This is a genomic window from Streptomyces sp. NPDC021100, from assembly GCF_044333095.1.
Classification (GTDB): domain Bacteria; phylum Actinomycetota; class Actinomycetes; order Streptomycetales; family Streptomycetaceae; genus Streptomyces.
The window spans coordinates 156,621-214,291 of the sequence record NZ_JBIRQH010000012.1 but is presented as its reverse complement, the minus strand read 5'-3'; the positions used below and the strand labels follow the sequence as shown (position 1 = coordinate 214,291).

The 57,671-nt window shown below is 72.3% G+C and carries 40 protein-coding genes, 2 pseudogenes and 1 riboswitch (2 of these 43 cut by a window edge); of the genes and pseudogenes, 21 read left to right on the top strand and 21 right to left on the bottom strand.

All coding sequences use genetic code 11. The features are described 5' to 3' along the window. A pseudogene (locus ACH4PU_RS22340) lies at window positions 1-272 on the bottom strand (hypothetical protein) (its annotated part extends 65 nt beyond the left edge of the window); the annotation flags it as partial. An 891-nt stretch (window positions 273-1,163) separates the two neighbouring features. Between ACH4PU_RS22340 and ACH4PU_RS22335 the strand changes: the two are divergent. From ACH4PU_RS22335 to ACH4PU_RS22315, 5 genes are all read left to right on the top strand, one after another. Next, on the top strand, window positions 1,164-1,994 hold the full coding sequence (locus ACH4PU_RS22335; RefSeq protein WP_398274669.1) for a hypothetical protein: 831 nt from the start codon (window positions 1,164-1,166) through the stop codon (window positions 1,992-1,994). 738 nt (window positions 1,995-2,732) lie between these two features. Further along, window positions 2,733-3,875, top strand: a complete 1,143-nt coding sequence (locus ACH4PU_RS22330; RefSeq protein ID WP_398274666.1) for a hypothetical protein — start codon at window positions 2,733-2,735, stop codon at window positions 3,873-3,875. Further along, window positions 3,872-5,371, top strand: a complete 1,500-nt coding sequence (locus tag ACH4PU_RS22325; RefSeq protein WP_398274663.1) for a hypothetical protein — start codon at window positions 3,872-3,874, stop codon at window positions 5,369-5,371. The genes ACH4PU_RS22330 and ACH4PU_RS22325 overlap by 4 nt, the downstream gene beginning before the upstream one ends. A gap of 255 nt (window positions 5,372-5,626) precedes the next feature. Further along, window positions 5,627-6,613, top strand: coding sequence for a phosphotransferase family protein (locus tag ACH4PU_RS22320; protein WP_398274660.1), 987 nt, complete (start codon window positions 5,627-5,629; stop codon window positions 6,611-6,613). Between the two features lie 104 nt (window positions 6,614-6,717). After that, a complete protein-coding gene (locus ACH4PU_RS22315; protein ID WP_398274657.1) occupies window positions 6,718-7,047 on the top strand; it encodes an immunity 53 family protein in 330 nt (109 codons plus the stop codon). On the opposite strand, the pseudogene ACH4PU_RS22310 reads toward ACH4PU_RS22315, so the two are convergent. The 8 genes and pseudogenes from ACH4PU_RS22310 to ACH4PU_RS22275 form a co-directional block, all read right to left on the bottom strand. Continuing rightward, a pseudogene (locus tag ACH4PU_RS22310) lies at window positions 7,037-7,180 on the bottom strand (IS630 family transposase); the annotation flags it as partial. The gene ACH4PU_RS22315 and the pseudogene ACH4PU_RS22310 sit on opposite strands and share 11 nt — an antisense overlap. A gap of 840 nt (window positions 7,181-8,020) precedes the next feature. Then, window positions 8,021-8,779, bottom strand: coding sequence for a thioesterase II family protein (locus ACH4PU_RS22305; RefSeq protein ID WP_398274654.1), 759 nt, complete (start codon window positions 8,777-8,779; stop codon window positions 8,021-8,023). Window positions 8,780-8,861: 82 nt separating this feature from the next. Continuing rightward, window positions 8,862-16,364: an SDR family NAD(P)-dependent oxidoreductase gene (locus ACH4PU_RS22300; protein WP_398274651.1), complete on the bottom strand. Its 7,503-nt coding sequence runs from the start codon at window positions 16,362-16,364 to the stop codon at window positions 8,862-8,864. Window positions 16,365-16,418: 54 nt separating this feature from the next. Further along, window positions 16,419-17,492, bottom strand: coding sequence for an SDR family oxidoreductase (locus ACH4PU_RS22295; protein WP_398274648.1), 1,074 nt, complete (start codon window positions 17,490-17,492; stop codon window positions 16,419-16,421). Beyond that, window positions 17,486-18,148: a DUF6114 domain-containing protein gene (locus tag ACH4PU_RS22290; protein WP_398274645.1), complete on the bottom strand. Its 663-nt coding sequence runs from the start codon at window positions 18,146-18,148 to the stop codon at window positions 17,486-17,488. The genes ACH4PU_RS22295 and ACH4PU_RS22290 overlap by 7 nt, the downstream gene beginning before the upstream one ends. 8 nt (window positions 18,149-18,156) lie before the next feature. Then, on the bottom strand, window positions 18,157-18,483 hold the full coding sequence (locus tag ACH4PU_RS22285) for a hypothetical protein (RefSeq protein ID WP_398274642.1): 327 nt from the start codon (window positions 18,481-18,483) through the stop codon (window positions 18,157-18,159). Between the two features lie 639 nt (window positions 18,484-19,122). Further along, window positions 19,123-20,373, bottom strand: a complete 1,251-nt coding sequence (locus ACH4PU_RS22280) for an IS701 family transposase (protein ID WP_398274639.1) — start codon at window positions 20,371-20,373, stop codon at window positions 19,123-19,125. A 1,428-nt stretch (window positions 20,374-21,801) separates the two neighbouring features. Next, window positions 21,802-22,164, bottom strand: a complete 363-nt coding sequence (locus ACH4PU_RS22275) for a hypothetical protein (RefSeq protein WP_398274636.1) — start codon at window positions 22,162-22,164, stop codon at window positions 21,802-21,804. Between the two features lie 835 nt (window positions 22,165-22,999). On the opposite strand from ACH4PU_RS22275, the gene ACH4PU_RS22270 reads away from it, so the two are divergent. From ACH4PU_RS22270 to ACH4PU_RS22250, 5 genes are all read left to right on the top strand, one after another. Next, window positions 23,000-23,191, top strand: coding sequence for an HTH domain-containing protein (locus tag ACH4PU_RS22270; RefSeq protein WP_398274633.1), 192 nt, complete (start codon window positions 23,000-23,002; stop codon window positions 23,189-23,191). 615 nt (window positions 23,192-23,806) lie between these two features. Next, complete coding sequence (locus ACH4PU_RS22265; RefSeq protein ID WP_398274630.1) at window positions 23,807-24,412, top strand: DUF6230 family protein; 606 nt, start codon at window positions 23,807-23,809, stop codon at window positions 24,410-24,412. Beyond that, window positions 24,403-25,332, top strand: a complete 930-nt coding sequence (locus ACH4PU_RS22260; protein ID WP_398274627.1) for a DUF6114 domain-containing protein — start codon at window positions 24,403-24,405, stop codon at window positions 25,330-25,332. The genes ACH4PU_RS22265 and ACH4PU_RS22260 overlap by 10 nt, the downstream gene beginning before the upstream one ends. A 433-nt stretch (window positions 25,333-25,765) precedes the next feature. Continuing rightward, on the top strand, window positions 25,766-26,110 hold the full coding sequence (locus tag ACH4PU_RS22255) for a hypothetical protein (RefSeq protein WP_398274624.1): 345 nt from the start codon (window positions 25,766-25,768) through the stop codon (window positions 26,108-26,110). 945 nt (window positions 26,111-27,055) lie between these two features. Beyond that, a complete protein-coding gene (locus ACH4PU_RS22250) occupies window positions 27,056-34,585 on the top strand; it encodes an SDR family NAD(P)-dependent oxidoreductase (RefSeq protein ID WP_398274621.1) in 7,530 nt (2,509 codons plus the stop codon). A gap of 263 nt (window positions 34,586-34,848) precedes the next feature. On the opposite strand, the gene ACH4PU_RS22245 is transcribed toward ACH4PU_RS22250, so the two are convergent. Beyond that, window positions 34,849-35,046: a hypothetical protein gene (locus ACH4PU_RS22245; protein ID WP_398274618.1), complete on the bottom strand. Its 198-nt coding sequence runs from the start codon at window positions 35,044-35,046 to the stop codon at window positions 34,849-34,851. Window positions 35,047-35,564: 518 nt separating this feature from the next. Between ACH4PU_RS22245 and panD the strand changes: the two genes are divergently transcribed. After that, window positions 35,565-35,984 carry an aspartate 1-decarboxylase gene (panD, locus tag ACH4PU_RS22240; RefSeq protein WP_398274615.1) on the top strand — a complete coding sequence of 140 codons (420 nt, stop codon included), beginning with the start codon at window positions 35,565-35,567 and terminating at the stop codon, window positions 35,982-35,984. Between the two features lie 13 nt (window positions 35,985-35,997). On the opposite strand, the gene ACH4PU_RS22235 is transcribed toward panD, so the two are convergent. Continuing rightward, window positions 35,998-36,747: a carboxylesterase family protein gene (locus ACH4PU_RS22235; RefSeq protein WP_398274612.1), complete on the bottom strand. Its 750-nt coding sequence runs from the start codon at window positions 36,745-36,747 to the stop codon at window positions 35,998-36,000. A 252-nt stretch (window positions 36,748-36,999) separates the two neighbouring features. Here ACH4PU_RS22235 and ACH4PU_RS22230 point away from each other — a divergent pair, with 252 nt between their 5' ends. Further along, complete coding sequence (locus ACH4PU_RS22230; RefSeq protein WP_004938352.1) at window positions 37,000-37,782, top strand: sigma-70 family RNA polymerase sigma factor; 783 nt, start codon at window positions 37,000-37,002, stop codon at window positions 37,780-37,782. A 105-nt stretch (window positions 37,783-37,887) separates the two neighbouring features. Further along, window positions 37,888-38,145, top strand: a complete 258-nt coding sequence (locus ACH4PU_RS22225; RefSeq protein WP_398274609.1) for a hypothetical protein — start codon at window positions 37,888-37,890, stop codon at window positions 38,143-38,145. A 54-nt stretch (window positions 38,146-38,199) separates the two neighbouring features. Here the strand turns inward: ACH4PU_RS22225 and ACH4PU_RS22220 are convergent, their stop codons facing one another. After that, entirely contained in the window at window positions 38,200-38,439 is a 240-nt protein-coding gene (locus ACH4PU_RS22220) for a chaplin (protein WP_185942736.1), read from the bottom strand. 323 nt (window positions 38,440-38,762) lie between these two features. Here ACH4PU_RS22220 and ACH4PU_RS22215 point away from each other — a divergent pair, with 323 nt between their 5' ends. Then, window positions 38,763-40,244 (top strand): SDR family NAD(P)-dependent oxidoreductase, encoded by a 1,482-nt coding sequence (locus tag ACH4PU_RS22215; RefSeq protein WP_398274605.1) that lies wholly within the window; start codon window positions 38,763-38,765, stop codon window positions 40,242-40,244. Window positions 40,245-40,342: 98 nt separating this feature from the next. Here ACH4PU_RS22215 and ACH4PU_RS22210 read toward each other — a convergent pair whose 3' ends face one another. Further along, a complete protein-coding gene (locus tag ACH4PU_RS22210; RefSeq protein ID WP_398274602.1) occupies window positions 40,343-40,750 on the bottom strand; it encodes a hypothetical protein in 408 nt (135 codons plus the stop codon). Between the two features lie 49 nt (window positions 40,751-40,799). Further along, window positions 40,800-41,855, bottom strand: coding sequence for a tRNA (adenosine(37)-N6)-threonylcarbamoyltransferase complex transferase subunit TsaD (gene tsaD / locus ACH4PU_RS22205; protein WP_398274735.1), 1,056 nt, complete (start codon window positions 41,853-41,855; stop codon window positions 40,800-40,802). Between the two features lie 108 nt (window positions 41,856-41,963). Here tsaD and ACH4PU_RS22200 point away from each other — a divergent pair, with 108 nt between their 5' ends. Continuing rightward, window positions 41,964-42,551: a hypothetical protein gene (locus ACH4PU_RS22200; RefSeq protein ID WP_398274599.1), complete on the top strand. Its 588-nt coding sequence runs from the start codon at window positions 41,964-41,966 to the stop codon at window positions 42,549-42,551. Window positions 42,552-42,619: 68 nt separating this feature from the next. Here the strand turns inward: ACH4PU_RS22200 and ACH4PU_RS22195 are convergent, their stop codons facing one another. Then, window positions 42,620-43,873, bottom strand: coding sequence for an MFS transporter (locus ACH4PU_RS22195; RefSeq protein ID WP_398274596.1), 1,254 nt, complete (start codon window positions 43,871-43,873; stop codon window positions 42,620-42,622). A 386-nt stretch (window positions 43,874-44,259) separates the two neighbouring features. Between ACH4PU_RS22195 and cbiE the strand changes: the two genes are divergently transcribed. Both cbiE and cobM read left to right on the top strand, forming a co-directional pair. Beyond that, window positions 44,260-45,627 carry a precorrin-6y C5,15-methyltransferase (decarboxylating) subunit CbiE gene (cbiE, locus tag ACH4PU_RS22190; RefSeq protein WP_398274593.1) on the top strand — a complete coding sequence of 456 codons (1,368 nt, stop codon included), beginning with the start codon at window positions 44,260-44,262 and terminating at the stop codon, window positions 45,625-45,627. After that, window positions 45,624-46,388, top strand: coding sequence for a precorrin-4 C(11)-methyltransferase (gene cobM, locus ACH4PU_RS22185; protein ID WP_398274590.1), 765 nt, complete (start codon window positions 45,624-45,626; stop codon window positions 46,386-46,388). Before cbiE ends, cobM begins: the two co-directional genes overlap by 4 nt. 3 nt (window positions 46,389-46,391) lie before the next feature. Here the strand turns inward: cobM and ACH4PU_RS22180 are convergent, their stop codons facing one another. Beyond that, on the bottom strand, window positions 46,392-46,655 hold the full coding sequence (locus tag ACH4PU_RS22180) for a dsRBD fold-containing protein (RefSeq protein WP_398274587.1): 264 nt from the start codon (window positions 46,653-46,655) through the stop codon (window positions 46,392-46,394). Between the two features lie 154 nt (window positions 46,656-46,809). Between ACH4PU_RS22180 and ACH4PU_RS22175 the strand changes: the two genes are divergently transcribed. Beyond that, complete coding sequence (locus ACH4PU_RS22175) at window positions 46,810-47,631, top strand: MerR family transcriptional regulator (protein WP_398274732.1); 822 nt, start codon at window positions 46,810-46,812, stop codon at window positions 47,629-47,631. Between the two features lie 22 nt (window positions 47,632-47,653). Here ACH4PU_RS22175 and ACH4PU_RS22170 read toward each other — a convergent pair whose 3' ends face one another. Both ACH4PU_RS22170 and ACH4PU_RS22165 read right to left on the bottom strand, forming a co-directional pair. Then, complete coding sequence (locus ACH4PU_RS22170) at window positions 47,654-48,370, bottom strand: hypothetical protein (RefSeq protein ID WP_398274584.1); 717 nt, start codon at window positions 48,368-48,370, stop codon at window positions 47,654-47,656. A 204-nt stretch (window positions 48,371-48,574) separates the two neighbouring features. After that, window positions 48,575-49,735, bottom strand: a complete 1,161-nt coding sequence (locus ACH4PU_RS22165; protein WP_398274581.1) for a cobalt-precorrin-5B (C(1))-methyltransferase — start codon at window positions 49,733-49,735, stop codon at window positions 48,575-48,577. A 72-nt stretch (window positions 49,736-49,807) separates the two neighbouring features. On the opposite strand from ACH4PU_RS22165, the gene ACH4PU_RS22160 reads away from it, so the two are divergent. Both ACH4PU_RS22160 and ACH4PU_RS22155 read left to right on the top strand, forming a co-directional pair. Then, entirely contained in the window at window positions 49,808-50,569 is a 762-nt protein-coding gene (locus tag ACH4PU_RS22160; protein ID WP_398274578.1) for a cobalt-precorrin-6A reductase, read from the top strand. A 323-nt stretch (window positions 50,570-50,892) separates the two neighbouring features. Beyond that, window positions 50,893-52,218, top strand: a complete 1,326-nt coding sequence (locus tag ACH4PU_RS22155; protein ID WP_398274575.1) for an NDP-hexose 2,3-dehydratase family protein — start codon at window positions 50,893-50,895, stop codon at window positions 52,216-52,218. A gap of 70 nt (window positions 52,219-52,288) precedes the next feature. Here the strand turns inward: ACH4PU_RS22155 and ACH4PU_RS22150 are convergent, their stop codons facing one another. The 3 genes from ACH4PU_RS22150 to ACH4PU_RS22140 form a co-directional block, all read right to left on the bottom strand. Further along, window positions 52,289-53,824 (bottom strand): precorrin-2 C(20)-methyltransferase, encoded by a 1,536-nt coding sequence (locus ACH4PU_RS22150; protein WP_398274572.1) that lies wholly within the window; start codon window positions 53,822-53,824, stop codon window positions 52,289-52,291. After that, on the bottom strand, window positions 53,821-54,447 hold the full coding sequence (locus ACH4PU_RS22145; protein WP_398274729.1) for a precorrin-8X methylmutase: 627 nt from the start codon (window positions 54,445-54,447) through the stop codon (window positions 53,821-53,823). Before ACH4PU_RS22145 ends, ACH4PU_RS22150 begins: the two co-directional genes overlap by 4 nt. A gap of 245 nt (window positions 54,448-54,692) precedes the next feature. Further along, on the bottom strand, window positions 54,693-55,991 hold the full coding sequence (locus tag ACH4PU_RS22140) for a cobalamin biosynthesis protein CobG (RefSeq protein ID WP_398274569.1): 1,299 nt from the start codon (window positions 55,989-55,991) through the stop codon (window positions 54,693-54,695). 348 nt (window positions 55,992-56,339) lie between these two features. Then, window positions 56,340-56,428: riboswitch (cobalamin riboswitch) on the top strand. A gap of 112 nt (window positions 56,429-56,540) precedes the next feature. Between ACH4PU_RS22140 and cobN the strand changes: the two genes are divergently transcribed. After that, window positions 56,541-57,671, top strand: partial view of a cobaltochelatase subunit CobN gene (cobN, locus tag ACH4PU_RS22135; RefSeq protein WP_398274566.1) — the beginning only. The gene runs 2,499 nt beyond the window's last position; 1,131 of the gene's 3,630 nt are visible here — the first part of the coding sequence; its start codon is at window positions 56,541-56,543; its stop codon lies off the right edge, out of view.

Sequence of the window (57,671 nt, the reverse complement as noted above, 5' to 3'; positions counted from 1 at the left end):
CTGGCACCTGTGTCTTCGGTTTCGCCGCGTGCCGATCCGCCAACGGCGCGTCTGCATTCTGCGGATCTGCGGCGGCCTCGGCGCCGACCGTGTTGCCGCCGCCCGGAGCCAGCACCGTATCGACCCGCCTGCGGGCGATCACCCACTCCTGCCACTCCTGCTCGGTCGCGGCCAGCTCGGCCTGGACGCGGTCGGCCTCCTCCCGCAACTCGTCCCACGCGTCGGCGAGCAGCAAGCTCGTGCTGTTCCAGCAGCCCAACAACCGACGGCATCCGCGACCTCCTGGAGAGCGGCGACATGACAGCCCTTCACTAGGCTCCCTGGAGTTGTCGCATTCGACGGCTCGGGAGGGCACTTGAAGGATGAGCACGAGGAGGGGTGGAGGGCTGAGTTTTACGACTTCCTCAGGCTTCCACCCACCTTGGCCGAAGAGGAATTCGCGGTCTTCGGTGACCTTCGCGAGCGGGCTGCCCGGAACGGGGCTCGGCACGGTACGCCGATCCTCGTGCCGCCAACCGGGGTGCCGCCGGACCCTCGCCTGAACTTGTTCTTCCGCGTCAGCCCCATGACGGGACGGAAGCCGAGGACCTGGCGGCGTTACGCGATGGCCCTGGTGGTGTGGCTGAACTTCCTCGACGCCGTGGGCCGCCGCTGGAGTGAGGCGATGCGGCGGGACGTTGAGGCGTTCAAGGACTGGCGACTGACAGACGTACGGAACGCCGAGCGGGTGAAGCCAGGAAGCTTCGACACCGACCGCGCCGCGCTCAACACCTTCTATACGTGGGCTTCGGGCGCCTACGCGTTGGTGAATCCCGTTCCGAGCGTTTCGACCGCCGAGGAGGACGAGCGCCGGCCCGAGGGGATCAGCCCTGGTGGCGGCTGCTGTCCGCGCGACGGGCTTCGGCCCGCAGGGGCACGGCGGCGGCAGATCAAGTGGATGCTGCGGGCCGCCTTCGAGCAGTGGCGGGACATCGGGCTGCGCGGCTACGGCTTCGACGGGCTGCGGATCCCGGGCTGGCGTGGGGTGAACGAGGACCGCGACGCGGTGTTCGTCGACGGGCTCTACGGCACTGGGCTGCGGCTGCAGGAGTGGGCGAGCGTCCTGGACGTGGAGATTCCTTTGCGGGCGGAGGGTCGCTTTCCCGAAGGCGTGGCTGGCGGCGGTGTGTACCAAGGGGGCGAAGAAGGACGGGCGCGCGTACCGGATCCCACGGCGGGTGCTGCAGGACATCGAGGGTTACTGCGACCCGCTGGAGGGTTCGCGGGCGGAGGCGATCCGGCGGGCCCAGCGCACCGGCCGGTACGAGCGGCTGCGGTACGTGAGGGTCGTGACCGGCTACAACGCCCGCTCCCGCACGCTGCGCATGGAGGGAGGTGGGGGAGGTGCGGAGAGTGTGCTTTCGCTGGACTGCCTCGTGCCCGATGAGCGGCGGCTTCTCTTTCGCCGCACGGAGTACGGGCTGGAGCCGCTGGCGCTGTGGCTCGCGCCGTCCGGTATGCCAAAGAAGCCGGACGGCTGGGAGGACACCTTCCAGGCGGCGAACGCACGGATCGCGCAGAAGTGGGTGCAGTGGACCGCGCCGCACCTGCGGGGAGAAGAGCGGGAGCGGCGTCGGGAGCAGTGCCCGTTGTGGGCCCGGCCTCATATGTGCCGGCACTCCTTCGCCCTGAAGTGGTTTTCGGTGCTGTCGCTGGTGAGGCAGCCGTCCGTGGAGGGGTTCACCGCCGATGAGCTGGCTGACCTGCGGGAGCAGTTCGGCGGCATCTGGTACGCCCTGAGTACTTTGCTCGGGCACGACGACCCGGAGGTCACCAAGGACATTTACCTGGAGCCGTTCACGGCGCTGCAGGTCGACTACCTGATGGCGCTCCTGGACGAGGACGAGCAGCCTGCCGTCGACGCGCTGATCCGTACCGTCGCGCACGCCGGGGGCCGGACCCTGCTTCCGGTCGGCGCCGCGACCGCGGCCGGCGGAGAGGTGAGGGGGGCATGAGCACACGGTTGCGGGGCGGCCGGAAGGCGTCTCAGCCGCCTGCGGGGTGGCAGCCTCCGGAGCGGCTGCTGCCGGAGGGCGACGGCACCGTGGTGCGGTTCTTGGAGCAGTCCGGGGATGCCGAGCGGGTCTTCGACTTCGGCAACATACGGGACAAGAACGGGGACCTGGTGGAGATCGGCGTCGGGATCCGGCAGTGGCTGGCCAGGGCCTTTGTCCGGCGGACGTCTCCGCGCTCCGGTGTCACCCGGCTCAAGGGGGCCCACGCCGTCTACACGGCGGTGACGCTGATCGCCCGGTACCTCGCGACGCTGGATCCCGCGCCCGCGATCCCCGGCGAGGTCACCGCGGCGCACATGCGGGGGCTGTGGGAGTTCTGCGGGCGTGTGCGGTCGCAGCGGATATACCTGGAGACGCTGCGGGCGCTGCTGCGTGACGATCAGGAGCTGCCCGCGGCGTCGCGCGCGGAGCTCTTCGCGCGCAGGCTCCCGGAGTACGACGGCCGGCAGGCTACGCGGGCCTACACGGACGGGGAGATGCAGGCGATCATGACGCGGGTGCGCGGCGATGTGCGCCGGGCCCGGGACCGGATCCGCGCGGGACGGGCACTGCTGGAGGGTTTCCGCGCGGGGGATCTTCCTCAGCACGGCCGCGAGGTGGAGCTCGGGGGGGCTGCTGGATCATTTCGATCGGTTCGGGCATCTGCCGCGGTATCCCTGCGGCAGTGTGGTGGGTGCCGTGTCGGGCGGTCTGACGGGCATCGGCCTGCGCTTGTGCCTGGCCGGGGCCGAGATGACGGCCTTCGCCTTGTTGTTGACCGCTTTGACCGCGGAGAACTTCGGCACGGTGGCGGCCTGGCCCGCTGTGCACTACCGGCCCGACGGAGGGTTCGCCGAGGGCGGTCTTGCACTGGTGGAGGCGGTCAAGCCGCGGCGCGGCCCGGACCGCGAGCACATGGTCACCGCTCTGGAGGACCTGCCACCGGGGCTGGGCGATCTCCTGCAGTCGCCGCAGGACGATCTTCCCATGTTCCGCTCGCCGGCTAGGGTCTACCGGCTTCTGCTGGAGCTGACCGAGGTCTCACGGCGCCATGGCGGCCACACTCTGGCGTTCAGCGGGTTCAACCCGCGGCCCACCAGCTCGAACTCCCGGTGGCCACAGGGCACGCAGGCGTCGTACATCGGCAAGTGGGCGGCCGGGCACGGCTTTCCCACCGGGAAGGCGTCGGCGGGCGGACTGCCGTCGGTGGAGGCACGGCGGATCCGGCAGACCGGCATCGAGCACAGCCGCCGGCCGGTCGCGCAGACCCGGCGCACGATGAACGACTCCTGTCTCAAGCGCAGCCCCGACATGCAGCGCGAGAGCCGCACCGTCGTGGGAGCCGCACTGCGTGCCGAGGTCGGTAAGGCGCGTGCCCGCCGCCGGATTCCCGTGATCACTGCTGCTCTCGTCGACCGGGCCCGTACGGATCTCGCAGCGGCGGCCGAAGAGAGCGCCCTGCCCCCGGACACGCTCCGGCGGATGATCAACGGCGAGTACGACACCGCAGCGACCGCGTGCACCGACCATCTCGCCGGACCGCAGACCGAGCCCGGACAGCCGTGCACGGCATCGTTCCTGGCCTGCCTGGACTGCGCAAACGCTCGCGGCCTGCCGCACCACCTGCCGGTACAGCTCGCGCTCCACGACCGGCTCGCCGGCCTGCGTCCGCACATGGACCAGGCCGTGTGGCGGGTGCGCTTCGAGAAACCGCTGGCGCAGCTGGCCGACCTCATCGGGCACTACAACGACGCCGACCGACAGCAGGCGCGTCGGCGCCTGAGTGAGAGGGAACGGCAGATGGTCGAGGACCTCGTGGACGGAAGGATGGACCTGCGGTGATCTCCGAAGCGGCTGCACAGGAGGCCGCCGCGGCCGAGGACGTGGTCTGGCCGGCCGGCGACAGAGCAGTGCTGGCCAACCGGGCCGTGCGCGCCGGCACCCGCGCCTGCGAGCTGGGCTGCTTCGACGATGACGTATGGCGCCTGACGCCTGCCCACCCCGACCCGCACAGGTCGGCGGTCAACTTGTTGTGGGGCACCTACCCGAGCCAGCTGGTCCGTCCGTTCAAGACGTTCGTCCTGGCAGCCTTGGACTGCCCTCACCCCGTCGAGATGAGCGGGAAGCGCACCCACGAGCAGGCTGGCTGCGGCACAGTGAGCATGTGGTTCTTGCGCCTGCGGCCTTTCGCCGTCTGGCTGGACGGCCAGGACGTCGAATCCTTGAGCGAGGTCGGCGATGGTCTGCTGGAGGCGTATCTGGGCCAGGTGCAGGCCCTGCCGGTGACCCCGAACGCCAAGTACCAGTTGCTGAACGCGGTCCGGGCCCTGTGGGCCTACGGCGGGCACCTGCCCGAGGCGTGCCGGCTGGCGACCGTTGAGCCATGGCAGGGTCGGCCCCTTCGCGAGCTGGCCGACATGCCGGGTCGAAGCCGCTTCAACGCCACCCCCCGGATCGCCGCGGCGACCATGGAGGCGCTGCTCGACTGGTCGCTGCGGATCGTCGAGGACCTCGGCCCGGACATCCGCGACGCCTGGAGGCAATTGCGGATCCTGTCCGCCGGAGAGCACCCCAGCCAGCGCGTCTACGACGGCCTTCCGCCCTCGCAACGGGTGCGGCTGTTCGTCCAGGAGGCGGCACACACCGGCTCGGCACTCCCCGGGGACCCGCGGACCGCGGGCGCGGTCAGCTCCTACCACCTGGGACGTCTGCTGGGGCTCAAGCGCCAGCGTCGGCAGACCTGCCTCGGCGTCCTGGCCGCGGCGTATGCGGCCGAGCTCGGCGTGCCGATCGCCGACGACTGCTACCTGGGCACGATCACCGGCCGGGTCGGCGACCGCGCCTGGAGGGAGCGGCCCGTCACCGCCGCGGAGCTTGCGCTGCTGATCCGCGTCCTGGTCGCCGCGTGCTTCGTCGTGATCTGCTACCTCACCGGCGCTCGTCCCGGAGAGGTCCTCCCGATGACACCGGCCCGGACGAGGTGTTCTGCCGCACCTCGTGCCATAACCTGGCCTACACCGACCGCGACATCGCCCATCTGCAAAGCCGCGTCCCCCTCTGGGAAGCCACGGCGCACGACCCCTGTCGCCCAGGCCCCGCCGCGACCGGGCGGCGGCTCTGGCCACCAGGGCGCGAACCGTCATCGAGCAGCACAACGTGAGCCGGCCCACCGTCAGGGAAGGCGGCGGTGCGGCATGACGCGCCGGCGCAGAGACCGACAAGCCGAAGGACAGGCGATCCGCGCCGCCGCCGCACGGCTGAGTTCCAGTCCCAGGCCAAGGCCCAGTCCTCAACCCCGCAAGCCCTGCACAAGCTCACGGAGCACAACGCTGCCCTGAAAGAGGAGCTGACCGCTACGAAGGAGTCACTGGCCGCCGAACGCGAACGCAACGCTGCCCTGATCCGCATCGCAACCGAACTCTCGCTCGAACTCGAGCAGGCCCGCGCCGAGCTCGCCTCCGCCCAGCAGGTGTCACACCTCCCCGCCCCACGCACCGTGCGGCCGCGCCCCCGCGGACGCCGGTGAACCCCGGCCTGCCAGCTCGCGCGGTACGGTGCCTCGGCAGGCCCTCCCGCCCAGGAGCACCCCGTTCATGGACTACCAGCCGATTCCGCGCCCGCCCGGCGCCTTCCAGCAGCCGCCGGCCCCCCAGGAAATCGCGGCCATCTGCCGCCGCTCCTTCGGCAGCGACACGCAGGTCACCGCCGCCGTCGAGCTCGGCGGCGGCATGTACAACACCACCTTGCGCGTGCATCTGAGCGGCGAGGACCGGCCGGTCATCCTCCGCCTCGCACCCCCGCCGCACCAGCAGTACCGCAGCGAACGTGCCCTGATGCGCAACGAGTACGCGACCCTGCCCTACCTCGCTCCGATCGCCCCGTTGATGCCCCGGCTCATCGCCGCCGACTTCACCCACGAGGTGATCGGCCGGGACGTCATGGTCCAGACACTCCTGCTCGGCGTCCCGGCCGCCGAGCAACTCGGCACCTACCCGCGATCCGTCTGGACGGGCTTCTTCCGGCAGCTCGGCGGCGTCGCGCATGCCGTGCACGCGGTCCGCGGCCCGCACTTCGGTCCCCTCACCGGCCCCGGCTACCGCACCTGGAGCGAAGCGCTTACCGCCTCCTTCACCGACATCGCCGCCGACCTCGACGCCGCCCGGCTGGACGCTACCGACCTACGCAAGATCGCAGACGTGGTCGATCAGCACCGGTCCACCTTCGACGAGATCACCGAACCCCGTCTCCTCTCGGGCGATTTCTGGACCATCAACTGCCTTCTGGAGGCGTCGGCCCCCTTGCCCACACTCAGCGGAGTGCTCGACTTCGACCGCACCCTGTGGGGCGATCCGGCGGCTGACTGGACCATCCGCATGGCCAAGGCCAAGCCCGACGAGCGAGAAGCGTTCTGGGAGACGTATGGCCGCTTGGAGCAGTCCGACTCCGCGATGTGGCGCTCGAAGATCTACGAAGCCCGCCACCTCGGGGCCATCCGCCTGGAGCGCCACCGCCTCGGCAACAGGGAAGGCTTGGAGAAGAGCTACGCGGCGATGGCGCAGGTCCTCTCCGCCATCGGCTGAAGCCAAATCCGTGATCCGCACCGGCGCCCTCGTCGGCTAGTGCTGTGACCGTGAAGGTTCACCGGCTCCTTGGTTCATCGGCGGTTCGCATAGCATCTGCGTCTATGTCCGAATCCGAGCCCGTCCTTGACTGGTTGCAGAGCTGGTATGGCTCACAGTGCGATGGTGACTGGGAGCACGCATGGGGTGTGCTGATCGAGACGCTCGACAACCCTGGCTGGGCCGTCAAGATTGATCTTGAGGAGACGGACCTGGCGGACAGGACGTATCCCCGAGAGGAAGTCATTCGGGGTGAGCGCGACTGGGTGATGGCCTGGACGTCCGAGAAGACGTTCCACGTGGCCTGTGGGCCCGGCAATCTGGCAGAAGCCCTCACGCGGTTCCGTGCCTGGGCGACCGCGAGCGCCGTGACGGGCGAGTCCATCACGTCATGAGCGCAGGCCGGCCGCCCCAGCGGATGCCTTTCTCGCTGCGGACACGTGCGCGTTCGCGCCGTTGGGCGGCCAGAACAGCGGGGTGGCGGGCGTTCTGGTTGCGCCAGCGCAGGTAGGCGTGCAGGGCTCTGGTCGCCGGACGATCCGCTGGAGCTTCTGTCCCTCCTGCTCGGCCAGCCGACGAACCCTGACTGGTGACGCCATCCCCGCCCCTTACTGGTCGTGCCTTCCCACCAGCACAACGAGCGACCCGCCGAACCCATGCGGTCACAGCACTAGGCAGTATCTGATGGCTCTTGCCCGGGTGGTGGATCTGCTGCGGTTCCGGGCAGGGGCTGTGCATGTGCGTCGGCATGAACTGACCAACGCTCAGTGGAGACTGGTCACCCCGCTGCTGCCCGAGAGCGGTGCTCCGGGTGGTCGGTTGGCTAATCACCGAAGCGAGGGTCTCGTTGATCCGTTTGTGACGACAGACCTCGAAACCCTCGCGACTGCACTGTACGTCACTATCGATGACTCTCTGGCAGGTCGCGCTGGCGGGGCCGCCCGCCGAGCCTGACCGATGCCGAGCTGTTGACGCTGGCGGTGATGCAGGCCCTGCTCGGGTTCGTCTCCGAGGCCCGCTGGCTGCAGTTCGCCCGCGTCCACCTGACAGTTGAATTCCCCTACCTGTCCGGGCAGTCCGGCTACAACAAACGCCTGCGGGCCGCGAATCCGCTGATCAGCAGGTTCATCCGCACTCTCGCCCGCCTGCCGGAGTCGGTTCCGGACTTTCCCCAGCCCGCAGTCGCCGTGCTTCGTACCGTGCATATATGGCCGTACAGAGCACGGCGAGCGCTCGTCGTCCGGGGAAGACGCCGACGGTGTGGATCCGCTACGAGGACGGCTCAGTGCAAGAGAGGCGGCGCAGGTCCGGTCGGTGCGTGGGACGGCCCACTCCTCGGGCAAGTACGCGTCCTCAACGTCCGGTGGTTCAGCGGACTGCTGCGCCGAGGTCGTGGGCCAGATTCCGCGCCAGGTCCGGCCAGTGGCGAGTAAGCCAGAAGTGCCGACCCGGGTAGATGCGGCTACGTGTCGGGTGATGGGTCATGGAGCTCCATCCGTGCAGGGATTCCGGCGGGACGATCGGGTCGTCCTGTCCTGTGAATGCGCTGATGGGACAGGTCACCGGTGCGCCATCCTGGTAGCGGTACCGCAGGGGGAAGAGGAAGTCCCGTTTGGCGACGGCTCTGACGGTCACTTGACGCAGAGCGCGCTGGCCGGCGAGTTCCATGCTCAGCTGGTGCAGTTGCCGGACGGTCAGCGAACTCACCCGTGCATTCACCAGCGGTGGGGGCCAGATCGCCGAGGCCGCCAGCAGGCGAGACCGGTGTCCGGTGCTCTGTTCGAGGCGTCGGACGGTCTCGAAGGCGACCAGGCCGCCGCTGCAGTGGCCGAACAGCGCGAACGGGTGCTCCCCGATGTCCGTGGTGATCACATCGGTCAGGTCATCGGCCACGGTGCGCTCGTCCTGGACACCGGAGCCCTTCCTGCGCGTGCTGTAGCCGGGAAGCTCGACAGGTCGAGCCTCGACCCAGCCCGGCAGCGCGTGGGCGAGTGGAAGGTAGAAGTCGGCAGATGCGCCGATGAACGGAATGCAGTACAGGCGGACTGCCGCGTGAGGCCGCCGCAGGTTCTCCGGGAGGCGGAGGACGTGGGGCGCGTCGGGGCCGCTGGATGGGCGCGGGATCACGGTGGGCCTTCCCTCGGGGCGGGGCCGGATCGTAGAGCGGCCGGGGCGTCGTCGCACCGACGAGGTGCCCCGGCCGCGTTCGTCATCCGGTGACGGGCAGCGTTTTCCGCTGGACACCGTCGGTCCGGGCGGCCCTCGCGACTGCCGACGGCCGGTGGGCGTGCTGCTTGAGGACGAAGTCGGCGAGCGTGGTGAGTGTGGGATTGGCGATGGTCTGGAGGGAGGAGATCTCACAACCGAACTGCCGTTGCATGCTGACGGTGAGCTCAGCGGCCATCAGGGAGTCCATACCGAGATCGCCCAGGGGGCGGTCGGCGGGTACGCGCTCGGGCGTGGTCTGCAAGACGGTGGCGATCAGTTCGGCGAGGGCACGCGAGGCCAGGGCGTGGGCTTCCTGAGGTGGGAGGGAGGCCAGCCGGCGGCGCAGCTCCTCGGTGCTGTGCCCGGCCACTGCCTCGACCGGCTTGACGAGGAGGGACAGTCGCGGGGCGTCGGCGGTGAGGCTGTACGAGCGCAGGGCGTCCCACCGCATCCTGACGACGGCGGCAACCGCCTCCGTACCGCTGGTGAGAAGCCGGCCGAGCCGGGTGAGCGCTTCGCGGGGGGAAAGAAGCGCCAGCCCCTTCCCTTCGATCAAGTTGTCCAGTTTCATGCGGGCGACGTATCCGGTTTCACCGATGCTGCCCCAGGCCACGGCAAGGGCCGGTTCTCCGCGTCGTCGCCGGGCGCGCGCCAGGGCCTCCAGAGCGAGATTGGCACCGGCGTAAGGCGCCTGGTGCGGGTTGCCGACGAGGGTGGTAGCGGAGGAGTACAGGACGAAGAGGTCGAGTTCGCGCCCACGGGTCAGTTCGTCCAGAACCAGGGCACCGCCGATCTTGGGGCTCAGGACCGCCTGGACACGCTCGTCGTCGAGATCCTCCAGCGGGGCGTCGTCGAGGTGCATGGCGGCGTGCACCACACCCCGCACGGGATGTCCTTGTGCGTCGGCCTGGTCGAAGACGCGGCGCATGGCCTCGATGTCGGCGGCGTCGGCTGCGAAGGCAGTGGCCTTGACGCCCTGGTCGTGCAGGGAGGTGAGCAGTTCCGGTGCGCCGGGTGTTCCGGTGCCCCGGCGGCCTACCAGGGCGAGGTGGCGGGCACCTCGCTCCGCGAGCCATCGCGCGGTGGCGGCGCCGAAGCCGCCCAGACCGCCGGTCACCAGGTAGGTTCCGTACGGATCGAGTTGCGGTGGCTCTTCGCGTGCGGTCAGTGGCGGGGGCTCGTCGAGGGTGATGACGAGTTTGCCGATGTGGCGGGAGTGCTGCATCAGCGTGAACGCCTGCCCTGCGTCGCGGGCCGGCTGCACCCAGTGCGGAAGCGGGCCGAAGGCGCCTGCTGTCACGCCCTCGACGACACGGCGGAAATGTCCCTCCAGTGTTCGCGGATCGTTGATGACCGTCTGGTTGAGGTCCACGGCGGTGAACGAGAGTGCTTCGAGGAAGGGTCGCAGCAGGAGGCGTTCGTTGCTGTAGAAGTCGCGTTTGCCCAGTTCGATGAAGTGCCCGCCGGGCTTGAGCAGTTCCAGGCTTCGGGTGACGGCTTCACCGCTGAGTGAGTTGAGGACGATGTCGACGCCGCGGCCGCCGGTGGCGGCGAGGACCTGCTCGGCGAAGTCGAGGCCGCGGGAGTCGGCGACGTGCTCGACGCCCAGCATGTGCAGGAGGTTGCGTTTGTGCGGTGTGCCGGCGGTGGCGATCACCTTGGCACCGGCATGCCTCGCGTACTGGAGGGCGGCCAGTCCGACGCCGCCGGCCGCCGCGTGGACGAGGACGGTCTGTCCGGGGGCCAGGCGCGCGACGTGGCCGAGGCTGTACTCGGCGGTGAGGAAGGCGAGGGGAAGGGTGGCGGCCTCGGCGAAGTCCATGCCGTGCGGGATGAGACCGGCTTGGCGGTGGTCGACGGTCAGGTGCGAGCGCATGGCCGCGGGGGCCACGGCGTAGACGCGGTTACCCGGGGTGAAGCCGGTCACCCGCTCGCCTACGGCGGTCACGATGCCGGCGCACTCGTAGCCGACCGGGTGCTCCCGGCTGTCTTCGGGGGCGAGCTGCGGTGGCAGCATTCCCTGCGCTTGAAGAACGTCACGGTAGTTGAGGGCACAGGCGCGGGCCTGGATGGTCAGCTCGTCGGGGCCAGGCGGAGCCGGTGGCCCCTCCGGGCGCCAGACCAGGTGGTGGCGAGGGCCCGGTTGCCGGACGTACAGCGCGTAGTCGCTTCCGTCCGCCGGTGCGGTGTCCGCCGTCAGGGGCGTCCGCTCGCTCAGGCGGGGGACGAAGCGGCCGTGGCGCGTGGTGATGATTTCGTCTTCGTCGTCGGGGGCGAGCAGTTCGCCCGCGATCCGACGGACCGCCGCGCTCGGACCGCCGTTCAGGTCCACGGCGAGCCGCCGGACGGTGACAGCGGGGTGTTCGTTGGCCAGGGTGCGGGCCACGCCCCAGGCAGCCGCGGCGGCCACGGTCGTGGGCTCGGGGGTTGGGGAGGTGCCCTCGGCGGGTGCTACCAGCCACAGGCGGCGGGCGGTGGTGGCGGGCAGGTGGGCCGTCGCGGTGACGAACGCCCTGAGCGCGGCCGCGTACCGCGTGGAACGGGCGACGGCCTCCCGCGCGGTGACCGTTGCCGCATCAGGCGAGGTGTCAGCGAACAGCACGGCGGTCACCGACGAGGCGTCGGCGGGCGGACTTCCGACGCCGTCGCCGACTCCTGACCCGCTGAGCCGCACCGTGGCACCCGCCGCGGTGAGGGTTTTGCCGAGCTCGGGCGCGAGCGGGCAGCAGGGGTCGGCGGCGACGATCCAGTGGGATCGGGGCGGCGCTTGGAGGGCCGGGGGGTGCGGGACGGGGGCGGTGCGGTGGACCCGCTGGGCGAGGAAGGCCGACGCCACTTCGTCCAGTCGCCCGAAGGCACTGGGAAACAGGGTTTCGGCGAAACCGCACTCCAGCAGCAGTTCATGCCAGCGCCGTGCCGGAAGCAGGGGCGTGGCGGGGCGGTCATGAAGGTCCGTGCGGTTCCAGAAGCCCTTCAGGAGTCCGAAGACCAGGGCCAGGGCCCTCACGTCATTGGTCTCCCCCACGAGCAGCTGGCCACCGTCGGTCAGCAGGTACGACAGGTGACGCAGAGAGGCGCGTACGTCCTTGGTGGCGTGCAGGACGTTGGCGGCGATGACGATGTCGAAGGCACCCGCGTGCCAACCCTGCTCGGTGGGATCGCGGTCGAGGTCCAGGGCGCGGTATTCGACGAAGTCGTAGGCGGCGAGCCTGGCCCGTGCGCGGGGGAAGAAGGCGTCCGAGATATCGGTGAAGACGTACTGGACGCGCCGGCGTGGCAGGTGCGGCAGAACGGCCGCGGTGGTGGAGCCGGTGCCGGCCCCGACCTCCAGCACGCGCAACGGGCGGTCCGCGGGCCAGGCGTTGACCAGAGCACGGAGGCAGGAGGCCAGGATCCGGTGGCTTGTGACGCTCAGGAACGATGAGGTGTACATCTGCTCGGTCAAGGGCCGGCCCGCCTCTGAGAACATCAGCTCCAGAGGGTCACAGCGCCCGGTCAGAACGTCGGGCAGTCGCTGCCCGCAGAGGCCGAAGACAGCCGCTTCCGGGCCGCGCAGCAGGCTCCTGGTGAGCAGGCCGGCCGACTGACCGTCGCATGTGCCGGTCAGGTGGCAGGTGCCTCCGGCACGGAAGGAGTCCGCGCCCGTGAGAAGGCCGTGCTCCTGGGCGATGAGCACCAGGACGTCGAGCAGGGGACGGTACTCGGGCTGCACGCCGGCGGCCGTCAGGTCGTCCCACGTCACCGCGGTGCGACCGGGCACGATCTCGGTCAGTGCCCGGTGCGCGTAGCGCGCGGTCAGCCGTTTGACGTCGGCGAACATGGCGGCGCCACGGCGGACTTCCTCCTGGGTGGGGGACAAGGTGTCGACGATCGGCCTGACGATGTCCAGTGGGGGCGGCGCCGTGGTGATGGGGGTGCGGGGGCGCGGGGCGAGACGCAGCTCCGTGATGTAGGTGGCCGGCGATGGGCGGCTTGCCGTGTCGAAGCCGCGCAGGCGGCAGCCGAGGAGTTCCAGGCAGACGGTGCCCTCGCCGTCGGTCACGCTGATGTCCCACACCACTTCGCGGCTGGTGGCCGCCCGTTTGTGGACGTGGATGTGGCCGGTGTCGGTGGCCGGGCGCCAGGCGCGGACCTCATCGATGGCGGCCGGGAGGAACGCCCTGTCGGCCGTGGCCTCCAGGAGGGGGGCACCGGCCTGGAGGGCGCCGTCGAGGATGGCCGGGTGGGCCAGGTATGCGGTGGTGTCCGGGTGGTCGGCCTGGTAGCGGGCGATGACGCGGGTGCCGTCGGTGCGCACGTCGCGCAGGACTCGGAAGGAAGGCCCGTAGTCCAGTCCGATGCGCCGGGCATGCCGGTACATCTGCGCCGCGTCGAGGTGACGGGAGAGGCCGTGGCCGAGTGCCGGGGCGCCCGGTGGCTGCGGGGGTGTGCCGAACAGGCGCCGTACGCGGCCGCGGGCGTGCAGGTGCCAGGGCCGGTCGGGGCCGCCGTCGCGGGCGGCCACGCGCAGCAGCCCGTCCTCGTCGGACAGCGAGGTGTGCAGCCAGATGTTCATGTCCGGGTCCTGCCAGGGCAGGGTGAGGGGCTGGAAGGTCAGTGCGGTGACCTCCACGGGGGCTTGGAACACGCGGGTGCCGGCGGCCAGGGCCATCTCGATGTAGCCGGCGGCGGGCATCAGCACCGATCCGTCCACCGTGTGGTCGGCGAGCCAGGCCAACCGGGCGGGATCGATGCGCTGGTGCCAGCCGGGTTCGAGGGACGCGGCGCGCTCGCCCAGCAACGGGTGCTCGAGTGTGCCGTCCCCGCAGGTGCGGGTGCGCGTCTGCGGCGGCGGCAGGGGGTGGTCCTCGCGCTGCCAGGGGTAGGACGGCAGATCGGTGACCCGGCCGGGGACGGGGAAGTACGACTCCCGGTCACCGGCTCCGGCGGCCAGAAGTCCGACAACGGTCTCGTCCAGCGCGTCCGGGCCGCGGCGGTGGCGTTGGAGGGTGGGCAGCACGGCGGTTGCGCGAGGCGCGGTCTCGCCGGCCCGTCGCAGGTAGGTCTTGAGGACCGGATGCGGTCCGATCTCGACGAACGCGGTACGGCCGTGCTCCAGGGCCGCGGCGACGGCTTGGGCGAAGAGCACCGGCCGGCGCACGTTCTGCCACCAGTACCCCGCGTCCAGCCGGGCCCCGTCCTGTCCTTCCCACAGCAGACCCGTGACGGTGGAGGCGAAGGGCAGGCGCAACGGCGCGGGTCGCAGGCCGCCCAGCGCAGCCTCCAAAGGCTCGGCGAGACCGTCCATGTGCCGGCTGTGGTAGGGGTAGTCGAGGTCCAGCGGGCGGAAGAAGACCTCCGTGTCCTCCAGTCGGCGCCCCAGCTCGGCCAGCGCGGTGGCCTGGCCGCTGACGGTGACGTCGCGCGGGCTGTTGACCGCGGCGATCTCCAACTGCCCGTCGTAGGGGAGCAGCAGGGCGCGGGCCTCTTCCTCGGGCAGGCCGAGCGCGGCCATCCGGCCGCTGCCGGCGGTGGTGGCCTGCAGCCGGCTGCGCTCGGCCACCACGCGGGCGGCGGCGGTGAGGTCGAGCGCCCCGGCGACGTGGGCCGCGGCGATCTCGCCGACGCTGTGCCCCAGCACCAGATCCGGCCGCACCCCGCGCTCGGCCAGGGCGGCGACCAGACCGAGCTGGACGGCGAACAGGGCGGGCTGGGCGATCTCGGTGCGGTCCATGCGGGAGCGGTCCGCGGGCGCGGTCAGTTCCTCGATCACCGAGCGGCCCAGCAGCGGCGCCAGCGCGGCGTCGGCCTCTTCGACGGCGGCGCGGAAGGCCGGCTCCTCCTCCAGCAGGTCCGCGCCCATGCCCTGCCACTGCGATCCGTTGCCGGAGAAGGCGAAGGCCGTCCCGCCCGGGCGGCCGTGACCGGTGACAGGTGCGGGAGGCAGCGACAGTGAGGAGGCCCACAGCCGCAGCCGTTCAGCGGCCTCCTGCGGGGTGCGGGCCAGGACCGCGGCGCGGTACGGGTGGGGCGTGCGCCGGCAGCAGGCGGTGTAGGCGGTGTCGTAGAAGGCGTCCTGCGCGGTGTCCTCCAAGTGGTCGGCCATCCGCTGGACCGCGACCGTCAGGGCGTCTTCCGAGCGGGCCGAGACCATCACCGGCAGGGCGCCGGTGCCCTGCCGGACACCGGTGGCCTCCCCGGCGCCGCCGTCGGCCGGCGCGGGGCCAAGCACCAGATGCGCGTTCGCCCCGCCGAAGCCGGAGGAGTTGACCCCCACCAGGCCGCGCCCGGTACCGGCAGGCAACGGCATCATCCGCAGCGCGGGCTCCAGCCCGAGCCCGGGGAAGTCGATGTCCGTCGAGAGCGGCTCGGCGTGCAGGGTCCGCGGGATCCGCCCGTGGCGCAGCACCAGGAGGGCCTTCAACAAACCGGGCACCGCGGCGGCCGCCTCGAGATGCCCCAGGTTGCTCTTGACCGACCCGATGGGCAGCGGCCCCACCGTACGTGACCGGCCGAGCACCCGGCCCACGGCCCGGCATTCAGCGGAGTCACCGGCCCGGGTACCGGTGCCGTGCGCCTCGAAATACACCAGTTCGTCGGCGCTGATGCCCACGCCCTCGTAGACACTGCGCAGCAGCGCTTCCTGGGCCTCGCTGCTGGGCAGGGCCAGTCCCTGGGTGCGGCCGTCGGCATTGACGCCGCTCGCATGGATCACCGCGTGTACCCGGTCCCCGTCGGCCAGGGCGTCCGCCAACGGCTTCAGGAGGAACAGACCGCCGCCTTCGGCGCGGACGAACCCGTCCGCTTCGGCGGAGAACGTGCGGCACCGGCCGGTGGGCGAGAGCATGGACGCCTTGGAGAACCCGATGTAGGGAAGCGGATCCGTCACCAGGCCGATCCCGCCGGCCAGTGCCATACGACTGCGCCCGCCGCGCAGCGCCTCGCACGCCTGGTGCACGGCCACGAGCGCCGACGAGCAGGCCGTGTCCACGGCCATGCTCGGCCCCCGCAGATCCAGGACGTGCGAGAGCCGGTTCGCGATGATGGAGAGAGTCCCTCCGGTCATCGTGTAGGCGTCGGTCTCCTCGAACAGCATGCCCAGCAGTCCCAGATGAGGTGTGCCCGCGGAGCCGACGAAGACCGCGGCATCGGAGCCCGCGACCCGGTCGGCGGCGATCCCCGCGTCGTCCAGCGCCTCCACGGCCATCTCCAGCAGCAGCCGCTGCTGGGGATCCATGCGGATCGCCTCGCGGGGCGAGATACCGAAGTAGCCGGCGTCGAACCCGGTGATGTCGTCGAGGAATCCGCCGGCCGTGGTGTAGGTCTTCCCGGCCCTCGTGGGGTCGGGGTCGAGGAAGCGGGAAGCGTCGAAGCGGTCGGAGGGCACCTGAGTCACCAGGTCCCGCCCCTCCTCCAGAGCCGTCCACAGCCCGTCCGGCGCGTTGATCCCGCCGGGAAGACGGCAAGCGGCACCGACGACGGCGATCGGCGGATGGGGCTGGCGGGGGGTGGGGCGCGCGGTCACGAGGTCTCCTTGATGTCAGTGGGGAGAGTCGGCACCCTTGCGTTCCGAGGGGAGTCAGCGCAGGGCCAGCGCGAGGTAGTCCTTGTCGATCGGGGGCTGCCCGGGGTAGGCCAGTCCCAGGTCCGTGAGATTGCGGTCGTCGTAGGTCCGGGAAATGGTGTGCCAGGCGGCGTACATGGGCAGCAGCCGCGCGTACTCCCGCGCCTCCGGGGTGACCGGGCCGTGGAGCCGCGGGTGCAGTCGTACGGGTATGCCGAAGTGGTCGGAAAGCACAGTGGCCAGGTCGGTGACCGGCAGATAATGGCGGTTGACCAGGTGGTAGATCAGCAAATCCGCGGGTGGACACCGGGACGGCAGCTCGGCCATGGCGTACGCGGCGTACTCCACCGGCAACAGGTTGACCCGGGCACCCGGAGCCGCCGGGAAGACGAGTGGCTCTCCGCGGGAGGCCAGCTCGGGATGCAGTCGTAGAACAGCCGCGAGCGCCCGCACGTACGTCCTCAGGGGATGGTCGGGCCGCTCCGGACACGCGGGGCGGTGGGTGATCAGGCCACTGGGGCGCACGATGACGGCTCGGCCACCGTGCTCCTCCACCCAGCGGCGTACAAGACCTTCGGCCTCGAACTTCGATTGCTCATACGGGGAGTTGAAGCCGAAGGAGTCGTCCGGTATCTCCTCCCGCACCACTCCGGAGGGCCGGGCCCCCGCCACGGCGACCGTGCTGCAGTGATAGAGAACAGGGGCTCGTTCTCCCCTCGTCAGCAGTTGCAGGACATGGCGGGTGCCGGTCACATTGACCTTGCGGACCTCCTCCAGCGTCGCGGAGAAGGAAATCTCGCCGGCGCAGTGCCACAGCGCGTCGATGCGGTCCGCCAGGCGCTGGAACCTCTCACGGCCGAGCCCGAGCAGCGGTCTGGTGAGCTCGGTCTCCACCGTCTCCAGCAGGGCGGACGCCCTGCGGATCTCGTGCTCGCCGGAGCTGGAGGCGCGCAGGAACCGCTCGACCCGCACGTGCGCCGGCACCGGGTGGGGGCGGGCCAGCAGCAGCAATCGGTGGCCGCGGAGGAGAAGCTCGCGCACCAGATGCACACCGAGGAAACCGGTTCCACCGGTAATGGCCGTCAGCACGCACACCGCCGATGGCACGGAATCGTCCAGCCGGCCGGCGAAGCCGCGAGCCCGCAGAGCAGTAGCTCTACGCCGATACCGCGCGCCCCACAGACGAGGAGTCCGGCGCGGCGTGCGACGGTACGGGACAGGCGGCGGTTGCTTGCTCTCGGCCGTCCATACGAAAACCGCCTCGTCACGGTACGCCTACGCGACGGGCGGTCGCTCCGGCAGGAACCAGTTGTCATGACGCGTCTCCAGAACAGTCGGTCATGGGGACGTCCGGACGACTCGGGGCGGGATTCGGTGAGTGGTACCTGCGGCAGCGGTGTCCAGGCCAGGGCCAGGCAGCCTCCGGTGGCAGCGAAGAAGAAACCGAGGAGAAGCCCGCCGAGGTTGGCGGTGATCAGGCTGCACAGGGCGAGGAGGACGGCAAGGCCGCCGGTGAAGTGGCGTCGGCTGCTGCCGGTCCAAGTCGTCAGCCTTGCCACGGTCAGCAGGGTGCTGATGGTCCAGGTGGCGGCGCCGGCCGTACCGGTCAGCCGTAGCAGTCCCAGGTCCACCCAGGAGACGGCTACCAGGACCGTGGCACCTGCAATCATCAGCAGGCCTGCGTAGAACGGGCGAGTCCTACGCCATGTCCGCCACCGACGCCGGACTCCGGCCTTCTGGAGCACAGCCCTTTTCACGATTCCTCCGTAGGGGCCGTCCTGGGATCGCTGGGAGCCGCCCCCGAAGCCGACGCGCGGCAGTCGTGTTTCCCACGCCAGGCGTCCAGGGCCACTGCTTGGATGGTGAGGGTGCCGACAGCTACCGCGTTGGGCCGGATGGTGAGGCCTTCGCCGCCGACGTGACGGGCACCAAGGGTGAACAGGTCGGTGGAATCAGTACCCGACGAGCCCGGTACCCGGATACTCACGCCGCCACCTCCTACTTTGCGGATGGTGATGGCCGCAGGCTCAACCTTGACACCGCCGACGGTGGCACGGTCGATGGTGATGGCGACGGTCACGGCTCCGATCACCGGCAGTACCGGAGTCGCTTTCACACAGGCGCCATGGAGCGTGGCACGCTCGGCCTGGGTGAGGAACGTGGGACGGAGCCCACTGGAGACGCCTGGAGTCACCGACACACCCTCGACATCGACCTCGGCAACGCTGATTTCAAGGGCACCTGTCCGGCGAAAGCCAGGGCGAGCGCCCCCGTTCCGCTGCTGAGCAGCAGCACGGTAGCCGCCGTGACGGTCAGCAATGCCGCAGCCAGCAGACGTCGCTTGCTGGTACGGCCTTCGGGCGGAGCCGTACTTCCGCATGCCGCGCATGCCTCAGCCGTCCCCATCACCCCCTATGCAGGACGTCAGCGGTGCAACAGCGCCATACCGGCTGTATCCCCCTTATGGACCAGGCCCAACAGATAGATTGGGGGCGTGGAGGTGCTTGGCGTTGAGTTATCAGACTGGCGAGCGCTGCGTGGGTTAGTACTCCAGCAGCGTTTCGCTATCTGGCCTGGTCAAAGGCGCCGTCGGGAGTGTAGTGGCCTGATTGTGGTTCAGGGGCGGTTTGGCTTGACCGCCCCTCCAACGCGTGGAGTCGTCGCTGGTAGTGGCAGCGGTGGGAGGCGGCCTGGTGTCTGCGGCACCAGTGTGACCAGTTCAGAGCGTGCGCGCGAAGCGACGACCGGCAAGTTTGGTGGTCCGGGCCGAGGTGGAGTGCCAGGAGCCGGCGGACTTCTGCCACGGTGAGCGGGGCCAGGGTGCCGGAAGGGTTTCTGCACCCCCCTTTGCCGCCGCGTCGGCGGCCATGGCCGCGAGGTAGGCGTGGGCGAGCATCGCCAGGATGGTGTGCCGGTACCAACCGGTGTAGCGGCGGACCTCGTACTGGTCCAGGCCGCACTCGTTCTTCGCGGCCTGGAAGCACTCCTCGGTCTGCCAGCGCATTCCGGTGATCCGGACCAGGTCGGCCACGGTGGTCTCGCGCGGTGCGTAGGCGAGGAAGTAGGCGATCTCCGCGGGCTTGCTGATGCTGCGGCGGGCCAGTGCCCAGCGCCGGCGGACGGGGGTTTCGCCCTGGTAGTCGAAATCCACCACCGTGCGCAGTTCCAGTGCCGCCCAGTGGTAGTGCTTCGGTCCCTTGGCGCCGTCACCGCACGAGAGCGTCTCCCACGCCTCGTCGGGCACCTGGGCGAACAGGTAGTCGATACGCGGGCCGAAGACCTGCTGGGACTTGGGCACGGCGAGCACGTAGCCGGGGCCGGACTGCTCGATCAGGCGGCGCAAGCGTCCCCCCTGCCCGTAGGCGGCGTCCGCGGTCACCCAGGCGAGGGGGAGGCCGGAGGCGAGGGCTCGCAGGATGAGGCGCTTGGCGAGCTCGCCCTTGGTGGCGAAGCCGCGGTCGTCGGGGACTTTCGCCGCCCGGCAGCGTTCGCGGTCGTCCGTCCAGGACTTGGGCAGGTAGAGCTCCCGGTCAACCAAGGCGCGGCCGCGGGTGGTGGCGTAGGCGGCGAAGACGCCGATCTGGCAGTTCTCGGTGCGGCCGGCGGTGCCGGAGTACTGCCGCTGCACCCCGGCGGAGGCGGTGCCCTTCTTGACGAAGCCGGTGTCGTCGACGACGAGCACCCCGCCGTCCTCGCCGAGGTGTTCGGCGACGTATGCCCGGAGGTCGTCGCGGACGTCGTCGGCGTCCCAGTTTGCCCCGTTCAGCAGCCGCTGGAAGCCGTCGGGGGTGCGGTGACCTGCGAACTCGGCCAACTGCCAGCCGTTTTTACGGCTGACAGGAGCGAGGAGACCCCGTACGTAGTCCCGCATCCGGCGCCGCAGGTCCGCACGGCCGAAGCGGTGGCCGATGCGCAGGAAGAGGCCGTCGAGTTCCCGTTCCCAGGTCACGTCCGCGTGCTCGTCGATCATCCTGGCAGGCTGTCCGCCCCTGATCCGGCCCGCCAAATCCCGATCCACGCATTGGAGGGGCGGTTAGCCCCCGTCAGAAGTGGTCTGTCCAGGCGGCATAAGGGCTTGGGCGCGCGTCGTCGACGGTCGTCTGCTCCGGCACTGCCCACCGGGCGCGGTCGTACTCCGCGCGGCCCCTGAGCGGCTCGGTGATTCCCACGAGCGTGCGCCCGGCGCAGGCTCGAGCGCGGGAACGAGCCATGGAGGGTGGTTGCCGCACCCGTTCAGGACCAAGTGATGCGGGCTGCCCCTGGTTTACCGGGTCCCTCCCCCCAGCTGGCGCCGTAGCCGATGCCGCCGTCGAACCCACGGCATTCGCTTCGGTAGGAAGAGCTGGCACCATCGCCGCCGTAGCCTGATTCGGCTCCTGTGCCTCCGTGGCCGGCGTCGCCCGGATGTGCTCCGTGGGGCCGGCCGCCGGCTCCGCCGCCCCTCCTGGGCACACCGCCGTGGCCCCCGTAGTCCCACCTGTGGTAGTCGTGGGCGCCGAATGGTGTGGGGCCGTCCTTGCCTGGTGTGCCCTGATCGCTGGTGCCACTGGCGGCGCCGGAGCAGCTGCCGGTTCCGCCGGCGCCGCCCTTGGAGGCCGAGCCTCCGACACCGTGGCTGCCCCGGCTGCTTTTTTGGCCCCCGCCTCCGGGTTGGCCGCCCTTGCCCGCACCGCCGCCCTTGCCGCCGCCGGCACGTGCGACGACGGTTCCGTCGGGAAGCTTGAGGACGGTGGTGCCTCCGTCACCGCCGGGCCCCCCGTCTCCGCCCTTGGTGCCACTGCTGCCATAGGTGTCATTCTTTCTGCCGACCCCGCCATGCCCCTTGTCACCGCCTACGCCCTTGGAACCTCCGGCTCCGACGGTGATGGTGAGGTGGTCGTTTGCGGAGACCTTGACCGTGCAGTGCGTCACGGCCCCGCTGCCGCCGCCGGCACCTCCACTGCCCGCGCCGGCTCCGCCGCCACCGCCGGTGTGCCCGTTGTAACCGCCTGCCCCGCCTCCGCCTCCGCCTCCCCCGCCGCCGGCTCCTCCTCCGCCGGCACCCCAGAGCGTGATGTCGATGGACCCCACACCCTTGGGCACGGTGAAACTGTGGTTGCCCCGCGTGGTGTACGTCCTGGTGTGGCTCGGGGCCGCGTCAGCCGGCAGCTGGGTGCTGGGCAGCAGGGCGCCCAGGAAAGCCACCGCTGCAACCACCCTGCGCGTGTGGACGGATTGCGAGGAATTGCGCACTTGTCCTCCGAAAAGAGTCGTTCAGCGCCTGCGGCTGCACGGGGCACGACCGGCCGCGCCGCACTGGTAATCCAGTGCGGCTGATCCGGTGCGGCGCGCTCGGCGCTGGGGGGGCTGATCGACCGGCCCGCTCCGGGCGGAAGCGCCCGGAGCGGGCCGGGCCCGGTTACTTCAGGGCGGAATCGGCGGTGGCGCCGACACCCGAGGTAACGGCCTGGGCGGCGGAGTTGGCCGTGTCCTTGACGTTGGAGACGGGCCCGGGCTCGGGCGCCGAGGGCGCGGACGCACCACCGGCGGACGACGACTCCTCCGAGGATCCGGAAGCCTTCGCGTCGTACTGGTAGGTGTCGGTGACCTTGCGCTCCTTGGTGATCTTCCCCGGCGCCGGGGAGACGATCGCCACCGGCAGCGAGCCCAGGCCGTGACCGTGGTGGTCGTCGGCCATCGCGACGGACGCCTGGCCGAGGACCACGACGGACGCGGCGACAGCCACCGCGGCGGCGGCCAGACGAGTACGTGCAGCAGACATCAACTACTCCTTGGAGGCAAGGGGGGCGTACGAAGTCGCCCGGGGAGAAGGGCGGAGGCGGCTGGCTCATTGGCTGGAAGGTCGTCCTTTCCCGGCTGCCGGGCAGGCAGCCGACGGGAAGGACTTGCCGCGGGCAGGATCCGGCGGTGAGTCCGTTTCCTACGGGCAGCCGAGCATGCCGGTCAAATCGTCCGATGAGCAGGCCGGAAAAGATGCCGAACCCCTGTCCTGCGACGGGAATCGCTGTCGACTGACATCCAGTGATCCCGCTCCGCAGGCCGCCCGGACGTCATCCCAAACGGGCGCCGGGGCATCGGAGGAGTGAATTCGACAGCCCCCTGCAACCATCGGACCGCCTCGATGGTCCGCACACACTCGTCGGAGTGAGGCCGGTCCATCGAAAAGTGGTCATCACACCACTTCGAGGGATCCCCGCCGAGGAGCTCCGGAACCGGATCTTCGGCTGTGATCACGCCCACCGCTAGGACCGTCCGGCGGTCATGCCAGACTCCTGCCCGGCACGGCACAGATCCACCACCCGGGCAAGAGTCATCAGACACCGCTGGGTCAGCTTGCGGTTGATGGCCTGCCGGCGCGGGTCGTGCAACGCCAGGTAAATGGCCTCGTGCGAGATATGCATCGTCCGGTCGTCGGGGAACCGGCGCCGTAGCCAGCCAGCGATCTGTTAGGGCGACCAGCTCAGTGCCAGCTTCTCCTCGACGACCGCCCGGAGGGTAGGCAGGACCGGCCAGCCTCGCCGGCTTCGGACGCCGGGCCCTCTGATGCGCCTCCTGGTCCGCCACGGTGGCCCGGCTGGCTGGACCGACCACCCGCCATGACCGAGGAACAGGTACGCCACGCCCGGGACCTGCTCACCCGCCCCGAGAACACCGTCACCTCGATCGCCAAACTCCTCGGCGTCAGCCGGAACACGATCTACAAGTACATCCCCGAGCTGAAGGGCAGCGGCCTCACGCTGGCCGACGCGCCTATCGCCGAGTTGCCGGAGCCGACTCCTCCCACCTGAGCTACGGGTCAGCACAGGCCACTCCGTTGTTTTTCCCGCGAGTACAACTGGGGCTCCGATAAGGAGGACGGACTCGAACTCGTCTTCGAGGTCCTTGCCCGCCGGGGTTCATCGGTGTGAGGAGACGGTTCGTGGCAGAGCCTCGACGGTGGCTGAGGTGTCTGGCGCGGCGGTCAAGCTTCGGAGACCGACATCTTCAATTCCGACAGTCCGCTTGCCTAGTGAACGGTCCACAACTCCCACGGAATAACCGACTCTATGCCTGACCAGCTAAAACGCCGCCTTCAGGTTCGGAACGGCAACAGCCTCTGAGAGGGCGAACGCGTACTACGACGGGGGCGCTTGGCCTTCCCTTGTCAACCGCCGAGCGCAAGGGCTCCCCGGCCAAGGACCACCACGGCGAGCTGTCTCGGCACGGGCGCGTCCCATCATCCCCTGCTGCATACCGGCCTTCCATAGCCCAGACCGACGTACCGTTCGCCCCACGAACGTATTTCCGCCCAAGAGTGGAATCGAGCGCATCACCCGGTCGAGTGACATGCCCCCGGGCGTGACCGCCGCATCGGTGGGCATGCAGCCTATGGCAGCGGGGGCGGTACGGAGGGGGCGAATGCGGTGGCCGGGGAGCTCGGCGAGGGGCGCACGGCGTGGCGGAAGGCCGTGGTGGTCGCGCTGCCCGCCCTGCTGGCCGTGGGAGCCATGGGAGCGGCCATGGCGGACGGCGTGCTGGCGTCGTCCTTCGCGGTGTCCGGCACGGCCTTTCAGGTGTCGGCCGGCTCGCTGTCCAGCAAGGGGCTGGTTTCCTACGTCGATGTCGCCCGGACCACGGATGGCGCGGGGCGGCCCGGAGCCGCTCTCGGTATCGGCGACGCGCGGCTCTCGGACATCTGCCAGGCCGCGCGGATCGACACGCCCGTCGGCCGGGTCACTTTCAAGCTGACGGCCGGCGGCAAGGCGGGGCCGGTGACGGTAAGCAACCTCGTCCTGCACGGTGACGACCTGACCGGCGATGCACGGTTCGGGCAGGCCGAGATCGGGCGGGACGCCTCCACCTTGGACCGGGTTCCCGAAGTCAGGGGCCAGCCGGGCCGCTTCGGGCTCCAGGCCGGCGAGGTGGAAGTGAGCGGGGTCCGCAGCCACTCCTGGTCCGTCACCGGGGGCAACTTCCGTCTCAAGGGGCTCCGGCTCAACGTCAGCATGGACGGACCGGCGTGCTTCTGACCTCCCGCCGCCCCTCCGGCCGCTGCCCCCGCGATCGGCTGCGCGGGTGGCGGCGGACCCGCCCGTTCTGGGCGGGCGTCCTGTTGATCGCCGCGGGCACGGAGTTCCTCGCCGTGCCCCTTGTCCCCTGGAACGTCCTTATCGGGCTCGGATTCGGCGGCATCGCCGCGCTGGGCATCGGCATCGCCCTGATCGTCGCAGGACTGTTCCTGCTGTTCCTTCCCCACACCCGCCACTACGTCGGGATCCACGCCGTCATCCTGTCCGTGTTCTCCTTCGCGGCCAGCAACCTCGGAGGGTTCTTCCTCGGCATGCTGCTGGGGATCGCCGGCGGAGCGATGGGATGCGCCTGGATTCCCACCGCGGCGCCCAATCCTCCCGAGGAACTCTCCCACCGCCCCGGCACGCCGTCTTCGCCGATCCTCTCCGCCGTCCTGCCGGTCGTCCTCCTGACCACCGCCACCGTCCTCCCCGTCCCCGCGCCTGGCCGCCCCGCTTCCCTTGCGGTGCTGTCACCTCCGACGGTCACCACGAGCCGCTTCGCCCCGCAGGGTTTCACCATCGCCGGGATCAGCCGCCTGGCGACCGCCGCCGGCCCCCGTAAGGTCATGGTGCTGCGGATGCGCGCCGCCTCCCTCTCCGACTACCGGCTGCACACCCGCGACAGCGGGCGCGAACTCTCCCTCGCCATTGACGAACTCCGCCTCGGCGGGGAAGCCACCTTGTACCTCACCCGGTTCCACGGTTGCGTCCAGGGCCTGCTGTGCCTCACCTTCGACGCCGACGCTCTGACTGTTCCCCCCGTGGTGCCGCCCTTCGTCTACATGACGGACGTCAGCGGCGACCAAGCCCTCATCGCCAGCGAGACGATCGAGGCTGAAGGGATGCGTCTGAGTACCGTGCCGCCAGGCACCATCTGAAGCCGGCCGTCGCGTCCCTCGCCCCGGCCGGGCGGCGAGGCGGTTGGAACGACCCGGGCTGCCGGCCGCTCATCCGCGTCCCGTGGTCCTCGTCCAACGGCACCTGGCTGGACTTTTCGGCCACCTGGCCGGCGCTCGCGGGACACCTGATGCGACGCGGCTACTGCGTCTTCTCCCTGGACTACGGGCGGATGCCCGACGCCGCGGGCTTGGCCGGCCTCGGACCGATCGCCCACTCGGCCCGCGAACCCGCCTCGTTCGTCGACACGGTCCTCGCGACGGTCCACGCTCGGCAGGTGGACATCGTCGGTCACTCGCAGGGCGGCATGATGCCGCGCTTCTACCTGCGGTTCCTCGCGGCGCTCCTAAGGTTCACCACCTCGTCGGCCTGGCGCCCAGCAGCCACGGCACCACCCTCCTGGGGCTGCACGCGGTGGCAGGCGCTGTCCCCGCAGCCCGCAACCTCCTCCACCACCCCGCGCTGCGCGAGCAACTCGCGGGATCCGACTTCCTCCAAGCGTTCAACCGCGACGGCGACGTGGTGCCGGGAGCGCGGTACACGGTCGTCGCGACGCGTTACGACGAGATGGTTGTGCCCTGTCGCTCCCAGTTCCTCTTGGGACCCGGCGTCGACAACGTCCTGCTCCAGGACGTCTGCCCGCTGGACACGAGCGAGCACTGGGCCCCGGCCCTGGCGGATCCCGTCACCTTCCACCTGGTGACCCAACGCGCTCGACCCGGCTCATGCCACGCCGACCACCTGCGCGACGGGTGGTGAGACGGCCGTGCCGGGCAAGTAGGGCTGCCGACGCCCGCCGCGATTCCCGTCACTCAGCCGCCGGGGGTCGGCGCGGGATTCAGTCCGAGCGTTGGCGCCGGGTTGGCAGACAAGGATCGCCTTCACCTGCCGGAAAAGTACGGCTCGCAGAAAGGCGCTTGCACATGGCTGCGATCTGCGCGATCGACGGGGAATGGGACCTCACGACCCTGGCGGCCCAGGCGCACGCGGAAGAAGGCTTGGAGTGGGCGGTCGCGGCCGACGCGGCCCTCGTGCGTGCGCACCAGTACGCGGGCGGCCCGTCCAAAAAAGTCCTGGCAGGCGAGCCGGTGGTCATGTCCCCGAGCTACTCGAGGGCGAGGTTACAACGAAGATCCACACGGCTGCCGATGGCCGTTGCTGCCTGCCGCGTTTCGTCCTCGCGCTTGGGCACGTCGGAAAGGCGCCGGTCTTCGAGCGGGTCATGGTGATAAGCGGGTACCGCGGCCCGTTGGGTGCCCTCTGGTCAGAGAGGATCTGGTCCTCGCTGACAAGGCGTATTCGCCCCGCGCTATCCGCGAATACCTACGACGGCGCGGAATCAAGGGCATCCCGTCCCTCGCCGACCAGCATGTACATCGCGGGAGACGCGTCGGCCATGGCGGCCCGGTACCGCCTTCGACCGCGAGGTCTTCCGCCCAATGTGCTGTACCGGCGACCGTTGCGCCAGATGATACGGACCCCGTCCGGGAGCCCCCACAACACCGGCCGCAGCGATCTCGGGCGGACCGGATGTCTGGCTTCAGGCCCAGTTGAAGCAGCCGAATGTGACCCTGCGCAGACACGAACAAATGAATGATCATTCATCACAACGGTAATTCCGATCAATGGATGGATCTGACGTTATATGGATATCTAGGTCTGTTGAGAGGGATATTCGCGTCCGCTGCGGTATTGGGGGGTTACATGGAGTTCTGGGACACGTTGGTCTCTTCGTCCGGGGAAGCGATCGCTCTGGTCGGAATGGCGTGCCGGTTGCCGGGGGGGATCGACGACCCACGCGGGCTGTGGGAGGCGCTGGCCGAGGGGCGGGACCTGGTCAGCCCGGCCCCGCCGGAGGGCCGGTTCGACCCGGCGCGGCTATGGGACCCAGATCCCGAGCGGCTGGGCAGGAGTTACACGTTTGCGGGAGGGTACCTGCGGGACGTCGCGGCCTTCGACGCGGCGTACTTCCGCATCTCTCCGAGCGAGGCCAGGCGGATGGACCCGCAACAACGGCTGCTGCTGGAGCTGACGGCGGAAGCGTTCGACGACGCGGCCGTCGATCCGGCGGGCCTCGCCGGTTCCGACACGGCGGTCTTCGTCGGGGTGTCGGACATGTCCTACGGCAGCATGCAGATGACCCGGCCGGAACAGATCAGCGGGCACACTATGAGCGGCAACGCGCTGTCGCTCACCGCCAACCGCGTCTCCCTCGCCTTCGATCTGCGCGGTCCGAGCATGGCGGTGGACACCGCCTGCTCCTCCTCGCTGGTGGCCGTCCACCAGGCGTGCGAGGCACTGCGCTCGGGCCGTTGTGGGTCCGCTATCGCGGGCGGAGTGAACGTCCTGGTCAACCCGCTCGCGTTCGTGGGCTTCTCGCGGGCCTCGATGCTGTCACCGAAGGGACGGTGCGCACCGTTCTCCGCGGGAGCGACCGGTTACGTGCGGTCCGAGGGCGGCGGGGTGGTGCTGATGAAGCGGCTGGCCGACGCCGTGGCCGCGGGGGACCGCATCCACGGGGTGATCGTCGCCAGCGGCGTCAACAGCGACGGCGGTACGTCGGGACTGGCGACGCCCAGTGCCGAGATGCAGCGGCGGCTGCTGGAAGAGGTGTACGGACGGGCCGGGATCGGTGCGGACGACCTGGTGTACTTCGAGGCGCACGGCACCGGTACCCCGGTGGGTGACCCGGTGGAATGCGAGGCGATCGGGCAGGCGCTGGGCGTGCGACGCGCGACCGGAGCCCTGCCGATCGGGTCGGTGAAGTCCAACCTGGGCCATGGAGAGCCGGCTTCGGGCGTGACGGGGCTCCTCAAGGGCGTCATGGTGCTGCGGCACGGCCGGATCCCGGCCAGCCTGCACGCCGCCCCGGCCAACCCGGACATCGACTTCGCCGCCCTCAATCTCGCCCCGGTCACCGGGCCACAGCCGCTGACCGTGTCGTCCCCGGGCGTCGTGGGCGTGAACAGCTTCGGCTTCGGCGGGGCCAACGCCCACGTCGTACTGGCCGGTTCTCCCCAGGAGCCCCCGCCCGGCGTACGCTCCAAGGGGCCGCTGCCCCTGGTCGTCTCGGCACGCACCGGGCAAGCACTCGCCGAGGCCGCCACCGCGATGGCCGGGCGGCTGGAGGAGGCGGGGGACGAGGCGTTCCACGACGTGTGCTGGACGGCGACCTGCCGCCGGGGCCGCCACGAGCATCGGGCCGCCGTGCTCGCCGACACCCCCGAGGACGCCGCCCGGCAGCTGGCCTCACTGGCGGCTGACGGCGTGGTGACGGACGCGGTCGAGGTACGTTCGGGCGGCGCGGGCCGGGTGGCCTTCGTCTTCTCCGGGAACGGCAGCCAGTGGGACGGCATGGCCGCTGATCTGATGGCGGCCGAGCCCGCCTTCCGGGCCGGTGCCGAAGAGGCGGACGCTCACCTGCGGCCCCTGCTCGGCTGGTCCGTCACCGAGCTTCTGGCCGCGCCGCCCCCGCAGGACGGCGAGCGGCCGCAGCGGCCTATGACCGACACCCTGTACGCACAGCCCGCGCTGTTCACGCTCCAGGTGGGACTGGTGAGGCTGCTGGAGTCCTACGGAGTACGTGCCGGCGCGGTGGTCGGCCACAGCGGAGGAGAGCTGACCGCCGCCTACGTCTGCGGGGCGCTCGACGCCGCCTCTGCGGCGCGTGCGGTCGTCGAGCGTAGCCGTGCCCAGGCCGCGACAGCGGGAACCGGCCGCATGGCGGTGGCGGCCCTGAGCCCGGAGGAGGCAATCGAGGCCATCGCGGCGTACGACGGGCTGCTGGAGATCGCCGCCGTCAACAGCGCCCGCGACGTCACCCTCTCCGGAGAGGGCGAGGCCCTGCGGAGCCTGGGCCGTGCGCTGGTGTCGCGGGACGTCGCCTTCCGCGAACTGCCGGGTGACTACGCCTTCCACACAGCGGCCATGGACGGCGTGGAGCAGGAGCTGCGCCGGGCGCTCACGGACCTGGTGCCGGGAGAGCCCCGGATCCCGATGTACTCGACCGTCACTGGACAGCGGGTGCGGCCCGGGGGGCTCGACGCAGAGTACTGGTGGCGCAACATGCGCTGCCGGGTCCGGTTCGCGGACGCCGTCCGCGAACTGGCCGCCTGCGGACTCGCGGCGGTCGTGGAGATCGGGCCGCAGCCGACCCTGCGCGGCGCGCTGTCACGGCTCGCGGCCGAGCGCCCGCAGGCGCCGTTCACGGTGGTGCCGGCCATGGACAGGTCCACCGCCGGTCCGCTGGGCGTGCGGCAGGCGGCCGCCCGGGTGCTGGCATGCGGCAGCCCGGACGCGGACCCGCGAGCCCTGTTCCCCGTCCCCGGCCGGGTGACGGACCTGCCGGCCTACCCCTGGCAGCATGAACGGCACTGGCACGGCGCACCGGAGGACTGGACCCGCGTCAGCGGCGACGGCGTGCTCGTCCACCCCCTCCTCGGCGAACGGCTGCCCACCCTGGAGCCCGCCTGGTACGCGACGGTCGAGCGCACGCGCACCCCGTGGCTGGGGGACCACAACGTCGGCGGCGCGGTGGTCATGCCGGCGACCGGCTACGTGGAACTGGCGCTCGCGGCCGGCCGCGAGGTCTTCGCGGGACCGGTCGAACTGGACACCATCGACATCCCCCGGGGCCTGCCCCTGCCGTGGGACGCGACCATGGACGTGCGGCTGCAGACGTCGCTGTCGGACGAGGACGGCATTTGGCGCGTCGCCAGCCGCACCGGCGAAATGGGCCCCTGGCGCATGCACGCCCGTGGCCGGGCCCGCCGCCTGGCCACCCCCACCCCGCCGCGGGACCTCGATCTCGCGGCGGTGCGTGCCCGCATGACCAGCCGCATGGACGCGGAGCAGCTCTACGCCATGCTCACGAGAGCGGAGCTGCGCTACGGGCAGACCTTCCGGGCCCTGCGGGACATCCACTTCTGCGACCAAGAGGTCCTCGCCTCGTACCACTGCTCGCCCTCCGAGGACGGCTATGGAGGCTATATGGCCTTCCCCCCGCTGCTCGATGCCGCATGGCACTCCTGCGCAGCGTTGCTGAGCGACGCCCAGACGGCATACCTGCCCTCGGCGATCGGCCGGGTACGGGTGTGGCGGACGCCGCCGCCCACCGGGTGGGTCCACCTGCGTCAGCGGTTGCGGACACCGCGCGAAGTCGTTTGCGACATCACGGTCGCCGACGACACCGGCGCCGTCGCCGTCACCATGGACGGCTGCCGGATGCAGAGCATTCCGGCGCGAGCGGCCGACGACGCGGCGGAATACATCACGGTGCTGCGCGCCGCGCCGCTGCCCGGCCGACAGCCGGACCCCTTGCCGCCCATCGCCCCCGGAGCCATGCTCGCGGCAGCACAGGCGGAGCTCGACAGCCTTCGCGCCGATGGGTCGGACGCCCGCCATGCACGGGCCGTCCGTATCTGGCGGGGTGGCACGGGCCAGGCGATTTGCAAGGTGTTCCGGACCTTGGTGGGCGGAAGGGAGGAGTTCACACTGGAGGACTTGTTCCAGGCCGGTGTCGAGCGCGGGCAGGAACGCTATCTGTGGATGCTGATCAGCATGGCTGAGCGTTTCGGGAACCTGCGACGCGACGGCGAAGCCTGGCGTTTCGTTTCCTCCGCCACAGATGCCCCCGTCCGGGACTTCTTGCTGTCGGTCCCGGACAACGTTCCGTCCAGCGTGCTCAGCGTTCGTGCACTTCTCCACACCCCCGATGTGCTGTGCGGCAAGCGGGATCCGATGGAGCTGTTCGTCGAGGGTGCTGAGCTGGTGCAGCAGTTCTACGACGTTGAGCCGGTCGTCATGCTGCACAACCGCTTCGCGCGGGCGCTGTTGAGGAAAGTCGTGGAAGCCTGGCCCGCAGACCGGCCGCTGCGCGTCCTGGAGGTGGGTGCGGGCACGGGGGGGCTCACCGCATGGCTGCTGCCGGTGCTGCCCGCCGACCGCACCCGCTACGTCTTCACCGACGTCTCGCCCATGTACTTCGCCGCCGCCCAAGCTCGCTTCGCCGAATCCGATTGCCTCGAATACCGGCCGCTGGACCTCGACGCCGACCCTGTGGAACAGGGCTTCGAACCGGCAGGCTTCGATGTCATCGTGGCCGGCTTCTCACTGCACACGGCGAAGGGCCTCAGTGCTGCTGTGCGGCGACTGGCGACGCTGTGTGCTCCGGGCGGGCATCTGCTCGCCGTCGAGGTCCACAACCCCCAGATGCTCGTACCGATCTTCGGAGCACTGGAAAGCTTTTGGAGCCACGAGGGCGACGAGCTGCGACCGGAGTCGCTCCTGCTTTCACGGGACCGATGGCCGTCGATCCTGCGGGAGAACGGCTTCGACGACGTCGTGCAGACCGGTGCCGCGGGCCCACCGATCAGCGAAGAGTTCTCCGTACTGATGGCACGCAGGCAAGGAACCGTTCCGCCTGCCGCCCCCGTGGCCGCCTCGGCGCAGCCTGCCGAACCGCTGCCCTGGCTTCTGGTCACCGAAGACGACTCGGAACGGAACCTGACACAAGCGCTCACCGACAGGCTGCTCGCGGCAGGCAGCCCGCATGTTCGCGTCCTGCCGGCCGCCGACGCACGCGCGGGCACGTACCCCGCACGGGACGCCCATCCCGCCCGCTGGGGAATCGCCTACCTGCTCAGCGCGGAAGAGGACCGGCGTGTGGAGGAGGGGACACCGGAGGAAGTGGTCGACCTCGCGCTGAACCGCCTGGCCACCCTGCGCGCGATCGCCCGGGACCGCGGCACGGGCGGCGGCCTCGATGCGCACCGCTTCGTGCTCGTCAGTCATCCCACCGGAGCCCTTCCGGCGCCCGAGCGCCCGGAGTTCCCGGGACAGGCCGCTGCCTGGGGTGCCGCCCGGGTCATGGCCGCCGAACTGCCGGCGCTGTCCGTCGCGCGAGTGTCCCTGGAGCGCGGCGCCGACCCGGACACGGACGCCCTGCGGCTGGTGGCCGAGCTGCAACCGGCCCATGAGGAGAACGAGGACGAAGTCGTTCTCACCCGGGGTGGTCGGTTCGTCCCCCGAGTGATCCACGCACCGCGGACCGTCGAGCTGCACGACGGCACGGCCACCAGCCACCGCCTGACGGTCGACCGCGTCGGGCTGGGGTACCGGCTCGCCTGGGACCAGGCCCCCACGCCGCGGCCCGGCCCCGGTGAGGTAACCATCGCGCTACGCGCCGTCGCCCTCAACTACCGTGACGTTCTCGTGGTGACGGGGTTGCTTCCCGCCTTGGCCGAGGAAGGTCTGGCCTCCGAGGAGTTCCTGGGCATGGAGGGCTCGGGCGTGGTGACCGCCGTCGGACCCGGCGTCACCGGCATCGCCGTCGGGGACCGCGTCTACGGAGTCATGTACGCCGGGACCAGCCACACTTGCGTCCCCGCGCATGTGGTGCGCAGGATCCCCGAAGGCATGACGTTCACCGAGGCCGCCACCCTGCCCGTGGCGTTCCTCACCGCTCAGCGCGGCCTGGAGACACTGGCACGCCTACGCAAGGATGAAACGGTGCTCGTGCACGGAGGCGCGGGCGGGGTCGGCCTGGCTGCCCTCCAGCACGCGCACCTCATCGGAGCGAAGGTGATCGCGACCGCCGGCTCCCCCGTCAAACGGGACCTGCTGACCGTGCTCGGCGTCGAGCACGTCTTCGACTCCCGCGACCTGCGCTTCGCGGACCAGGTACGTGAGCTCACCGGAGGCCGCGGCGTCGATGTCGTCCTCAACTCCCTCAGCGGCGAAGCCGCCGCACGCAGCATGGAGGTCCTGGCCCCCGGCGGACGCTTTGTGGAGCTGGGCAAACGTGATCTATACGCCAACAGTCGCATGCAGGTCAAGCCCCTGGCCGACAACGCCTCACTGCACGTCATGGACCTCGGCCGACTCGCCTTCCGTCTTCATGAGCTCCTGCCCGCAGTGGAGAACCTGCACGAGCGCGTGCGCACAGGGGCCTACCGGCCTCTCCTGCACCAGGCGTATCCGGCCACGCGCGCTCAAGACGCCTTCCAGCTGCTCCAGCATTCCCGGCACATCGGCAAGGTGCTCCTCACCTTCGACGAACCGGTGCCCGTCAGTACCTCCCCCGAGCCGGAGGCACCGGATCCGCAGGGCAGCTACCTGGTCGTGGGAGGGCTCAGCGGCCTCGGCGCGCGCACGGCCGTGCATCTCGCCGAGCGCGGCGCCCGGCACTTGGCGCTGGTCGGCCGCCGGGGCATGGAGAGTCCCGAGGCCCGGTCCGTCCTCGCCCGGCTGGCCGCACACGGCGCCACGGTGAACGTGCACGCCGCGGACGTCACCGACACAGAGGCCATGCGTGAGATCATGCGGCAGACCGACACAGCCGAACACCCCTTGCGCGGCATCATCCACTCCGTCCTGCACTTGGAGGACGGCGAACTCACAGACCTCAGCGACGAGCACGTCCGGGCGGTCCTGGCCCCCAAAATGGCCGGCACCCTGATCCTCGACCAGTGCACCCGCGGGAAGGAAGTCCCGCTGACGGTGTACTCCTCCCTGAACGCATGGATCGGCAACCACCATCAGGCGAACTACGCGGCCGCGAACCTCTACACCGAAGCCTTCACCCGCAAGCGCCGCCACCAGGGACAACCCGGCATGGCCATCGCCTGGGGAGCGATCGGCGAGACCGGCTACGTCGCCCGCCGGGGCCTCACAGCCGCCGTCGCCATGGCCGGACTAATGCCCGTCTCCCCCGACCAGGCCTGCGCCGCGCTCGACCACCTGCACGCTCACAACAGGGACGTCGCCGCCTACGCCCGCTGCGACTGGTCAGGCATGACGGTCCTGGCTCCTTCGGTGACCCGGCCCCGTTTCCGCTCCGTCGTCCCTCCGCCCCTCCCCGGAACCGGTTACCGGCTGGAGGAACTACTCACCCGGCTCGACGGCGTACCGCCCGAGGAAGCACTGCAGATCATGGAAGAGGCCTTCATCGCCCTAGTCGCGGACATCCTGCAGATGCCCGCCGAACAGATCGATCCGACCAAGCCGCTGAGGGAGTACGGTATGGACTCCCTGATGGCCATGGAAGTGATGTCGAAGGTGCGCAAGAGCTTCCAGTACGACGTCCCCGTCATGGAAGTACTGCACAGCGACGGCTCCGTCCGCGGCATCAGCGAAACCCTCCTCTCCAAACTCACCGCAGGCCAGACCGCCCCCGGCCGCGTCCTCCGGGCCGAGCAGCCGGTGCCGTCATCAGGCGACAGGCCAACGTTCTGAGGGAATGCTGTCGGACACAGGCCTCGGAGCCAACTCGGAAGGCTCATCAGCATCCTGGACTCACAGCCCGTCCACGGATTCTCCAGCTCGTCCAGGTCCTCGCGGAGGACCTGGACGTCACCTTCGGCGGAGTCCTCGCGGTCGAGCCACACGTGCTGGCCGTCCCCCGTGACCGTCAGCCCGGCGCGGTCGCGCTCCGGACGGCCATGTTCCACCCACTGGCAGTAGGCGGCTTTGGCCTCGTCCCACAGCCGACGGGGCTCCTACTGCTCGACCTCGTACTCGCTCTGCCCGAGAACGTACTCGGCGGTGGCCCAGGAGGAGCGATCAGTGGAGAACAGCCACAAGGTCGCCTCCTCAGAACCGTCATCGGCCTCGCCCAGGCGGTGCCAGGCATCGCGGACGGCGGTGTCGACCCAGAACAAGGCGTCCGCGTCGTCGCTGACGTCGCGCGGGTTCACGGCAGTACGGTTGGGGGGCGCCGTCTTCATGGTGGTAGAAGTCGCGCACCACCCGCCATGCGCCCGGCTGGGTGCGGGTGCGCATGAACGCGGGGTAGCCGGCGAACCGGTCACAGGCCCGGCCGTCGTTTCGGTAACCGGGAAACCATCGCTATGCTCCTGCGTCGACCGGACGCCCGCTCGTTCTTCTGGCCGCACGCGTCTGGACGGTGAGGTTGATAGCTGTTTGCGGTCGGGATCGTTCGGCGCGACGAAGGTCTGGACGACGGGTGAGGCCCCCTCAAGGTGGACGCTCAACTGCCGAGTGGGCCGGCGGTGCTCCATGCTCGACCCAGCGGTGGGACCGGTCTTCAACCTGTTGCCTGCCTGACGGCCCGTCAGAAAAGTCAGCAAGTGGTCAGCATGAGTCCTGTGAAACCTGCCACACGCCGCCCGAACATGCGACTGGTTGTAAACTCAAGGGAACGCCCTTGACCTGCGAAAACGCAGGCAGGGAGCCTACTCACGGGAGTACCTCCATGTACCGCACCATGATGAAGTCGAAGATCCACCGCGCCACCGTCACCCAGGCCGACCTGCATTACGTGGGGTCCGTGACCGTGGACGCCGATCTGATGGACGCCGCCGATCTGCTGCCCGGGGAGAAGGTGGACATCGTCGATATCGACAACGGCGCGCGGTTGTCCACCTATGTGATCGAGGGGCCGCGTGGGTCGGGTGTGATCGGGATCAACGGGGCGGCGGCCCGGCTGGTCAGTCCTGGGGATCTGGTGATCCTCATCGCCTACGGGGTGATGGAGGACGCCGAGGCCAAGGCGTTCGAGCCGCGGGTGGTGTTCGTCGACGAGCGGAACGCCGTGGTGGACCTGGGGGCCGATCCGGCGGCGGTGCCGGAGGGGGCGGGGTTGCTGCGCGGGGACCGGGTCGCGGGCGCGTAGCCGGTGCGTGGGGTCAGGGCATAGGCCGTGCGCCGGCCGCTTCCGTCAGGGCCCTGACCGACAACAGGCCCTGGGCACGCACCCGTTCGTCGTCCGAGGGGCGGCAGCGGCCCGTCGACGGGTCGAATTCGGCCATGATCACGCCCGCGTGGTCGGCCGCCGGCTCGTCGAGCCGGGCCGGCCAGCCGCGGCCGGTGAGCGCGGTCAAAGCCTCGCGGGAGTGCTCCGGGCCCATCAGGGTGTCCTCGGTCCCGTGCGCCAGCCGGACGGGCACCGGGGTGACAGGCCCGGCGGCCGCGTCGGCCAGGTCGGTCAGCGGCGGTGTCCCGGTCGTCCGCGCCGGCAGGTCGTAGCGGGACGCGAGGCCCACGACGGCCGCCGGGCGCCAGCCGTCGACGACGTCCGGGCGGAGCGCGACGCCGAGGGCCGCCGAGGCCCCGGCGGACCAGCCGGCCAGGACGATCCGGTCCGGATCGCCGCCGTACGCCGCCGCGTTCGCCCGGCACCACGCCAGCGAGCCGAGCAGCGCGGCTCGTCCGGCGTCGCGCGCGTCGGCCCGCCAGTCCGGTACGGCCACGACCGCGCCCCGCGCGGCGACCTCCCGCGCCAGGGGGGCCAGTACGCCCCGGTCGTCGGGGCTCGTGCCGTGCCACAGCAGCACCACCGGCAGTCCGGTGTCCGGCCCTTCGGGGCGGTGGACGTCGACGTCCTTGCCCTGCGGCGTCCGGGCGAGGTGGAGCTGCGGCGCGGGGAGCGGGGGCATGACGGCCTTTCCTGAGGACGACGTGACTGCTGTGACGCTCGCGGACGTTACCAGCCGGTTGGGCAAGGAAAGGACGGTTCCAGGGCGCTCGTGACGCCGGCCCGCGCCCCCCACTCGTACCGCGGTCCCGGCGCGCCACCGCCGTCTCGCTGTCCGTGACCGGGTGGCTGCGCCGAGTCGCGCATCCGGAAGGGCCGGGTCATGCTGAAACCGCCGGCAGCACTCCGTGGCGTACGAGCGAGGGCGGTGACCATGACTGAGACAGCTCTCCGACGGCGTACGCGCCAGAGCCCCGCGACGGCCGGACTGTTCGCACGGCTCGCGGCACTGCCCGACGGGCCCGAGCGGACCCGGCTGCGGCAGGAACTGATCGCCGCGTGGCTGCCCATGGCCGAGCGCATCAGCCTGCGCTACCGGTCCAGCGGCGAGAGCCCGGCCGATCTCCGGCAGGTGGCGGCGCTGGCGCTGGTCCGCGCCGTCGACCGGTTCGATCCGGACCGCGGCTTCGCCTTCGAGTCGTTCGCCGTCCCCACCATCAACGGTGAACTCAAGCGGCACGTGCGCGACCACGTGTGGTCGCTGCACATCCCCCGGCGCGACCAGGAACTGCGGGCCGCCGTCCGCGCCGCGCGGTCGCGGCTGGAGCAGAAGGGCGCCGGGACGCGCGTCACCGAGGCCGCCCTGGCCGAGGAGGCCGGACTGACCGAGGCGGAGGTCCGGCGCGGTATCGACGCGGACGGGGTGCACCACACCCTCTCCCTGGACCACCCCATCGACGGCGCGGGCGAACTGCCGCTGGCCGACACCCTGGGCCGGGTGGACCGCGCGCTGGACCTGGTGATCGACCGGCAGTCGCTCCGGCCGCTGCTCGACGCGCTCCCCGAACGCGAGAAGTCGGTCCTGTACTGGCACTTCTTCGGCAACCTCACCCAGCAGCAGATCGGCGCCCGGCTGGGGGTGTCGCAGATGCAGATCTCGCGGATCCTCAGCCGTACCTGCGCCCACCTGAGGCGGCAGCTGCTCGCGCCCGTCTGATCCGGGCGGCTCCGGGCACACGTACGTCATCGAACGGCATTCAGCGGCATCAAGCATTCAACGGCATTCAACTGCATTCAACTGCATCGAACGAGGTTCACCACCATGACGTCACAGCACACGCACCTGACCCCCGACCTGCCGCCCGTCGTCGAGGTGCCGGACCTCCCCGGCGCGCAGGGCCCGCGCCCGTCCGGCGCGCCCCGGCGGCGCGGGGAGCGGAGTGACGCGGGGGACGACGGGGGGAGCGCCGGGTCCCGGCCGTCCCGGCCCGCCGAGCGGGAGCGGAGCGGGAACGAGCGTGGCGCCCATCACGAGGGTGATGGGCGCCACGGGTGCGCGGGGGAGGGTTCCGGCGGCTGACTGTGACCCGCCCCGCGCGGTCGCGGTCCGGTGAACCGCGGTCCTGGGAGGAAATCAGTCGGCGACGCAGGTGTTGCCGAAGGTGGGGTTCAGCAGGGCGATGATGTCGATCGAGTTCCCGCACAGGTTGATCGGCAGGTGGATCGGCACCTGGATGGTGTTGCCGGAGATCACGCCGGGGGAACCCACGGCCGCTCCATTGGCGTTGGAGTCGGCTACTGCGACGCCCGAGGCGCCGGAGACGACGGCGCCGGCGGCGGCGGTCATGAGGACTGCCTTGGCGATACGCGACATGGCTGAAGCCTTTCTAAGGGGTGTTGAGCGTCAATTGTGACCGGGGTTTCCAGTGGGGATGCACCAAAATGGGCCAGTGAAGCCTCAATTAACCCATTGAGGGCAATAAGTCAGATGTGATGCCCGGGAATTGAGGGGGCGCCCGATACGTGGGAGCATGGCGGGCCGTCGTAGGCGGCCCGCCTCCGCATGGGCTCTCCGGTGTGTATGTCCAGCGTGGAGGCGCCTTGCGTTCGCCGGGGCGGGTTTGGTAATGGAGCCGGGCTTCCGTACAGTTTCCCGGAAGCCTCAATCGAACGTATGGACTGGAAACAACAGCGGCTATGACGGTCACAGAAGAGAGCCGCGGCGACGCCCGGGGCACCGCCGAGGGGGCGGGCATCGCCCCCGAGCGCCTGGCGATCTGCCTGGACGTGCTCAAGGAGCTCGACGAGCTGCCGATCGACCACCCGGACGCGATCGCCGTCCGCCGGGCCACCTCGGGCATCTACCGCACGGTCAAGCAGCGCCGCCGCCAGGAGCGCCGGGCCGCCAAGACCGCCCACGACCGCCAGGTCACCGAGGCCACGGCCACCGGCTCCGCCGACCGCATCGACGACGAGACGCAGGGCATCCTGCCCAGCTCCAGCACCCTCGGCGAGATAGCCGGCATCCTGGAGCGCCCCCGCTCCTGCTACATCTGCAAGACCCGCTACGTCGAGGTCGACGCGTTCTACCACCAGCTCTGCCGTCCCTGCGCGGCCGAGAACCGCGCCCGGCGCGACGCCAGGACCGACCTCACCGGCCGCCGGGCGCTGCTCACCGGCGGTCGCGCCAAGATCGGCATGTACATCGCGCTGCGGCTGCTGCGCGACGGCGCGCACACCACCATCACCACCCGGTTCCCGAACGACGCCATCCGCCGCTTCAAGGCGATGCCGGACAGCGACGAGTGGATCCACCGGCTGAAGGTCGTCGGCATCGACCTCCGCGACCCCGCGCAGGTCGTGGCGCTCGCCGACAGCGTGGCCGCCGAGGGCCCGCTCGACATCCTGATCAACAACGCGGCCCAGACCGTACGCCGGTCGCCGCGCGCCTACAGCGAGCTCGTCGCCGCCGAGTCGGCGCCGCTCCCCGCCGGCGCGCTGCCGGCGGCCGAGGTGATCGGCGCGTTCGGCAGCGGCGCCGTGGACGCCGTGGCCGCGCTCCCCACCGGGAACGGCGACGGCCTGACCGCCCAGGACGTCACCGACCTCGCGCTGGTCTCCGGCTCCGCCTCGCTCGCCCGCATCGAGGCCGGCACGGCGATCGACGCCGGCGGCCTGGTCCCCGACCTGGACGCCACCAACAGCTGGATCCAGACCGTCTCCGAGGTCGACCCCGTCGAGCTGCTGGAGGTCCAGCTCTGCAACTCGACCGCGCCGTTCATCCTCATCAGCCGGCTGCGCCCGGCGATGGCCGCCTCCACGGCCCGCCGGAAGTACGTCGTCAACGTCTCCGCCATGGAGGGCGTCTTCAGCCGCGGCTACAAGGGCGCCGGCCACCCGCACACCAACATGGCCAAGGCCGCGCTCAACATGCTCACCCGCACCAGCGCCGACGAGCTGCTGGAGACCGACGGCATCCTGATGACCGCCGTCGACACCGGCTGGATCACGGACGAGCGCCCGCACCCCGACAAGGTGCGGCTCGCCGAGGCGGGCTTCCACGCCCCGCTCGACCTGATCGACGGCGCCGCCCGCGTCTACGACCCGATCGTGCGCGGCGAGGAGGGGGAGGACCTGTACGGGTGCTTCCTCAAGGACTACCGGCGCGCCGACTGGTAGTCGTCGGGGCGGAGGAGTGACCGGACGGGCCGGGGCGCGGGAAGCGTCCGGCCCGTCCGGCGTTTCGCGGGGTGACGGGCTCGCCGTCCGTCACCCGTCTACGCCCTGTCCCGGTCCCCGTCCCGGGAACGGAGTTTGCGGGTCACCGGGAAGCGCACCCCCCCGCCCCACAGCGCCGCGCACGACAGCGCGCCCCAGCCCACCGACACCGCCACCGCGCCGGCCCGGCGGGCCGGTCCCGGCAGGGAGCGGCCCAGGAGTACCGCGTCGCCGAAGTCCGCGGCGATCCGCAGCAGCGTGGCCGTGCGCAGGGCCGCGCCCTCCGGCGCGAGGAGCATCGCCAGTCCGCAGGCCGCGTCGCGCCAGGCCAGCGGGGCCAGCGAGACGTGGACGGCGGCCGTGTCCGGGAGGCCCGAGGGGGCGCCGAGCAGCCGTGGGCGGCGGGTCACCGCCAGTCCGTAGACGGCGGTCGTCGCGCCGATCGCGCGCAGGAGTCCGGTCCGCATGCCGCCAGTCTTCCCCCGAGGCGGCCATACGGCACCCGGGCGCGGTGGGTCAGGTGGCGCGGACGGTTCGGGCGACGGGGTGCAGGGCCGCGTACTCGAGGGGCGCCGACGGGTCGATGGACACGTCCAGCGGGGCGGGCTCCGCGCCCGCGCGGACCAGCAGGTCGCCGACGGCCGCGATCATCGCGCCGTTGTCGGTGCACAGCCGCAGCGGCGGGACGCGCAGGTCCACGCCGGCCGCGGCGCAGCGCTCCTCGGCCAGGGCGCGCACCCGGGAGTTGGCGGCCACGCCGCCGACCACCACCAGAGTGCCGACGCCGTGTTCGACGCAGGCGGCGACGGCCTTGCGGGTGAGGACGTCGGCGATGGCCTCCTGGAGGGAGGCGGCGCCGTCCGCGACCGGCAGCGGCCGGCCCGTCGCGCGGTGCCGCTCGGCCCAGCGGGCGGCGGCGGTCTTCAGGCCGGAGAACGAGAACGTCCACGGGTCGTCGCGCGGCCCGGTCATCGGGCGGGGGAAGGCGACGGCGCGCGGGTCGCCGTCCCGGGCCGCCCGGTCCACGGCGGGGCCGCCCGGGTAGGGCAGCCCGAAGACGCGCGCGACCTTGTCGAAGCACTCGCCGGCCGCGTCGTCGAGGGTGTCGCCCAGGTGGACGATCGGGTCCCGGGCCAGGTCGCGGACCAGCAGCAGCGAGGTGTGGCCGCCGGAGACGATCAGCACCACGCACGGGTCGGGCAGCGGCCCGTGCTCCAGGGTGTCGGCCGCGACGTGCCCGGCCAGGTGGTGCACCCCGTACAGCGGGACGCCCAGCGAGTAGGCCAGCCCCTTCGCCGCGGCCACGCCGACCTGCAGCGCCCCGGACAGCCCGGGCCCGGTCGTCACCGCGACCGCCCCGATGTCCGCCATCGTCAGACCGGCGTCGGCCAGCGCCTGGTGGACCACCGGCGTGGCGGAGTGCACATGGGCGCGGGCGGCGATCTCCGGGACCACGCCGCCGTACCGGGCGTGCTCGTCCATGCTGGACGCCACCGCGTGCCCCAGCAGCTTCCCGTCCCGGACGAGACCGGCGCCGGTCTCGTCGCAGGACGATTCGATGCCCAGCACCACCGGTGAACGTCCCACGCTTCTTCCTCCTGCCGCCTGATGTGTAGTTGCACATCGTACGCAAGAGGGGCTGCCGGGTGCGCTGCCGACGGGTGCGGGCAGGCGGTCGCCATGGCCCTGCACCGGATACGGATCGGTCTCGCCGACCCGTCCGAGGAACACCGCACCGCCGTCCTCGGGATCCGACTGGGCATCCTCCAGGGGGAGATGGGGCAGGTGGCGGAAGGGGTGGAGAGCCTCGTCGCCGCACGGCACCTCTGGCGGCGGCCGGCCGCCGCCGACCCCGAGGAGTACGGGCCCGGCCACGCGCGCTCCCGACTCCGCCTCGGGCAGCTCCTCGTCGAGGCGGGACGGACCGAGGAGGCGGTGGAGGCCACCGGGGAGGCGGTCGTCCGCTGGCACACCCTGCGCCGGGAACGCCCCGGCGCCCACGGGCCCGAGCTCGCCGCCGTGCTGACCGTCCACGCCTCGCTCCGATGGCCGGCGGGCGACCTCGGCGGCGCGCTGGAGGCGACGGGAGAGGCGGTGGAGATCTACCGGGGGCTCACGGGCGTTCTGCCGGACGTGGTGGACCGGCTGCACCCCGTCCTGGAGCTCCAGGCACGGGTGCTCCTCCACAGGGCCGGGACCGGGAGGCGGAGGCGGTGGCGCGCCGGTTGGGGGCGCATCCCGCCGGGGGTGGGGGGCGGGGCGTTCTGACGTGGCCGGGAGGCCGTCGGGGGCCGAAGTCGGGCCCGGGGCCGGGGCGGACGTGGTGGTGCGGTGGCTCAGGGCGTGCCCCGCCACCGGCGTGGGGGGCGGGGCGTTCCGACCCGGCCGGGGCGGTCGCCGCCGGACGGGCGAGCCACCGCCGACAGCGCCGCCACGGCCGCGACGCAGCCGCCGAGCGCCATCAGTACGGGCGGGGACGTGCGGTCCAGCACCCCGCCCCCGGCGAACGCCCCCAGCGAGAACGTCGCCTGGAACGCCGCGGTGAACAGGACCGACGCCGCCTCCGGGGCGTCCGGCGCCGCCCGGACGAACAGCGCCTGCGAGGCCCCCGGCACCGCGCCGTACGCCGCGCCCCACACGGCCAGCAGGACCAGCGCCCCGGCCGGGCCGCCGCCCAGCACCGGCAGCAGCAGCGTCGCGGCCGCGAGCAGGCCGGCCGCCGCCCCGAAGACGTACCGCGGGTGCCGGGCCGCCCGGGCACCGCCGAGGAAGTTGCCGAGGACGCCCGCGGCGCCGTACGCGAGCAGGAACGCGGTGACCGGCCCGCCACCCAGGCCGGTCACCCGTTCCAGAAACGGGGTCACGTAGGTGTACGTCCCGAAGTGGGCGAGGACGACGAGGAACGTCAGGAACGCCGCCGCGCGGGTGCCGGGGCGCCGCAGCACCTCCCCGAGGACCGCCGGGCGGGTCGCCAGGAGCGGCGGGAGCGGCGGGACGGTCAGGAGCAGCGCGGCCAGGACACCGGCCGCCAGGACGGCCAGTGCGACGAAGGCCGTCCGCCATCCGGCGAGGTCTCCGGCCAGGGTGCCGGCCGGCACCCCCAGGACGGACCCGAGCGGGACCGCCGAGAAGATCACCGCGGTGGCCCGGCCGGCCGCCGCCTGCGGCACCAGCCGCTCGGCCAGCCCGGCCCCGATCGACCAGAAGCCGCCGATCGTCACCCCGACCAGGATCCGTGAGACGAGGAGCAGCGGAAGGCCGGGCGCCACGGCGGCGACCACGTCCGCCAGCGTCAGCAGGAGGGTGAGGGCACAGAGCATCATCCGCCGGTCGGCGCCCGCCGTCGCCACGGTGACCAGGGGAGCGGAGACCGCCGCCAGCAGACCCGGGACGGCCATCGTCAGCCCGGCCGCCCCGTCCGAGACGGTGAAGTCCGCGCCGATCGAGGTCAGCAGGCCGATCGGCAGGATCTCGGTGGTGACGATCGCGAAGAGGCCCAGTGTCACGGCGACGACGGCGGGCCAGCCGGCCACCGGCGGCCGGGCGGCCTCGGCCACGCCGCCGGGCGGCGTGGAGGGGAGTACGGACATGGAAGTTCCGTTCGGTACGGGAGAGTTGGGTTCGGTGATCACTCCAGCAGCCCGCCCGGGGGCGGGGCTGGCGGATACGCGACGCGGACGCCGCCGGCGCACGGTGATGTCGCGATTCCGCGAACAGGTAGGGAGGACGGCGTCCCATGCCGGGGCCGCGAGTTCGCCGGCGAGGAGGTGTCCCGGTCGCGAGGGTCCGGGCCCCCGGCCGCTGTGCGCGGCGGACCGCACGAGGCAGGACGTGCCGGCCGCGCCCGCGGGCGCGGCGTCCGCCCTGCCGCCGGCTCCACGGCAACAGCGCGCCCAGGTGCCGGGTGTACCGGAGTCCTCGCAGGTCAGTAGAGTTCCGGTACCGCCCGTCCGTCGACCGTCCGAGGTGTCCGTCCGTGCCCGCCGCGTCCGCTGAGTCCGCCGAGTCGTCCGTGCCCTCAGGGGCCCCCGAGCCCCGCACCCCCGTCACCGTCGTGGGGATCGGCGCCGACGGCTGGGACGGGCTCGCGCCGGGAGCCCGGGAGGCGTTGCGGGCCGCCGAGGTGATCGTGGGCGGGGCGCGGCAGCTCGGGCTGGTGCCGGGGGAGTGCCCGGGGGAGCGGGTGGCGTGGCCGTCGCCGCTGCGGCCCGCCGTGCCGCGGCTGCTCGCGGAGCACGCCGGGCGCCGGGTGGCCGTCCTGGCCAGCGGCGATCCCATGTTCTTCGGCATCGGCCGGACCCTCGCCGACGCGCTGGGCCCCGAGCCGCTGCGGGTGCTGCCGCACCCGTCCTCCGCCTCGTACGCCTGCGCCCGGCTGGGCTGGCCGCTGGACGGCACCGAGGTGATCAGCCTCGTCGGACGGCCGCTCGACGCGCTCGCCGCCGCCCTCCAGCCCGACCGCCGGCTGCTGCTGCTCAGCGCCGGCGCCGGCACCCCGGCCGAGGTCGCCGCGCTGCTGCGCGAGCGCGGCTTCGGGCCGAGCGCGATGACGGTCCTGGAACAGCTCGGCGGCGACCGCGAGGCCCGCCACGAGGGCACGGCGGACGGGTGGGAGCACCCGCCCGGCGACCCGCTGAACGTCGTCGCCGTCGTCTGCCGCCCCGCGCCCGACACCCTCCGGCTGCCGATCGTCCCCGGCCTGCCGGACGAAGCCTTCGACCACGACGGGCAGTTGACGAAGCGTCACGTCCGCGCGGCGACCCTCGCCGCCCTCGGGCCCGCCCCCGGCGAGCGGCTCTGGGACATCGGCGGGGGCTCCGGCTCCATCGGCATCGAGTGGATGCGCGCCCACCGCTCCTGCCGGGCGGTCACCGTCGAGGGCGACCCCGTCCGGGCCGGGCGCATCGCCCGCAACGCCGCCGCCCTGGGCGTCCCGGGCCTGCGCGTCGTCACCGGCGCCGCGCCGGCCGCGCTCGGCGGACTGCCCGCCCCCGACGCCGTGTTCATCGGCGGCGGGCTCACCGCCCCCGGCCTGCTCGACGCCTGCTGGGCGGCGCTGCCCGAGGGCGGGCGGCTGGTCGCCAACACCGTCACCCTGGAGTCCGAGGCCCTGCTCGCCGACCACTACCGGCGGTTCGGCGGCGAGCTGGTCCGGCTGGCCGTGGCGCACGCCGTGCCCGTCGGAGGCTTCACCGGGTGGCGGCAGGCGATGCCGGTGACGCAGTGGGCGGTCGTCAAGCGCGGCGGTGGCGGAGAAGCAGCCGGCCGTCGCGCGGCCGTACCGGCCCAGCAGCCCGTCCGGGCAGCAGCAGAAGAAGCCGTAGAAGGAGCCCACTCGTCATGACCGTCCACTTCATCGGCGCCGGCCCCGGCGCCGCCGACCTCATCACGGTGCGCGGCGCCCGCACGCTCGCCCGGTGCGGCGTCTGCCTCTACGCCGGCAGCCTCGTCCCGCGCGAGCTCCTCGCCGACTGCCCGCCCGGCGCCCGGCTCGTCGACACCGCCAAGCTGGACCTGGACGAGATCACCGCCGAGTTCGTCCGCGCCCACGAGGCCGGCCAGGACGTCGCCCGGCTGCACTCCGGCGACCCGTCCGTCTTCAGCGCCGTCGCCGAGCAGATGCGCCGGCTGGACGCGCACGGCATCCCGTACGAGATCGTGCCCGGCGTCCCCGCCTTCGCCGCCGCCGCGGCCTCCCTCGGCCGCGAACTGACCGTCCCGACCGTCGGCCAGACCGTCGTCCTCACCCGCGTCGCCGAGCGGGCCACGCCCATGCCGCCCGGCGAGGACCTGGCCACCCTCGGCCGCAGCGGCGCCCTCCTCGTGCTGCACCTCGCCGCCCGGCACGCGGACCGCGTGGTCGCCGAGCTGCTGCCGCACTACGGCCCGGACTGCCCCGCCGCCGTCGTCGCCATGGCCAGCCGGCCCGACGAGATCGTGCTGCGTGGCCCGCTCGCCGGCATCGCCGACCAGGTCAGGGCCGCGGGCGTGGTCCGCACGGCGGTCATCCTGGTCGGGCGGACGCTCGGGGCCGAGCAGTTCCCCGACAGCCACCTGTACTCGACGGAGCGCTGCCGCGACGCGGCGGGACGCTCGATGTTCTAGGCGCTAACCGGCCGCGGTCTCCGCCCGCAGGTCGGCCGCCTCGTGGCCGCCCTTCGCGGCGAGCTGCTCGGCGAGGTCCACGAGCGCGCGGGCGCCCGCCAGTTCCTCGCCCACCCGGGCCTCGCCCGGGTCGGCCGGGTGCCGGGCCGCCTTTCCGCGCGCCCGCACCTCGGTGCCGTCCCGCAGCCGCAGCAGGGCGGCGGCGCGGACGTGCCGATCGTCCTCGTCGAACTCGACTTCCACATGCCAGCCCGCGACGTGCTGCACCGTCCTCACCTCCGCACTCGGCACCGGGCCCGGCCCGGCGGTCCCGCCTGCGGGCCCTCGTCCCGTCCAGGCTACGGCGGGCCCCGGGCCGCCGCACCCGCGCGGCCGCGCCGTTGACCCTCACACCGTGTCAGCCGCTTTCCTGAGGGGCGTCATGTTCATCATCGGAGATTTCGCCCGGTACGGACGCGTGTCCGTCCGCATGCTGCGCCACTACGACGCGACGGGGCTGCTGCGCCCCGCCCGCGTCGACGCCGTCACCGGCTACCGCTACTACGAGGCGGGCCAACTCGCCCGCCTCAACCGCGTCATCGCCCTCAAAGAGCTGGGGTTCACCCTCCAGCAGGTGCGGACGATCGTGGACGAGGAGGTCGGCACGGAGGAACTGCGCGGCATGCTGCGGCTGCGCCGCGCCGAACTGGAGGCCGCCGCCACCGCGGCGGCGGCCCGGCTGGTGCGGGTCGAGGCGAGACTCCGCGGTCTGGAGAGCGAGGGAACCATGAGTACCCACGATGTGGTGATCAAGAGCGTCCCGGCGGTACGGGTGGCCGAGCTGAGCGCCGTCGCGGCCGGCTACGCGCCCGAGGAGATCGGCCCGGTGGTCAGCCCGCTGTTCGCCGAGCTGTGCCGGCGGCTGGACGAGGCCGGGGTGACCCCGGCGGGCCCGGCCGTCGCCTACTACGAGGACGACCCCGACGGCTCCGGCGGCATCCTCGCCCACGCGGCCTTCCCGGTCGGCCCGGGGGTCACGGCCGCGGGCTTCGACCTTGTGGACCTCCCCGGCATCGAGACGGCCGCGACCGTCGTCCACCACGGCTCGATGGACGGCGTCCTCCCGACGGCCCAGGCGCTGGCCCGCTGGATCGACGCCAACGGCTACCGGTCGGCGGGGTACGCGCGGGAGCTCTATCTGGAGTGCCCGGAGGACCCGGCGGGTTGGGTGACGGAGCTTCAGGAGCCCTTGCTGGAGGGCTAGTTCATCCCGAACGGGTCGGTGGTCAGCTCCTCGTCATCTTGTCGACGGCCTTGCCGATGTGCTTGTCGACCAGCGCGGGGGAGCCGATGAGCGTCGCCGAGACGCTGCCCTTGCGGACGGTGACGTACTTGATGACCGTCGGCCCGTTCGCGCCGTCCAGGGTCAGGAGCGTGCCGAACCGCTCGTCGCCGAGCGCGGGAAGCTCGGGCTTGGCCGAGGTGGCCCGGGTCGGCGTGGTGCCTTCCGTGAACGAGAAGGAGGGGCAGGAGTTGAAGGAGTCGTAGATCTCCTTGTAGACGGCGGAGAGCCGAGCGGGGGAGTCGCTGTCCAGCTCGACCGCCATCCCCGAGTTCTCGGTCCCGTCGTATTTGAAGCCCGTCTTGACCTCGGCGGCGAGCTTCAGGGAGGGCATCCGGGCGCTGAGCCGCTCCATCGCGGCGCAGCCCGTCGCCCCCGAGGCCGCGTCGTCCTTCCCGTCGTCCGGCACCTCCGTGTAGCCCGGGCCGAGGTCGGCGAGGGTCAGCAGCCGGGTGCGCAGGCGGGCGGCGTCCAGCGGCTTCACGTCGGCATCGGCGCCGCCCGGCTGCTTCCTGTGCGCGTCTCCGGCCGGCGCCTGGGTGCGGACGACCTCCGGGGTCCCCTTGCCGTCTCCCTTGTCCCCGCCGCACGCGGACGTGGCCAGGAGCGCTCCGGCGAGGAGCGGGAGCCCCCACGTCCGGGTGAAGTGCCGAAGCCGCATGTCCCTTTGTCCCCCCTGCTGTTGCCTCACTGGTCCCAGGAGACCCTACCGCCCCGACGGCTACGGAAATCGCCCAGGTCACCCCCGTCCCGGCCCCCTGGGCTCGGCGCGGCCGACGATCGTTCCGGCCCGGTCGATGCGCAGGGTGCCGACGGCGGCGGGCGCCCCGGGGCCGTCGCGCGTCGGTCCGCGCCAGGGGGGGGCTCAGCCCCGTCCCGGCCCCCTGGGCTCCGCGCGGCCCACGATCGTCCCCGCCCGGTCGATGCACAGGACGTCGACGGCGACGGGGGCGCCGCGCAGGACGGCCAGGGCCTCGTCGCGGGCCGTGGCCGCGACCAGGTCGCCGAGCGGGACGCCGCGTGCGGCGCAGCGCTGGAGGGCGTCCAGGCCGGTGTTGGCGGAGGCGACCTCGGCCGCCAGGGTCTCGTCGGCGCCGGCGTGGCGGGCGAGGTCGGCGAGGAAGCCCTTGTCGACCTGGGAGCGGGACGAGTGCAGGTCCAGATGGCCGGCGGCCAGTTTGGAGAGCTTGGCGAAGCCGCCGGCGATGGTCAGTCGGTCCACCGGGTGCCGGCGGATGTACTTGAGCACCGCGCCCGCGAAGTCCCCCATGTCGAGCAGGGCGTCCTCGGGCAGCCCGTGCACGGCCACCGCGACCTTCTCGGACGTCGAGCCCGTACAGCCGGCCACGTGCCGGCGCCCCGCCGCGCGGGCCACGTCGACGCCGCGCCGGATGCTGTCGATCCAGGCGGAGCAGGAGTAGGGGACGACGACGCCGGTGGTGCCGAGGATGGAGAGGCCGCCGAGGATGCCCAGCCGGGGGTTCCAGGTGGAGCGGGCGATCTCCTCGCCGTGGTCGACCGAGACCTCGATCTCCACGTCGCCCGTCCCGCCGTGCCGGGCCGCGACCTCGGCCACGTGCTCGGTCATCAGCCGGCGCGGCACCGGGTTGATCGCCGGTTCGCCCACGGGCAGCGGCAGCCCGGGCCGGGTGACCGTGCCGACGCCGGGCCCCGCCCGGAAGACGACCCCGGATCCGGGCGGCAGGAGCCGTACGGTGGCGCGGATCAGGGCGCCGTGGGTGACGTCCGGGTCGTCCCCCGCGTCCTTCACGATCGCCGCCATGGCGTGCCCGGCGGCCAGTTCCTCCGCCGCCAGGGCGAAGGCCGGCGTCTGCCCCTTGGGCAGGGTGATCGTCACCGGGTCGGGGAAGTCCCCGGTGAGCAGGGCGGTGTACGCGGCGGTGGTGGCGGCCGTCGCGCAGGCGCCCGTCGTCCAGCCGTGCCGCAGACCGGTGTGCGCGAGCTGCGCCGCACGGCCGCCCTTGGCCGTCTCGCCGGGGGGCCCGGCCGCCGTGGTGCCGGTCATGCCGGCCACCCGCCGTAGGCTGGGCCTTTCCGTCCCGGCAAGGGGGCGGAAGCGCGAACGGAAAGGCGGCGGGTGAACGTGAGCGCCGAGCGCCACATCCTGATCCTGGGCGGCACGACGGAGGCCCGCCGGCTCGCTGCGGCGCTGGCCGGCGAGCCGGCCCTGCGGGTCACCAGCTCGCTCGCCGGCCGCGTCGCCGCGCCGCGGCTGCCCGCGGGGCAGGTGCGGATCGGCGGTTTCGGCGGCCCCGAGGGGCTGGCCCGGTGGCTGCGCGAGCAGCACGTCGACGCGCTCATCGACGCCACGCATCCTTTCGCCGACACGATCAGTTCCAACGCGGCGAAGGCCGCCGCGGAGGCTCAGGTTCCGTTGCTGGCCGTCCGCCGCCCCGGCTGGACGGCGGGCCCGGGGGACGACTGGCGTCCGGTCGGGTCGCTGGCCGAAGCGGCGGAGGCGCTGCCCGGCCTGGGGAACCGGGTCTTCCTGACCACGGGCAGGATGGGACTCGCCGCCTTCGCGCACCTAGAGAATATGTGGTTCCTCGTGCGCTCGGTCGACGCCCCCTCGCCCCCCATGCCGCCCCGGACCGAGATCCTGCTGGCCCGGGGACCTTTCACGGTCGACGGCGAGCGCGAACTGCTGCGCCGGCACCGCGTCGACGTCCTGGTGACCAAGGACAGCGGCGCCACCGCCACGGCCGCGAAACTGACCGCCGCCCGCGAGGCCGGGATCCCCGTCGTCGTGATCCGGCGCCCGCCGCTCCCCGCGGACGTCCCGGCGGTCGCCGCGCCGGAGGAGGCGGTGGCGTGGGTGCGGCGGACGGTGTCGGTCTGACGCGCGCACGCCTCTGATCTGACGCGGGTACGCCTCTGAACGGGACGGGCGGGCCGCATCGCGGCGGGGCGTGAAGGGATGGCCGCGAGCCGGTCCCGTGCTCCAACTCGCCTATTCCGTACGTGACTTGTGTGCCAGGCGGTGCTGCGCGGTGCCGCTGTTCCGCCCCGGGCGCACACGCTCCGCCGCCCCCACCCGCGTTCAACTGCGCATCCGCGCCCCGTCCGGGTGCGGCAGGCTGTGCGCACAGAGCGTTCCGAGTACGTCCCGCAAGCGTTCCGGGGCCGGCCCCCCCGGGGCCCGGCCCAGGGAGTGTCGCGACGGTGTCCACGGATCTCGCCGAATTCCACCGCTGGTTCGAGGAGCGCCGCGCCGCGCACGCCTACCGGGTCACCCGGGTGCCCCTGACGAAGCTCGACGGCTGGAGCGCGGATCCGGCGACCGGCGACCTCGTCCACCGCAGCGGCCGCTTCTTCGGCGTGCACGGCCTGGACGTCCGGGTGCCCGGGCGCGCGGTGGAGGAGTGGCGGCAGCCCGTCATCAGCCAGCCCGAACACGGCATCCTGGGCATTCTCGTCCGGGACTTCGACGGCGTCCCGCACTGCCTGCTCCAGGCCAAGATGGAGCCCGGCAACGTCAACGCCCTCCAGCTGTCGCCCACCGTGCAGGCCACCCGCAGCAACTACACCCGGGTCCACCGGGGCCGTGCGGTGCCGTACCTCGACCTGTTCACCACCCTGGGCTGCGGCCGGCCGCTCGCGGACGCGCTGCAGAGCGAGCAGGGCGCCTGGTTCCTCGCCAAGCGCAACCGCAACATCGTCGTCCGGACCGTCCGGACCGACGAGGACATACCGGTCCTCGACGACTTCCGCTGGCTGAGCATGGACGAGATCGGCCGGCTGCTCGCGGTGGACGACCTCGTCAACATGGACACCCGGACCGTGCTCTCGCACCTCGCCGGCGGCGCCGGGCCCGCCGCCGCCCGCTTCCACGGACGCCCGCTGCACTCCCTCCCCGAACTCCTCAACTGGCTCACCCACCACAGAACGGCCGAACCGACCGTCCGCCGCCGCATACCGCTGCGGGAGACCACCGGCTGGCGGGTGACCGACGACGAGGTGGGCCACGAGGAGGGCCGCTACTTCCGGATCATCGGTGTCGACGTCCGGGCGGGCAGCCGGGAGGTGGCCGCCTGGTCCCAGCCGCTGCTCGCCCCCTGCGGCCAGGGCGTCGTCGCCTTCCTCGTCCGCGACATCGGCGGCACCCCGCACGTCCTCGTCCGGGCCCGCGCGGAGGCCGGCACCCTGGACACCGCCGAGATCGGCCCCACCGTGCAGTGCGTCCCCGCCAACTACGCCCACCTGCCGGAGGACCGGCGCCCCCGGCACCTCGACACCGTGCTGGCCGCCGCCTCCGGGGCGCGGCCCGGCCGCGTCCTGTTCGACGTGGTGCAGTCCGAGGAGGGCGGCCGCTTCCACCACGCGCGCAACCGCTACCTGGCCGTCCGCGTCGGCGACGACGTCCCGCTGGAGGAGGGCGACGCGTTCCGCTGGGCGGCCTGCGGGCAGCTCGCCGCGCTCAACCAGTACGGGGGCCTCCTCAACGTGGAGGCCCGCACGCTGCTCGCGTGCATGGGGTTCATCCCGTAGGAGGGGCGGCCGTGTTCGCCGCCGCCCCCCAACGGGTCTGCCCTTCGGACGGACCCGCCCTACCGACCCGTCACCGCTCCGGATACCGCCGCGGCGTCCAGACGATGTCCTCGCCCTCGCCCGGGCCGCGCCGCACCGCCCGCGTCTGCGTGGAGCCGACGATGAGGAGGGTGCGCATGTCGACCTCCTCGGGGACGAGTTCCCCGAGCCGGACGACACGGACGCTCTCCTCCGGGCCGCCCACGTCCCGTCCGAGCACCACCGGGGTGTCCGGGGAACGGTGCTCCAGCAGCAGGTCGCGGGCCTTGCCGACCTGCCAGACGCGGCTGCGCGAGCCCGGGTTGTACAGGGCGAGCACCAGGTCGGCCGCGGCCGCGGCGCGCAGCCGTTCCGCGATGACCTCCCATGGCTTGAGCCGGTCGGAGAGCGACACCACCGCGTAGTCGTGCCCGAGCGGTGCGCCCGCCCGGGCCGCCGCCGCGTGGGCGGCCGTCATGCCCGGCACGATCCGTACCGGGATGTCCCGGTACGGTCCCTCGGACGCGGCCTCCAGGACGGCGCTGGCCATCGCGAAGACCCCCGGATCGCCCGAGGAGACGACGGCCACCCGGCGCCCCTGCCGGGCCAGGTCCAGGGCGAACTCGGCGCGCTCCGACTCCACCTTGTTGTCCGACGCGTGCCGGCGCTGCCCGGGGCGGACGGGCACCCGGTCCACGTAGGTGCTGTAGCCGACGACGTCCTCGGCGGCGGCCAGCGCGCCGCGCGCCTCCGGCGTCAGCCACCGCGGCCCGGCCGGGCCGAGGCCGACGACGACGACCTCGCCGCCGTCCGTCCTCATGGGCTCCTCCGGGGCGGGACCGGTGGCGGCGGCCACCCGGCTGGGCAGCACGGCCACGGAGAAGTACGGGACGGACTCCGGGTCCACCTCCGCCACCCGCCCGGTGCGCTCGCCGGGCATCGTCGCCCGCTCCACGTACCGCGCCTCCGCCAGCCGGCCCGAGCGCTCCAGCGCGCCCCGCACGGCCGGGAAGGTGCGGCCGAGCTTCATCACCACGGCGGAGTCGGTCGACGCGAGCCGCGCGGCGAGCTCCTCCTCGGGCAGCGTGCCCGGCAGGACGGTCAGCACCTCCTCGCCCTCGACCAGCGGCTCGCCCAGCCGGGCCGCGGCGGCGCTGACGGACGTGACGCCCGGGACGACCTCGGTCGGGTAGCGGTGGGACAGTCGCTTGTGCATGTGCATGTAGGAGCTGTAGAAGAGCGGGTCGCCCTCGGCGAGCACCGCCACCGTGCGCCCGGCGTCCAGGTGCGCGGCCAGCCGCGCCGCGGCCTCCTCGTAGAACTCCTCCATCGCGCCCCGGTAGCCGCCCGGGTGGTCCGTGGTCTCCGTGGTGACCGGGTAGACCAGCGGCTCCTCGATGTGGTCGGCGCGCAGGTGCCGTTCGGCGATGGAACGCGCGATGCTGCGGCCGTGGCGGGCGCTGTGGTACGCGACGACGTCGGCCGCGGCGATGCACTCCACCGCCCGCAGGGTCATCAGCGAGGGATCTCCGGGGCCCAGCCCCACCCCGTAGAGACGGCCGGTGGCCGGGGACTGCTGCTCGCTCACTCTTCCTCGCTCGCTATCGCGTTGATCGCGGCGGCGGCCATGGCGCTGCCGCCGCGCCGCCCGCGCACCACCAGGTACTCCAGCCCCAGCGCGTTCTCCGCCAGGGCGTCCTTCGACTCGGCCGCGCCGATGAACCCGACGGGTATGCCGAGCACCGCCGCCGGGCGCGGCGCGCCCTCGGCCACCATCTCCAGCAGCCGGAACAGCGCCGTCGGCGCGTTGCCGACGGCCACCACGGCCCCGTCCAGCCGGTCCCGCCACAGCTCCAGGGCGGCGGCGCTGCGCGTCGTGCCCATCCGCGCGGCGAGTCCGGGCACGGCCGGGTCGGTGAGGGTGCACAGCACCTCGTTGTCCGCCGGCAGCCGCTTGCGGGTGACGCCGCTGGCGACCATGTTGGCGTCGCAAAGGATCGGCGCGCCCGCGAGCAGCGCCTTCCGGGCCGCGGTCACCACGTCCGGGGAGTACGCGAGGTCGCGCACCAGGTCCGTCATGCCACAGGCGTGGATCATGCGGACCGCCACCCGGGACACGTCCGGCGGCAGGCCGCCGAGGTCCGCCTCGGCGCGGATGGTGGCGAAGGACTGGCGGTAGATGGACGCGCCGTCCTTGTCGTAGTCGAACACTGTGCTGCCTCTGCCTCGCTCGCTGGGCTTGCTGGTCGCGCTCACGCGCGGGGTGCGCTCACGCGCCGGTCGCGTTCGCGTGCTCGGGGGACCGGCCGGCCGGGTCCGGGGGCGCGCCGGGCGGTACGTGCCCCGGGGCGCGGCGGCGTGGCCGTCCTCGTCGTCATGGTCGGTACATCCATACGGTCGGTACATCTATACATCGGCCGAGCTCCGGCGGTACGCGGCACCCGGCCGCCGGACCGTCACGGCGTCCCGTCGCCGCCCGGGCCGGAGCGGGCGGCGGCCACCGCGCCGGGCAGGCCGGGCGCGGTGACGGAGCGGACGCCGTCCTCCGCCTCCCCGCCCCCCGTCCGTACCGTCACGCGGTAGCCGTCGTCCACCGCCAGGACGTCGACCCACCGCCCGCCGGGATGGCCGCAGCGCCGCTCGCATCCCGACCAGTAGACCGGCAGGCCACCGGTGCCGCCAGGGCGCGTGCCGGTGAGCGCGGCGGTCGCGTCGGCGCGCACGTCGGCGCGCGACTTGGCGCAGCCCGGGCGCCCGGCGCAGGCGCCCGCGCCGTACCAGGGGGAGCCGGCGGAGACCACCAGGCCCGCGTCCGCGAGCCCGGCGAGCCGGGCGGCGGCCGCGTCCGCGCCGGCGAGGCCGGGGACGACGACGCCCCGCCAGGGCGTCACGCGCAGTTCGCCGGAGCCGGCCTCGGCGGCGGCGATGAGCAGCCGCCACTGACCGGCGGTCAGCCGGCCCAGGGGAGCGGCGACGGAGAGGGCGGTACGGCCGTCGGGTCCGGACACCGGCCCCGGTGGCGGGGCGGGGGAACGGGTCGCGGGAACGGCGGTCACTTCGGTGTCGGCGAGGACGGCTGCCAGGGCGGTGACGTCCGGGCGGTGGCCGGCGGGGAGTTCCGTCACCCGCCACGCGGACCCGCCGTGCGCGGCGAGGAAGTGACGGGCCGCGACGACGGCCGCGCGGGGCGCGTCGGCGGCCGGGACGCGCAGGCCCGGGCCCTCGGCGGCGTAACAGAGCACGGCCGTCCGGCCGTCCGGCTCTGCGATCAATGTCACATCGGGGGTGAGGGCGGCGATGTCGCCGCGGCCGTCGTCGAGGCCGAAGAGGAAGCGGCCCGAGAGGGCGGTCACTTCGTCGTCCGCGCAGAGCAGGCGGTCCAGTTCGCGGGCCCAGGCGCCGACGTCCGCGTGCCCGGTGCCGTCCAGGCCGTGCAGAGGGGACGCGGCGATGTTCCGCACGCGCTCGTGGCGGTCGGAGGGGAGGAGGCCGGCGGCGCGGAGGCGGCCGCCGAGTTCGCCCCCGGAGCCGGCGGGCAGGGCGCGGAGCTGGATGTTGCCGCGGGAGGTGATGTCGAGGTTGCCGTCGCCCAAGTCCTCGGTGAGGGCGGCGAGTTCCGTCGCCTGACGGATCGTCAGAAGTCCCGCCGGGAGGCGTACGCGGGCCAGTGCGCCGTCGTCGGCGGCGTGCAGGCGGAGGGCGCCGGGGCACGCGTCGCCGCTTGCGCGGCCGGGGGGTGTGGGGGTGACGGGCATGGCGGCGAGCATACCGACGGGGTCGGGGGGTGGGTTTGCCCCGGTCCCGCCCTTTCTCCCCCAGCTACCGCTGGGAGGTGCCCCCAGTTTCCTGCGGGGGCCGGCCCCCGCACCCCCGGAACCGCGCTCCGCGCGGTTGTCCTCAAGCGCCGGACGGGCTGAAATCGGCCCGTCCGGCGCTTGAGGGCCTCGCGGCGAAGCCGCGAGGCGGGGGTCTGGGGGCGCAGCCCCCAGGAATCGGCGAAAGGGCGGGTCCGGGGCAAACTCCCCCCTCGGCCCCGAAGCCGCAGGTCGCTACTATGGCTGATCGGCGGAGCCATCCGCCGGACGCCAGCGACGGCGCCAGGGGAGGAAGCCGGTGGAACTCCGGCACGGTCCCGCCACTGTGAGCACGGCAGCAACACCACGCACCACGCGGCCGAGCGAGTCAGGAACTCCCGCCGTCCTCCAACCGCCCGGGGCGCGGACCCCGAGGAAGGCCAGCCGCAGCATGCGCATGTTCCGGTCCCGCGCACCCCGGGCGACCCTCGACGTACTCGGGAGCGCCGCGTGATCCTTCTTCTGTCGACCTCCGACACCGACCTGCTCAGCGCCCGCGCTGCCGCCGCCCAGGGCAGCCCGGTCCCGTACCGGCTCGCCAACCCCGCCCGGCTCGCGCTCGACGAGCTGCCGGCGCTGCTGGAGGGCGTCGACCTCGTCGTCGTGCGGCTCCTCGGCGGTGTCCGCGCCTGGCAGGAAGGGCTCGACCGGCTCCTGGCGGCGGAGAAGCCCGTCGTCGTCCTCACCGGCGAACAGGCCCCCGACGCACAGCTGATGGAGCACTCCACCGTGCCCATCGGCATCGCCGCCGAGGCGCACGCCTACCTCGCCCACGGCGGGCCCGCCAACCTCGAACAGCTCGCGCGCTTCCTCTCCGACACCGTGCTGCTCACCGGCCACGGCTTCGAGCCCCCGGCCGCCGCCCCCACCTGGGGCACGCTGGAGCGCACGCCCAAGCCGGGGACGAGCGGGCCGACGGTCGCCGTGCTCTACTACCGCGCCCACCACATGAGCGGCAACACCGCCTTCGTGGAGGCCCTCTGCGGCGCGATCGAGGACGCGGGCGGCCGCGCGCTGCCGCTGTTCGTCGCCTCGCTGCGCGCCCCCGAGCCCGAGCTCGTCGAGGCGCTGGGCGCGGCCGACGCCGTCGTCACCACCGTCCTCGCGGCCGGCGGCACCAAGCCCGCTGCCGCGTCCGCCGGCGGCGACGACGAGTCGTGGGACGCCGGCGCGCTGGCCGCCCTCGACGTGCCCGTCCTCCAGGCGCTCTGCCTGACCGGGCCGCGCAGCGCCTGGGAGGAGAACGACGAGGGGCTCTCGCCGCTGGACGCCGCCACCCAGGTCGCCGTCCCGGAGTTCGACGGCCGCATCATCACCGTCCCGTTCTCCTTCAAGGAGGTGGACGAGGACGGCCTCCCGGCGTACGTCGCCGACCTGGAGCGCGCCGCCCGCGTCGCCGGGATCGCCGTCAAGCACGCCCGGCTGCGGCACGTCCCCGCCGCCGAGAAGCGGATCGCGCTCGTCCTCTCCGCGTACCCCACCAAGCACTCCCGCATCGGCAACGCCGTCGGCCTCGACACCCCCGCCAGCGCCGTCGCCCTGCTGCGCCGGCTCCGCGAGGAGGGCTACGACTTCGGTGAC

What these genes read in the sequence shown, in the direction of transcription:
- ACH4PU_RS22235 (WP_398274612.1), bottom strand. Translation starts at nt 36,747, where the DNA reads ATGCCCCCGCTCCCCGCGCCGCAGCTCCACCTCGCCCGGACGCCGCAG.
- ACH4PU_RS22280 (WP_398274639.1), bottom strand. Translation starts at nt 20,373, where the DNA reads ATGATCGACGAGCACGCGGACGTGACCTGGGAACGGGAACTCGACGGC.
- ACH4PU_RS22275 (WP_398274636.1), bottom strand. Translation starts at nt 22,164, where the DNA reads ATGTCTGCTGCACGTACTCGTCTGGCCGCCGCCGCGGTGGCTGTCGCC.
- ACH4PU_RS22230 (WP_004938352.1), top strand. Translation starts at nt 37,000, where the DNA reads ATGACTGAGACAGCTCTCCGACGGCGTACGCGCCAGAGCCCCGCGACG.
- cobM (WP_398274590.1), top strand. Translation starts at nt 45,624, where the DNA reads ATGACCGTCCACTTCATCGGCGCCGGCCCCGGCGCCGCCGACCTCATC.
- ACH4PU_RS22175 (WP_398274732.1), top strand. Translation starts at nt 46,810, where the DNA reads ATGTTCATCATCGGAGATTTCGCCCGGTACGGACGCGTGTCCGTCCGC.
- ACH4PU_RS22165 (WP_398274581.1), bottom strand. Translation starts at nt 49,735, where the DNA reads ATGACCGGCACCACGGCGGCCGGGCCCCCCGGCGAGACGGCCAAGGGC.
- ACH4PU_RS22140 (WP_398274569.1), bottom strand. Translation starts at nt 55,991, where the DNA reads ATGCCCGTCACCCCCACACCCCCCGGCCGCGCAAGCGGCGACGCGTGC.
- ACH4PU_RS22195 (WP_398274596.1), bottom strand. Translation starts at nt 43,873, where the DNA reads ATGTCCGTACTCCCCTCCACGCCGCCCGGCGGCGTGGCCGAGGCCGCC.
- ACH4PU_RS22270 (WP_398274633.1), top strand. Translation starts at nt 23,000, where the DNA reads ATGACCGAGGAACAGGTACGCCACGCCCGGGACCTGCTCACCCGCCCC.
- panD (WP_398274615.1), top strand. Translation starts at nt 35,565, where the DNA reads ATGTACCGCACCATGATGAAGTCGAAGATCCACCGCGCCACCGTCACC.
- ACH4PU_RS22220 (WP_185942736.1), bottom strand. Translation starts at nt 38,439, where the DNA reads ATGTCGCGTATCGCCAAGGCAGTCCTCATGACCGCCGCCGCCGGCGCC.
- ACH4PU_RS22200 (WP_398274599.1), top strand. Translation starts at nt 41,964, where the DNA reads ATGGCCCTGCACCGGATACGGATCGGTCTCGCCGACCCGTCCGAGGAA.
- ACH4PU_RS22250 (WP_398274621.1), top strand. Translation starts at nt 27,056, where the DNA reads ATGGAGTTCTGGGACACGTTGGTCTCTTCGTCCGGGGAAGCGATCGCT.
- ACH4PU_RS22210 (WP_398274602.1), bottom strand. Translation starts at nt 40,750, where the DNA reads ATGCGGACCGGACTCCTGCGCGCGATCGGCGCGACGACCGCCGTCTAC.
- ACH4PU_RS22225 (WP_398274609.1), top strand. Translation starts at nt 37,888, where the DNA reads ATGACGTCACAGCACACGCACCTGACCCCCGACCTGCCGCCCGTCGTC.
- ACH4PU_RS22215 (WP_398274605.1), top strand. Translation starts at nt 38,763, where the DNA reads ATGACGGTCACAGAAGAGAGCCGCGGCGACGCCCGGGGCACCGCCGAG.
- ACH4PU_RS22315 (WP_398274657.1), top strand. Translation starts at nt 6,718, where the DNA reads ATGTCCGAATCCGAGCCCGTCCTTGACTGGTTGCAGAGCTGGTATGGC.
- ACH4PU_RS22320 (WP_398274660.1), top strand. Translation starts at nt 5,627, where the DNA reads ATGGACTACCAGCCGATTCCGCGCCCGCCCGGCGCCTTCCAGCAGCCG.
- ACH4PU_RS22170 (WP_398274584.1), bottom strand. Translation starts at nt 48,370, where the DNA reads ATGCGGCTTCGGCACTTCACCCGGACGTGGGGGCTCCCGCTCCTCGCC.